This window comes from Thiorhodovibrio winogradskyi (assembly GCF_036208045.1).
In the GTDB taxonomy this organism is placed as follows: Bacteria; Pseudomonadota; Gammaproteobacteria; order Chromatiales; family Chromatiaceae; genus Thiorhodovibrio; species Thiorhodovibrio winogradskyi.
The window spans coordinates 511,816-569,486 of sequence record NZ_CP121472.1 but is presented as its reverse complement, the minus strand read 5'-3'; the positions used below and the strand labels follow the sequence as shown (position 1 = coordinate 569,486).

42 protein-coding genes and 1 pseudogene (2 of these 43 only partly in view) are annotated in these 57,671 nt (G+C 60.0%); 12 read left to right on the top strand and 31 right to left on the bottom strand.

All coding sequences use genetic code 11. The features are described from left to right. A protein-coding gene (locus tag Thiowin_RS02715) for a PilZ domain-containing protein (RefSeq protein WP_328986211.1) crosses the window boundary here: on the top strand, nucleotides 1–208 show its final stretch. Its footprint begins 251 nt before the window's first position; the window shows 208 of its 459 coding nt (coding positions 252–459); its start codon lies beyond the left edge, outside the window; the stop codon is at nucleotides 206–208. A gap of 25 nt (nucleotides 209–233) precedes the next feature. On the opposite strand, the gene hisF is transcribed toward Thiowin_RS02715, so the two are convergent. From hisF to Thiowin_RS02700, 3 genes are all read right to left on the bottom strand, one after another. After that, nucleotides 234–1,877, bottom strand: coding sequence for an imidazole glycerol phosphate synthase subunit HisF (gene hisF / locus Thiowin_RS02710; RefSeq protein ID WP_328986210.1), 1,644 nt, complete (start codon nucleotides 1,875–1,877; stop codon nucleotides 234–236). 113 nt (nucleotides 1,878–1,990) lie between these two features. Continuing rightward, nucleotides 1,991–3,106: an LPS export ABC transporter permease LptF gene (gene lptF, locus Thiowin_RS02705; protein WP_328986209.1), complete on the bottom strand. Its 1,116-nt coding sequence runs from the start codon at nucleotides 3,104–3,106 to the stop codon at nucleotides 1,991–1,993. Nucleotides 3,107–3,267: 161 nt separating this feature from the next. Continuing rightward, nucleotides 3,268–5,136 carry a GspE/PulE family protein gene (locus tag Thiowin_RS02700; RefSeq protein WP_328986208.1) on the bottom strand — a complete coding sequence of 623 codons (1,869 nt, stop codon included), beginning with the start codon at nucleotides 5,134–5,136 and terminating at the stop codon, nucleotides 3,268–3,270. Nucleotides 5,137–5,405: 269 nt separating this feature from the next. Between Thiowin_RS02700 and Thiowin_RS02695 the strand changes: the two genes are divergently transcribed. Next, nucleotides 5,406–6,221 (top strand): PilZ domain-containing protein, encoded by an 816-nt coding sequence (locus Thiowin_RS02695; protein ID WP_328986207.1) that lies wholly within the window; start codon nucleotides 5,406–5,408, stop codon nucleotides 6,219–6,221. Nucleotides 6,222–6,284: 63 nt separating this feature from the next. After that, complete coding sequence (locus tag Thiowin_RS02690; protein ID WP_328986206.1) at nucleotides 6,285–8,138, top strand: AAA family ATPase; 1,854 nt, start codon at nucleotides 6,285–6,287, stop codon at nucleotides 8,136–8,138. Between the two features lie 27 nt (nucleotides 8,139–8,165). On the opposite strand, the gene secF is transcribed toward Thiowin_RS02690, so the two are convergent. From secF to Thiowin_RS02655, 7 genes are all read right to left on the bottom strand, one after another. Continuing rightward, the gene (gene secF, locus Thiowin_RS02685; protein WP_328986205.1) at nucleotides 8,166–9,113 is read right to left on the bottom strand and encodes a protein translocase subunit SecF; all 948 of its coding nucleotides are present in this window, start codon (nucleotides 9,111–9,113) and stop codon (nucleotides 8,166–8,168) included. A gap of 65 nt (nucleotides 9,114–9,178) precedes the next feature. Beyond that, a complete protein-coding gene (gene secD, locus Thiowin_RS02680) occupies nucleotides 9,179–11,035 on the bottom strand; it encodes a protein translocase subunit SecD (protein ID WP_328986204.1) in 1,857 nt (618 codons plus the stop codon). Nucleotides 11,036–11,173: 138 nt separating this feature from the next. Next, nucleotides 11,174–11,506: a preprotein translocase subunit YajC gene (gene yajC, locus Thiowin_RS02675; RefSeq protein WP_328986203.1), complete on the bottom strand. Its 333-nt coding sequence runs from the start codon at nucleotides 11,504–11,506 to the stop codon at nucleotides 11,174–11,176. Between the two features lie 278 nt (nucleotides 11,507–11,784). After that, on the bottom strand, nucleotides 11,785–12,435 hold the full coding sequence (gene queE / locus Thiowin_RS02670; RefSeq protein ID WP_328986202.1) for a 7-carboxy-7-deazaguanine synthase: 651 nt from the start codon (nucleotides 12,433–12,435) through the stop codon (nucleotides 11,785–11,787). 58 nt (nucleotides 12,436–12,493) lie between these two features. After that, a complete protein-coding gene (locus Thiowin_RS02665) occupies nucleotides 12,494–13,645 on the bottom strand; it encodes a 6-pyruvoyl trahydropterin synthase family protein (protein ID WP_328986201.1) in 1,152 nt (383 codons plus the stop codon). A 144-nt stretch (nucleotides 13,646–13,789) separates the two neighbouring features. Next, a complete protein-coding gene (gene queC, locus Thiowin_RS02660; protein WP_408034259.1) occupies nucleotides 13,790–14,497 on the bottom strand; it encodes a 7-cyano-7-deazaguanine synthase QueC in 708 nt (235 codons plus the stop codon). Nucleotides 14,498–14,666: 169 nt separating this feature from the next. Then, nucleotides 14,667–19,331, bottom strand: coding sequence for a hypothetical protein (locus Thiowin_RS02655; RefSeq protein ID WP_328986199.1), 4,665 nt, complete (start codon nucleotides 19,329–19,331; stop codon nucleotides 14,667–14,669). 200 nt (nucleotides 19,332–19,531) lie between these two features. Here Thiowin_RS02655 and Thiowin_RS02650 point away from each other — a divergent pair, with 200 nt between their 5' ends. From Thiowin_RS02650 to Thiowin_RS02635, 4 genes are all read left to right on the top strand, one after another. Continuing rightward, entirely contained in the window at nucleotides 19,532–20,680 is a 1,149-nt protein-coding gene (locus Thiowin_RS02650; protein ID WP_328986198.1) for an aminotransferase class V-fold PLP-dependent enzyme, read from the top strand. A gap of 131 nt (nucleotides 20,681–20,811) precedes the next feature. Further along, nucleotides 20,812–22,680 carry a diguanylate cyclase gene (locus Thiowin_RS02645; RefSeq protein ID WP_328986197.1) on the top strand — a complete coding sequence of 623 codons (1,869 nt, stop codon included), beginning with the start codon at nucleotides 20,812–20,814 and terminating at the stop codon, nucleotides 22,678–22,680. A 10-nt stretch (nucleotides 22,681–22,690) separates the two neighbouring features. Beyond that, entirely contained in the window at nucleotides 22,691–23,089 is a 399-nt protein-coding gene (locus tag Thiowin_RS02640) for a CoA-binding protein (RefSeq protein WP_328986196.1), read from the top strand. A gap of 150 nt (nucleotides 23,090–23,239) precedes the next feature. Then, on the top strand, nucleotides 23,240–23,659 hold the full coding sequence (locus tag Thiowin_RS02635) for a hypothetical protein (RefSeq protein ID WP_328986195.1): 420 nt from the start codon (nucleotides 23,240–23,242) through the stop codon (nucleotides 23,657–23,659). A gap of 256 nt (nucleotides 23,660–23,915) precedes the next feature. Here Thiowin_RS02635 and Thiowin_RS02630 read toward each other — a convergent pair whose 3' ends face one another. The 5 genes from Thiowin_RS02630 to Thiowin_RS02610 form a co-directional block, all read right to left on the bottom strand. Further along, nucleotides 23,916–25,652: a nickel-dependent hydrogenase large subunit gene (locus tag Thiowin_RS02630; protein WP_328986194.1), complete on the bottom strand. Its 1,737-nt coding sequence runs from the start codon at nucleotides 25,650–25,652 to the stop codon at nucleotides 23,916–23,918. Next, the gene (locus Thiowin_RS02625; protein WP_328986193.1) at nucleotides 25,649–27,082 is read right to left on the bottom strand and encodes a (Fe-S)-binding protein; all 1,434 of its coding nucleotides are present in this window, start codon (nucleotides 27,080–27,082) and stop codon (nucleotides 25,649–25,651) included. Before Thiowin_RS02625 ends, Thiowin_RS02630 begins: the two co-directional genes overlap by 4 nt. Further along, nucleotides 27,079–27,729: a nitrate reductase gene (locus tag Thiowin_RS02620; RefSeq protein WP_328986192.1), complete on the bottom strand. Its 651-nt coding sequence runs from the start codon at nucleotides 27,727–27,729 to the stop codon at nucleotides 27,079–27,081. The genes Thiowin_RS02625 and Thiowin_RS02620 overlap by 4 nt, the downstream gene beginning before the upstream one ends. Before the next feature lie 145 nt (nucleotides 27,730–27,874). Continuing rightward, entirely contained in the window at nucleotides 27,875–28,924 is a 1,050-nt protein-coding gene (locus Thiowin_RS02615; protein WP_328986191.1) for a hydrogenase small subunit, read from the bottom strand. 594 nt (nucleotides 28,925–29,518) lie between these two features. Next, on the bottom strand, nucleotides 29,519–29,965 hold the full coding sequence (locus Thiowin_RS02610; protein WP_328986190.1) for a hypothetical protein: 447 nt from the start codon (nucleotides 29,963–29,965) through the stop codon (nucleotides 29,519–29,521). A gap of 123 nt (nucleotides 29,966–30,088) precedes the next feature. Between Thiowin_RS02610 and Thiowin_RS02605 the strand changes: the two genes are divergently transcribed. Then, entirely contained in the window at nucleotides 30,089–30,475 is a 387-nt protein-coding gene (locus Thiowin_RS02605) for a hypothetical protein (RefSeq protein ID WP_328986189.1), read from the top strand. A gap of 127 nt (nucleotides 30,476–30,602) precedes the next feature. On the opposite strand, the gene Thiowin_RS02600 is transcribed toward Thiowin_RS02605, so the two are convergent. Next, entirely contained in the window at nucleotides 30,603–31,076 is a 474-nt protein-coding gene (locus tag Thiowin_RS02600; protein WP_328986188.1) for a hemerythrin domain-containing protein, read from the bottom strand. Between the two features lie 1,052 nt (nucleotides 31,077–32,128). On the opposite strand from Thiowin_RS02600, the gene pap reads away from it, so the two are divergent. Continuing rightward, nucleotides 32,129–33,697, top strand: coding sequence for a polyphosphate:AMP phosphotransferase (pap, locus tag Thiowin_RS02595; protein ID WP_328986187.1), 1,569 nt, complete (start codon nucleotides 32,129–32,131; stop codon nucleotides 33,695–33,697). Between the two features lie 71 nt (nucleotides 33,698–33,768). Here the strand turns inward: pap and lysM are convergent, their stop codons facing one another. The 8 genes from lysM to Thiowin_RS02555 form a co-directional block, all read right to left on the bottom strand. Beyond that, complete coding sequence (gene lysM, locus Thiowin_RS02590) at nucleotides 33,769–34,206, bottom strand: peptidoglycan-binding protein LysM (RefSeq protein ID WP_328986186.1); 438 nt, start codon at nucleotides 34,204–34,206, stop codon at nucleotides 33,769–33,771. Nucleotides 34,207–34,243: 37 nt separating this feature from the next. Further along, complete coding sequence (locus tag Thiowin_RS02585; RefSeq protein ID WP_328986185.1) at nucleotides 34,244–34,864, bottom strand: redoxin domain-containing protein; 621 nt, start codon at nucleotides 34,862–34,864, stop codon at nucleotides 34,244–34,246. Nucleotides 34,865–34,957: 93 nt separating this feature from the next. Further along, complete coding sequence (locus Thiowin_RS02580) at nucleotides 34,958–37,204, bottom strand: protein-disulfide reductase DsbD family protein (protein WP_328986184.1); 2,247 nt, start codon at nucleotides 37,202–37,204, stop codon at nucleotides 34,958–34,960. Nucleotides 37,205–37,298: 94 nt separating this feature from the next. Then, nucleotides 37,299–38,000, bottom strand: coding sequence for a hypothetical protein (locus Thiowin_RS02575; protein WP_328986183.1), 702 nt, complete (start codon nucleotides 37,998–38,000; stop codon nucleotides 37,299–37,301). Between the two features lie 91 nt (nucleotides 38,001–38,091). Further along, the gene (locus Thiowin_RS02570; protein WP_328986182.1) at nucleotides 38,092–39,564 is read right to left on the bottom strand and encodes a substrate-binding domain-containing protein; all 1,473 of its coding nucleotides are present in this window, start codon (nucleotides 39,562–39,564) and stop codon (nucleotides 38,092–38,094) included. 163 nt (nucleotides 39,565–39,727) lie between these two features. Continuing rightward, a complete protein-coding gene (locus Thiowin_RS02565) occupies nucleotides 39,728–40,021 on the bottom strand; it encodes a type II toxin-antitoxin system RelE/ParE family toxin (protein WP_328986181.1) in 294 nt (97 codons plus the stop codon). Further along, nucleotides 39,994–40,200: a hypothetical protein gene (locus tag Thiowin_RS02560; protein WP_328986180.1), complete on the bottom strand. Its 207-nt coding sequence runs from the start codon at nucleotides 40,198–40,200 to the stop codon at nucleotides 39,994–39,996. Before Thiowin_RS02560 ends, Thiowin_RS02565 begins: the two co-directional genes overlap by 28 nt. A gap of 53 nt (nucleotides 40,201–40,253) precedes the next feature. After that, nucleotides 40,254–42,050, bottom strand: a complete 1,797-nt coding sequence (locus tag Thiowin_RS02555; protein ID WP_328986179.1) for a vWA domain-containing protein — start codon at nucleotides 42,048–42,050, stop codon at nucleotides 40,254–40,256. 251 nt (nucleotides 42,051–42,301) lie between these two features. Here Thiowin_RS02555 and Thiowin_RS02550 point away from each other — a divergent pair, with 251 nt between their 5' ends. Both Thiowin_RS02550 and Thiowin_RS02545 read left to right on the top strand, forming a co-directional pair. Continuing rightward, complete coding sequence (locus tag Thiowin_RS02550; RefSeq protein ID WP_328986178.1) at nucleotides 42,302–43,504, top strand: DUF3419 family protein; 1,203 nt, start codon at nucleotides 42,302–42,304, stop codon at nucleotides 43,502–43,504. Nucleotides 43,505–43,607: 103 nt separating this feature from the next. Then, a complete protein-coding gene (locus Thiowin_RS02545) occupies nucleotides 43,608–44,387 on the top strand; it encodes a class I SAM-dependent methyltransferase (protein ID WP_328986177.1) in 780 nt (259 codons plus the stop codon). 1,120 nt (nucleotides 44,388–45,507) lie between these two features. Here the strand turns inward: Thiowin_RS02545 and Thiowin_RS02540 are convergent. The 6 genes and pseudogenes from Thiowin_RS02540 to Thiowin_RS02515 form a co-directional block, all read right to left on the bottom strand. Further along, nucleotides 45,508–46,398: an RpnC/YadD family protein gene (locus tag Thiowin_RS02540; RefSeq protein WP_328986176.1), complete on the bottom strand. Its 891-nt coding sequence runs from the start codon at nucleotides 46,396–46,398 to the stop codon at nucleotides 45,508–45,510. A 298-nt stretch (nucleotides 46,399–46,696) separates the two neighbouring features. Continuing rightward, nucleotides 46,697–47,566, bottom strand: a complete 870-nt coding sequence (locus Thiowin_RS02535; RefSeq protein WP_328986175.1) for an RpnC/YadD family protein — start codon at nucleotides 47,564–47,566, stop codon at nucleotides 46,697–46,699. Nucleotides 47,567–47,928: 362 nt separating this feature from the next. Further along, a complete protein-coding gene (locus tag Thiowin_RS02530) occupies nucleotides 47,929–48,831 on the bottom strand; it encodes a hypothetical protein (protein ID WP_328986174.1) in 903 nt (300 codons plus the stop codon). Between the two features lie 322 nt (nucleotides 48,832–49,153). Then, nucleotides 49,154–50,470, bottom strand: coding sequence for a hypothetical protein (locus Thiowin_RS02525; protein WP_328986173.1), 1,317 nt, complete (start codon nucleotides 50,468–50,470; stop codon nucleotides 49,154–49,156). A gap of 1,009 nt (nucleotides 50,471–51,479) precedes the next feature. After that, nucleotides 51,480–52,554 (bottom strand): annotated as a pseudogene (locus Thiowin_RS02520) (reverse transcriptase domain-containing protein). A 122-nt stretch (nucleotides 52,555–52,676) separates the two neighbouring features. Next, entirely contained in the window at nucleotides 52,677–52,844 is a 168-nt protein-coding gene (locus Thiowin_RS02515) for a hypothetical protein (protein ID WP_328985932.1), read from the bottom strand. Nucleotides 52,845–53,759: 915 nt separating this feature from the next. On the opposite strand from Thiowin_RS02515, the gene Thiowin_RS02510 reads away from it, so the two are divergent. Further along, the gene (locus Thiowin_RS02510; RefSeq protein ID WP_328988188.1) at nucleotides 53,760–54,299 is read left to right on the top strand and encodes an REP-associated tyrosine transposase; all 540 of its coding nucleotides are present in this window, start codon (nucleotides 53,760–53,762) and stop codon (nucleotides 54,297–54,299) included. Nucleotides 54,300–55,693: 1,394 nt separating this feature from the next. Here the strand turns inward: Thiowin_RS02510 and Thiowin_RS02505 are convergent. Further along, nucleotides 55,694–57,671, bottom strand: partial view of a DUF4214 domain-containing protein gene (locus Thiowin_RS02505; RefSeq protein ID WP_328986172.1) — the final stretch only. It continues 4,250 nt past the right edge of the window; 1,978 of the gene's 6,228 nt are visible here — the last part of the coding sequence; the start codon falls outside the window, past its right edge; the stop codon is at nucleotides 55,694–55,696.

The window sequence follows — 57,671 nt, the reverse complement described above, 5'->3', positions numbered from 1 at the left end:
CAAAGTAGGCTTGATTGAAGAGTGTTCCTGCCGCGCTACCGTGGTCTGGGCCGATCCGGAACCGGTTGAACAACGTTGGCAGATTGGCATCCGCTTTCATAAAGGCGATGCCTCGGATGCCATTGTCCGGGCGCTGGTGCGGGGCTGCCTCTGGTGCGAGAAACTTTGCCCGGATATTGCCGCCCCGCCAAGTGAGATGCCCGCATAAATCCGGCGAGCCCCCCGCGCACCGTTTAGGCACGAACCAGCATGCCCCGCTCCTGAAGCCAGGCCTTGACCGCGGCAATGGGCACCTCCCGACGGTGAAAGATGCCGGCAGCCAGCGCGGCCTCAACATCCACCGCATCAAAGAGCGCGCTAAAGTGTTCGGGACATCCGGCACCGCTTGAAGCAATCACCGGAATACGCACACCGGCACGGACCATGCGCAGGAGTTCGAGATCGAAGCCGCGGCCACTGCCGTCGCGGTCGATGGAGTTGACCAGAATCTCTCCGGCGCCAAGCTGCTCGCAGGCCCGCACCAGTTGCAGCACATCAAGATCCCGCCCTTCACGCCCACCCTTGATGGTGCATTGAAACCAGCAGTAGCGCTCTCCATTGGGGCCGGGCTCGGCGGTCTCGATGCAGTGATGGCTGCTCGCCTCGGGTGAGTCGACATAAACCCGGCGCGGATCGACCGAAATCACCACGGCCTGATTGCCATAAACGCGCGCGATCTGCTCAATGGCGCTCGTCCCATCGCCCTGCCCGCCGCGCGCATGGAAGGCCTCGGCAATGAGCACCGCCTCCGAGCCGATCGAAACCTTGTCGGCTCCGGAGCGAAAATACTCGGTCGCCACCCCCAGTGCCGAGTAATGCCGCCCGTCGCTGTCGGTGAAAGCGCGGATGCCACCGCCAATGGTGAGGGGGACAAAAATCTGCTCGGAGGCGCGCCTGAGCACCTTGAGCATGGGTTGATCGGACAGTGGAAAATCCCTGAACGCGGTGATGTTGAGAAAGGTGATCTCATCGGCGCCTTCATCGTAGTAGCGCTTGGCCAGCTCCACCGGCTTGCCAAGATTGCGCACCTCGCCCTGCTCGCGCACGTCGTACTGATCCCCCTTGGTCACGACCAGATCGCCCTGGTCATTGGTGCGCACGTCCAGACAGGCAATGATGCGTTTCGCCAGGACAGTCGGCTCCTTTGCGCCCCCGATTTCCGAACCACTTTGGGTATCGGTCTCATCACCCTCGGCTGCCCGCGACAGATTCGCTGCCTGGTCCAAAATGCATTGCCCGGCCAAGAAACGCCGCAGCACTTCAAGTCCAGCCGCACCGCTTTTTTCCGGATGGAACTGCACAGCGACAACCTCGCCGCGCTGCACGGCGCTGATGAACGGGCGCCCGTAGTCAGTCTCCGCCAGTATCCAGTCGCGGTTACTCGCATCCGGTTCGGCGAAGTAGGAGTGCACAAAGTAAAAACGCCGCGCCTGCGCATCCTCGAGCAGTTCGCAGTCGCGTTGCAAGCGCAGAGCGTTCCAGCCCATGTGCGGCACTGACAAAGCGCGATTATCGAAGCGTCTGACAAAGCCCGGAATCACCCCAAGGCCCGGCACGCCAGGCGACTCCTCGCTCCCCTCGAACAGCGACTGCAAGCCAATGCAAATACCTAGAAAAGGCCGCCCCGCGCGCAGATACTCCCGCAGCGGCTCCTCGTAACCCAGCGCACGCAGACGCTCCATGGCGGGCCCAAAGGCGCCAACACCAGGAAAGATCAGCCGCTCCGCGCTCAGAATATCTTCCGGCGCATGAATATCGGACAGAGGATAACCAAGTGCGGCAATGGCATTACGCAGGCTGCGCACATTGCCAGCACCATAATCTAGCAAAGCAATCATGAGGGGGGATCTTTGAGCTTAAGATGGGGAAATACAGTTGGGAGCGGGAAGTTTGCAGGCTAGGGACAGAATTTGGAAGCACCCGGGGGCCTGTGCTTGTTGATTTTTCACCTCTAGGGTCGAAGCTTTGTAAGAACCCGCCGCAATGCTTGCCCGCGTTCAATCCAGAACGACCTGGGCGCAAGAATGGCAAACACCAGGACAATCAGAAAGGGTTGATACCACAGGCTACCCACCCAGCTCGGCGTGACACCAAGCTCGAACCAATTCTCGGCCAGTCGCTGCATGTTGTAGAAGGCAAAATAGGTCACGAATACCAACATCAAGCGACCGGTGCCCCTTTGCCGTGGCGATGTGGCCGTTAACGGAATGGCAATCAGGGCAAGCGAAAAGATCGCCAAGGGGCTCGCGATGCGATGCAGGAGCTCTGCCCGATCACCAGGATCATCCGATTCCAGCAAATCAACGCTCTTGCGGGCCGAGCGCTTGTTGCGCGCAAATGCCGCGGAGGCAGGCGCCTCTAGCTGCAATTGGTAGCGATCAAACTCCCCGATACGAAAGTCCGCCAAGCCAGGCGCACCGTCATAGCGCCGCCCTCGCTCCAACACAATATAGCGTTCATTCCCCTCGTTCGTCTCCTGATAGCGGCCTTTGTCAGAGACCACCAAGCGCGTCCTGCTGCCGCGCCTGTCATAGAGAAACACGCCGTCCAGCCGTTTGCCATCATCGAAGCGCGCGGCATAAAAGGTAATATCGCCATCGGCCTGCTGGTAAAAACGTCCCGGCTGCAAGCCGGCAATCTGTGTCGCCTGATCACCCTGCTGTTTGCGCATCTCCTGGATTTTCGCCGAGGCATCGGGCTGCACCACCAAGGCCAGCCAGGCTGTGAACAAAGCAAGCGGCAGCGCCAAATACAGCAGCGCCCGATACATCCGCACTGGACCGATACCACAGGCCTGCAATGCAATCAACTCGCTGTCGCGCGCCATGCGCCCGAGCGCCACCAGCGCCGCCAGGAAAAAGGCCGGTGGCATCAGATAGCCGCTGTCACGCTGCAATTGATAGTTCAGGTAGCCCAAGGCGAAGTCAATGCCGAGGGCGCCAATATTGACCTCCTCGAGGCTGCGCAGAAAAAACATGCTCGCCGTGATGAGCAGCAGGGTCAGGATGATGGCGGTAAAGACTTTTGCCACCTCCAGCAGCACATATCGATCAATCACCGTCAGCATCGGTTTGAGTCACCCTCACAAAATCCCAGCCAGTCGCGGAGCGGCATTGTGAAATCCCCCGGCACATCCGACAAGCACGAGCACAAGGCTCCGCCATTGATCCGGATGCATCCCGGATGCGCGCAATGTCTGGATTAGGCTAAGTGCGGCGGGATGTCACATCAGCCCGAACGCATGGGCGCGGTGCGAAAGACCTCATCAAAACTGGTCAAGCCCGCCGCGATTTTGTGCGCGCCACTGATGCGCAACGGGCGCATGCCATGCTCGAGCGCCTGGGCGCGCAGCCGCGGCTCATCCACCTCCCGGGTCATCGACTCGCGCAGCCCTGGTGTCAAGCGTAGCAACTCATAGAGTCCGGCACGGCCATAATAGCCGGTGTTCCGACACTCCACGCAGCCCACGGGCTTTGCAATGCGCGCAGGCACTGGAAGTTGCCAGGGAGTTACAAGCGATGCCCACAGATCCGCATCCGCCGCCACGGTCGCTTTGCAATGCGGGCACAGGGTACGCACCAGGCGCTGCGCCAGCACGCCGATCAGGGTGGCATTGATCAGGTAGTGCGGCACGCCCAGATCGAGCAACCGGGTGATGGCCGAGGGAGCATCGTTGGTGTGCAGGGTAGAGAGCACCAGATGACCGGTCAGAGCAGCCTGCACCGCCATCTCTGCGGTTTCGAGATCGCGAATCTCGCCCACCATGATGATGTCTGGGTCTTGACGCAAGAGGGTGCGCACGCCGCTGGCGAAATCGAGACCAATGCCGTGATTGACCTGCATTTGGTTGAGCGCCGGGACAAGATTTTCAATCGGATCCTCGACAGTGCAGATATTGACATCCGGCGTTGCCAGTCTACTCAGCGTCGAGTAAAGGGTGGTTGTTTTACCCGACCCTGTTGGTCCAGTGACCAGGATAATGCCATGCGCCTGGCTGGTCATCTCGCTCCAGGCGGCGGCTTCTTCCGCCTCGAAACCGAGCAGACCCAAGTCCTGCTGCAAAGCCTCTGGGTTAAAAATTCGAATCACCAGCTTCTCGCCAAAGGCGGTTGGCATGGTCGACAGGCGCATTTCCGCCTCGGAGCCCTCGGTGGTGCGGGTCTTGATGCGGCCATCCTGCGGGCGGCGCTTCTCGGCCACGTCCATGCGCCCGAGAATCTTGATGCGACTGGTGACAGCCGCCATCACAACAGGTGGAATCTGACAAACCGAATGCATTACCCCATCAATGCGAAAACGGATGTTGCCAGCGTCGCGGCGCGGCTCCAAGTGAATATCGCTGGCGCGCTGTTCAAAGGCATATTGCAGCAGCCAGTCGACCAAGTAAACGATGTGGCTATCCGATGCGTCCAGGGAACCGCCCTTGCCGAGTTCGACCAGAGCCTCGAGATTTTGCAGACCAAGGCTTGCGCCGTCGTGAACGGCACGGGCGCCACGCATGGATCGCGACACGCCGAAAAATTCCCGACGATAGCGGTCGATATCGCGCGGATTGGCCACCACCCGCTCGATCTGGCGCTTCAGCACCTGCTGCAACTCACTCACCCATTCGTCCAAATAGGGTTCGCAGGTGGCAAAGACCGCTTTTTGCGGGGTCAAAGCCACCGGCAGAATCCTGTTCCATTTGGCATAGGCAGCTGTGACCAGTTCGCCAATGCTGGCAACGTCTACTTTCAGCGGATCAATACGCAAATAGGGCAAGCCGCAACGCTCCGCCAACCAGGCGGTCAGATCCTCGATTCCCAGCACCCGATGCGGTGGGCGAGCCGAGACCAATTCAGCCTTGGCGATGGTCTCAAGCACATGAGGCTGGCGTGCATCCTCGGTCGGGGCGCGGCGCAGCAACTCATCGGCAGGCGCGCGCGCGACCAGTCCAGCGGCCACCAGATCGTCCAGCACGCCACGCAATGTAAGAACACGGTTTCCACCCGAGACATCAAAGTCTGGCTTGCGCCGGGAGGCGAGCGCCCGTGCTGGCCGCACCTGCGTCGAATTGGCCGGAATCTCCTCCAGGCCGAAGCGATCACTGGAACTCATTGAGCACCCGCATGACTTGGGATTCTTGCAAGCCGAGCAACCGCAAGCCCTCATGGACAGATGTTGGGCCACCATTGAGTAAAGGGTTGCGCATTTCGATTGAAGTCTTGCTTGATATGTGACAGAAAGAAGCAGAAGAGTCATCATACAGAAACCGAAGCGATCCCTGCCCGCTCCCATGCCCTCTGATCACGCCTGATCACGCCTGATGAGTACTGGTCACTGCTGATCACTGCCGGTCACTGCTGATCATTTCTGGGAACCCGCCGATGGACGAACGACGCCAACAACCCAGATTCCGCTGCAAACTCAGAACTGGCGTCCTCTTTCCCGATGGGCATACAGAGCTCCTATGGGCCGAGGACATCTCCCACAATGGTCTCAGCATCCATGCCGACAAACCGCAGCGCGTTGGCGTGCCACTGCGAGTTCTGGTGTTTATGTTCAACCATCGCCATGGCAAGAACGTCCAGGCCGAGGCAGCGACTCGAGTCGCAAGCTGCGTGCTCGACACGAGAACCCAGGATTTTCGCCTTGGCCTGATTGTCGATGAATTTATCGGCGCGGCTGAATCCATGTTCCGGGCCCAGATCGATTATCTGGCCGCACCGCTCGCAATCGAAACCAAGATCCAGTACAGCGAACAACCCAGGATGCCTCAGTGCTTGAGCTTTCCTCTGCACAGGCGCATCAAGCTTGCCCTCGCCGACGGCGGCAACCTCACAGGCTGGACCGAAGATGTCACACCGCAACAAATGCGTATTGCACTATCGCAAAAACTTGAACATGATTCCGTTCATCACCTGAAGATCCCAGTGGTTTTAGCAGAAGAACCGGACATTTTTTCCGTTCAAGCCAAGGCGCGTGTCAAAGGGGTCATCTTTCGAACCATGGGAGCCTTTGCAACCCATTTTTCGGTGTTCGACTACCAAGCCGATGGTCTTACCCTGTTGCGTAAGGAGTTGCGCGAGCGCTTCCCTGAAATTGCGCAGGAAACGACAGCACTCACAGACAATAGCTCGCAGCCCGCGCGAGAAGAAGACACCGAGGCGCTGCCATCCCTGGACGAACTGGGTTTGTTTTAACCCTGCCGTGCTTTCCCTTTTCGAAACTTTATTACCCTCAGGCCATCACGCCCTGAAATTGTCATGACGCTAACCGCTGAGTGTCTCAAGCATCTGCAGTTGCACGCGCAACCCTTCGCCCCAGGTGCGCGGGAAGACTTTCTTTACAAGGACACGCTGCTTGATACCCAGATCGAGCGCATGCTAAACGCACTGATAAAACCCGGCGCCATATTGCTGCTGAGCGCCAACAGCGGTGCCGGCCGTAGCACCCAACTCATGCGACTGCTTGGTTCCGTGCCAAGATATTTCGAGATCGTCGCCTTTCGCGGTCGCGGCAATACGACCTTTGCCTCGGTCGATGTGACCATTCGCAAGCACCTGGCCTCCCGCGGAGAGGATGATCGCGCCCGGTCACTTAACGACTTGCTGATCGAACGAGGCAAACGCGGCATCGACATGCTCATCGCTGTCGACGATGCCCATCTCCTAGGTTCCGGAATTTTGCGTCAGTTGCTCAGGCTCGGCGGGGATGTCAGCGCGGCCAGTCCCATCGGACCTCGCCTGCTACTGATGGGAGATGCCGTCCTCGGTCGCAATTATCAGCGGATTCTGGATACTGAAGATGATCGCCAGGTGCGGCACATCAGCCTGGCTCCTTTTAATCAGGAGCAAACCGCTGCCTACCTGCATCACCGCCTTACGGTCGCCGGGAATGCCAGCCTGGGAAAGCTGTTCAAGCCCGAGATCATCGCCAATCTGTACCAACGCAGCCGCGGGCTACCCGGTGATCTCAACGCAATGGCCGAGGAATGGCTTAGAGATTATTGCAACGCACTGGAGCAAAAGTCCAAAACCAGTGTAACGCGGCCGGAGGACGCCGATGATCCGGTCGAGGAATCACTGGTCGAGGACGAAGCTGAAACCAGCGAGGAACCCGCGCCACTCCAGACTCAGGAGAACATCCAGACTCAGGAGAACATCCCCGCGAGCGACGAAGCGGATGCGAGCTCAGCAGAAGATCAGCCGTTCAGTGAACCCAAGCCGAGTGCGCGATCATCAGATCCCGAGGACACCGGCCAGGAGTCAAAGCGCCAAAAGCTCGGCTTGGCTTTGTGGAAACGACCCTGGTTCATGCCGACAACGGCCGGTGTCGGACTTGCCGTGTCAATCCTGAGCATCGCGCTCACACTGCCCGAGACTGACCCAGATGCTTCGCCCTTGCGATTGCAGGCAACACCACCTAAGCATCAGGACGCAAACCAGAGCGCGGGGCAAGAAAGCACGGCCGAGGTTTCGATCCCTGCTGAGGGGCTCAATAACCAGCAAGCAACAGATGCGGCAAGCGACACGGACGCCGACACCGCGCAGGATCCGCGAGTTGACGCCGCTGGTGAACTGACCCTTTCCGCTCAGGAACCAGGAACCCAGCCTAACAACCAAGCACCCTTGCCAACAAGAACCCTGAAAGAACCGCCGCCCCCTCAGTCTCGAGATGGAACATCACAACAGACGGAGGATGATCAGGACCAGAAAACCAATCCAAGTCAAGCACTAGCCCCGACTGAACCGCAAGAACCAAGGGAGCAAGCGGCGACAACTCATAAAGAAGATCAGCCAGAAGAAGATCAGCCAGAGGAATATCACAAGGCCCAAACCCGCGACGACCTTGTGTGGCTCTCGGAACAAAACCCAGAGCACCTGACCATTCAGTTGATTGCGCTAAAGAGGTTCGCCGCTGTCGAAGAGTACCTGCGCACCCATGAGATCAAGGGCGCGCACATTCTCCCCAACGGCCCGCTCGTGATCGCGGTCCATGGCAGTTATCCGGATATGGAGAGCGCCATGACCGGATTATCCAGTTTGCCAATCGAAGTAGTGTCCCAGGGATACTGGATCCGCGCCATTGGCGATGTACAAAAAGATGCGCGGCGTTAAAGGCGCCACTATCACGCCAGGCAAAACTCAGGGCCGGTCGTCGAGCACTTCCCCTTCCTTCACCGTTGGCAAGAGATCGACGCGGCTGATGCCGAGCCAGATCACCATGGCGGTCGCCACGTAAATCGTCGAGTAGGTCCCCACCAGCACTCCGATAATGAGCGCCAGTGAAAAACCGCTGATGGCGGCGCCGCCAAGAAAGTAGAGCGCCAGCAACACCAGCAGCGTGGTGCCCGAGGTCACGATGGTGCGCGAGAGCGTCTGGTTAATCGAGCGGTTGGTGATTTCGATCACTGTTCCCTTGCGCATCTTGCGGAAGTTTTCACGCATCCGGTCGAAAATGACAATGGTGTCATTGAGGGAGTAGCCGATGACCGCCAGCACGGCCGCCAGTACGGTCAAGTCAAAAGGAATCGCGAACACGGAGAAAATCCCAATGGTGAAGAGCACATCATGGATGATGGCGACCACGGCACCGGCGGCAAAACGCCACTCAAAGCGCAGCGCGACATAGATCAGGATGCCGATCAGCGAGAAGAGCACGGCCAGCCCGCCCTGCTCGCGCAATTCCTCGCCCACCTGCGGCCCGACAAACTCCACCCGCCGTAACTCCACCGCGCCATCGGCCTGGGCGCTCAGCGCCTGGAAAATCTGATCGCTGAGTTCAGCATTGACCTCTTCATCATCACGCGGCGCCAGCCGGATGAGCACGTCCTGACGCGAGCCAAAATACTGCACCACGGCATCCTTGAAGCCTTCATCGGCCAAGGCCTGGGTCACGGCCGCCAGCTCCGCCGGCTGCTCATAGCCCACCTCAATGACAGTGCCGCCAGTGAAATCCAGGCCAAAATTGAATCCGCGCACGAGTATTGCCAGCAAAAACAGCGCCATCAGCACAGCGGAAATGGCCACCGCGATGCGGCGCTTGCCGATGAAGTCAATATTGAGTTCTTTAATCAATTGGGCATGCGCCATGCTGTTCTCCGCCGGTGCAGATTCGGGAAAGGTCCTATCACAAAAGCCCTGGAATCAAGGCAAGCTCAGATCGCCAGGGTTTTCACCCGCCGCCCGCCATAGATCAGATTGATCAGCGCGCGCGAGCCCAGAATGGCCGTGAACATGGAGGTGATAATGCCAATGAAGAGCGTGACCGCGAAGCCCTTGATGGGACCAGTGCCAAAGCTGAACAACACCACGGCGGCAATCAATGTGGTGACATTGGCATCGACAATGGTTGAGAGCGCCTTGTCGTAGCCCGCATGGATACTTGCCTGGGGCGAGTTGCCATTGCGAATCTCCTCGCGGATACGCTCGAAAATCAGCACATTCGCATCCACCGCCATGCCCACGGTCAGCACAATGCCGGCAATGCCCGGCAAGGTTAGCGTCGCCTGCAACAGCGACAGCACCGCGACGATCATCACCAGATTGATCACCAGCACCAGATCCGCCACCAGACCAAAGAGGCGATAATAGACCGCCATGAAAATCACCACCGCCATCAGGCCAATCACCACCGACAGGAAACCCTGATCGATGTTGTCCTGTCCCAGACTCGGGCCCACGGTGCGCTCCTCGATGATTTCGATTGGCGCGGCCAGGGCGCCAGCACGCAGCAACAAGGCCAGATTAGCCGCCTCGTCGCTGCTGTCGAGCCCGGTGGTCTGAAAGCGACGCCCGAAAGGCTCCAGAATATTGGCGACACTAATGACCTCTTCGGTGCGCTCGCGCGCCTTCACCGGCTCGCCATCGACCATGCGGGTGACGGCGCGACTGTCGATAAAGACCACTGCCATGGGTTTGCCGACGTTCTCGGTGGTGACATTGCGCATGCGCCGCGCGCCGGGTCCATCCAGGCTGACAAAGACCGCCGGCGAGCCCGACTGCTGATCAAATCCGGCCGAGGCGTCGGTGATTTGATCGCCGGTCACAATCACCCGACGCTTGAGCAGTATGGGTTGACCGTTGCGTTCACGATAAAGAGCCGCCCCCACTGGCACCCGACCCTCGAGTGCATCCTGCACGCTATTTTCCGTGTCAACCAGGCGGTACTCCAGGGTCGCGGTGGCGCCCAACAAATCCTTTAACCGACCGGGATCCTGTGCCCCGGGCAGCTGGACCACAATACGCCGTTCGCCCTGGCGTTGAATAATGGGTTCGGCAACACCCAGGGCATTGACGCGATTGCGCAGGGTTGTAATGTTCTGCTGCAGCGCGAAGCGCTTCACCTCCTCGCGCTGCGCCGGTGGCAAACTGCCAGTCAGATAAAAATCCCCATCGCGCGTGGAAGTTTCAACCGCGAGATTGGAAAATTCGCGCCGGATCCTTTGGGCTGCTTCATCGCGGGTGGCCTCATCCTTGAAGCGCACCTCCACCCGCTCGCCCTCGCGCAACACCGTCAGATAGCGAATCTTCGCCTTGCGCAACTCCGAGCGAATATCGCCGGTATAGCGCTCCAGCGCTTGGGCCACGGCAGCGTCCATATCCACATCAATCAGCACATGGATGCCACCGCGCAGATCCAGGCCCAGGAACATTGGCTGCAAGCCCATGGCATCCAACCATCCTGGCAGATCGGGCGAAAGCGTCAGGGCACTGCGGTAGCGGTCCGCCAGAGTCGCCTGCATCACCTCCAGCGCGCGCAACTGCTCACCCGATGTGCGAAAACGCGCGAGCAGGCGATCTCCCTCCAAGGACTCGATATCCTTGACCGTGACATCGGCATTTTCAAACACCGCGCGAATCTCGGCGATGCTGCCATCATTGATCTCGGCGCCCCGCTCGGCGGTGATTTCAATCGAGGGATCCTGGGAGAACAAATTGGGCAGCGCAAGCACCACCCCGACCAGGACCACGCCCAGAATCAGCAGGTTTTTCCACAGTGGATAATGATTCATCGCAGACTCAGCGCAGATTCAGTCGGTCATTTGTCGAAAAGGAGGCGAAACAGGACAGGCCAGCCACCGCCACTTGCGCAGCCGGGCTCGCTTGCTGACGCTTCGGCAGGACTTGCTTTTGGCGAGAGTGCTTTATCGCTAGAGTTCTTTTAACGAACCTTTCGGCAGCACGGCCTCGACCGAGGGGCGGCGAATTTTGATGGTGACACCATCAGCCACCTCCAACTGGGCAAAGTTGTCCCCGATATCAACAATACGGCCAGCAACACCGCCCATGGTAACCACTTCATCTCCCTTGCTCAGCCCATCGACCAGCGCCTTGTGCTCCTTTTGGCGTTTAATCTGAGGACGGATCATCAGAAAGTAGAGAATGATGATCAGACCAATGGGAAACAGCAGCCCAAGAAAGGGATCAGCCGGACCTGCCCCGCCCTCGACCTGGGCCATGGCATCGGAAATAAAAAAGCTCATGTTCATCGCTCCCCGGCGCGGCGCGCCAGTCAGTAAAAATCAGCCCGCGACTATACCACAGGTTCCTGGACTCCCGGCAGACCCCAAGCCCGCCTGACGCCAAAGCCAAACCGGCATGTGCGCATCGGATTGAGCGACCGATCAAGTCACCAGCATCTTCGACCGCTGCCTGGAACTCGACCCTACCAATGCCTCCCCCTCCGGTCCTCGGCTCTGTGCAGGCTGTTGAAAGTGAAGCATCGGGAGCTCCTCGTTCGGGAATACTGGGATCCCGCGCTTTAACGAATCCCCAGCAGCTTGTGCAACTGCAGGCTCAGCCGCCAGCGCGGGTGAGCCTTGCAGTAGGTCAAGGCTGCCGTGATGTTGGCCGCGCGTTCAGGTCCATCGCAGGGTTGCAAGAAAAACTCATGAAATTCAAGCCGCGCGAACGCATCCAATACCTCGGGCGTCAGTCCAGGCTGCGGAAATACTAGCTTGAGCTCATCGCCGCGCGTCACCACCAAGGGCGCTCCTGCTTTCGGGCTAACGCACAGCCAATCAATCCCGGCTGGCGGTTCGATGGTTCCATTGGTCTCGACCGCGATTTCGCTGCCGCGGGCATGCAGGGCATCCATCAGGGGCCCGTCGAGTTGCAGCAGCGGTTCCCCGCCGGTGCAGACAATGTAAGGCCGTCCATCCCCGCCTGTTTCCGACTGCCAAATGCTGTGCAGATGATCAGCCAGGGCAGCAGCCGAGGCAAAGACACCCCCACCGCGGCCATGAGTGCCACGAAATTCGGTATCGCAGAAGCGACAAATGGCTAGCGCGCGATCCTGCTCGCGCCCGGACCAGAGATTGCAGCCGGCGAAGCGACAGAAAAGCGCCGAGCGCCCACTGCGTGCGCCCTCGCCTTGCAGGCTATGGAACATTTCGTGAATGCTATATGCCATGGGCTAGACACATCACTAGACAGATTGCTTGACCGCAGCGCTGAATCACAGTGCTGAATCACAGCGATGGCAGCGCCAAACCGAGGTCCAGGCTGGCACTCGGGTTGGACTCAAGACGAGCGGAATCTGGCATGGACAAAGTCAACACAGCACCGCGGCCCGGAGTCGGGTTCAGCTCCAGACCATCAAGCTGAGGCAACACACCTGCGACCTGCCCGGCAATCCAGCGCAACAGCTCGCCCACTCCGGGGTGCTCCAGCCCCGGCAAGGCGCTCAGATCATGGTGGTCAAGCCGCGCATACACGGGTTTAAAGAGGGCTTTGACATCGCCGAAATCGACCGTCCAACCCAGCACCTCATCCAGCGGCGCGCCGAGCATCAAACGCAGTCCATAACTGTGGCCGTGCAGACCATGCCATGGGTCCGCCTCGGGCAGCTCGGCAAAACGCAGCGCGCTCTCGAACAACAGGTCCTTCCAGATGCGAAAGCCCTGCCCGTCGTAACAGCAACCCGCCGTGCGCGTTTCGCGCACCACCACCTGACGCAGCCCGGCCAGTTCTGGCGCAAGGCGCTGCCACAGCCACAGGCACAGCAGCTCGCTGGTTGGATTCTCTAGCCCCGGCAGCGCATTCAGGCAGCCATGGTGCAATTGGCCCGCCAGTGGCGCCCAGGCCACATCAAGGCGGTCGTAACAAGACAGAGCCGTGACATCATCCGGCGCGAGATCGGCATGCAGCAGCACCTCGAAGCCATGCCCATGCATGCGCCCACAGGGATGTCCTTCAGGCACATTCGGCAGCCGATGCGCGGCCTCGAAGCGATAGCGCCGCCAGCCGCGTGGCCGCATTCCCGCAATACTGGTCACCCCCTGCCAGGCAGTGCTGCTCAAACCCAGGGCACCAAGTCGGCCCGGGCGCAGGGACTCGGCCAGGCGCTCGCCCAGCCAGGTGGCGATACCCAGATCGCCGGGCTCCGCGATCAGCAGGTTCAGATCCTGATAATCCAGCGCCGCGCTGGCCTGTCGCAGCGCATCGCCCAGGGCACGCGTTTCGGTTCCCGCCCGCGCATCGCGGCGAGCGGTCAGATCGGCATGGACCTTGACGCCAAAACCATGCCCGTGCACCCCGGTCGCGCGATGCCCCGTCGGCAGGCTGGCGAGTCGACGCGCGGCATGAAAGGTCTCGGCGGCGGTGAAAAGCAATGTATCCATGGTGGCGGCCCGGCTGACAGTCAGTGCCTGCGACGTAACGGCAGGCGAGGCGAGGCGAAGCGCACAGGATCGCATAGCGCAGCCGGTTTCGCCTTGCGAGCGCGCAACGGGCCAGCTGGAGGAGCGTTGAGCAGAAACTCGCCTCTAGTGGACGAATACCTTCGCTGCTACAGGGTCATCCACCCCCGCCTCGGCAAATCCCTTGGCCCGCAGCAAGCAGGCATCGCAGCCACCGCAGGGCTGGCCGTTGGCGGTTGGGTCGTAACAACTGAAGGTCAGCCCATAGTCCACCCCAAGCGCCAGACCGCTGCGAATGATCTGGGCCTTGGTCAGTTCAATCAGCGGGGTGTGCAGTCGCAGGCGCTCGCGTCCCTCGACACCAGCACGGGTGGCCAGGTTGGCCATGCGCTCGAACGCGACGATGAATTCAGGTCGGCAGTCGGGATAGCCCGAATAGTCCAGCGCGTTGACGCCGATGAAAAGATCGGACGCGCCCAGCACTTCGGCCCAGGCCAGCGCCATGGATAGAAACACAGTGTTGCGCGCCGGCACATAGGTGGTTGGAATGCCGGCGCCAATCTCGCCGACATCGCGATGCTTGGGTACCTCCATGTCTGCCGTCAGCGCCGAACCGCCAAAGTTGGCCAGGTCGACCGCCACAATGCGGTGCTCCGCTGCTCCAAGCGCCTCGGCCACCCGGGCCGCCGCCTGGAGCTCAATCAGATGCCGCTGCCCGTAGCGAAAGGACAGCGCATGGGGCGCGAAGCCCTGATCCTTGGCAATGGCCAGCAGCGTGGCCGAGTCCAGCCCGCCGCTCAGCAGCACCACGGCGGGACGGGGAGTATCAGTCATCATCAACCTCGTTATGCTCGTCGAAATCTCTCTGCCTTGGCGCTGCGCCACCGGGTCAATTCCAGTGCGGCAATGCCAAATTTGGGTCTTTCATCTGGTGTATCACCGGGCCAACAACCGGGCGCTGGAAAACGAAATTGTGAATTGCTGATTCCAATGCGGACTCTGCTCAAATATCCAAGCTGAGAGACTCATCCGCCCCAACACGGTTGTCGCCATGGCGCTCGGACTTGGTTGGCGCCCGGGTTTTGCCGCTCGCGCCGATCGGCGGTAGCGTCCGCCACAGCAACGGCTGGGACACCGCCTGCCAGCCCCAGCGCAGCCAGGCGAGCAAACGCAGCGCCAGCCACAGTGCCCAGGCCAGCATCAGCAGCCGGTAGGCCAGCATGGGCACCGAGACCACCAGCACCTCGCCCAGTTCCGGGCCGCTACGGTCCAGGTACCAGCGCAGCAACTCGGCGTTGGAGCCATTGCCGGCAATCTGCATGCGCGGTGACCCGAGCAGTCCCTGCTGGATGGCGGCCAGGAGTCCCAGTAACGCCAGCAGGGTCCAGCCGACCAGGGCGATCTGCGCCAAATCGAAACGCCAGGCTGGCATGGTCTCCAGTCGCTGGGGTTCTAGTCGCTGCCGCCAACCAAGCGCCAGCAGCCAGCCGGCCACCAGCAGGCTGACCCAGATGTCCGCCTGACTGAGGCCGATACCGAGCAGCAGCCAGTCGTGCCAGCGCAGGGGTGTGAGGCGCCAGCGCGCCAGCCCCCAGGCAAGCAGCGCCAGTACGGCGAGCACGCTCCAGAAGAGCACCGCCGGCCCGACACCGGCGCCCTGGGTCCAGAGCACCCAGCGGTCGGCGCCGAGCGAAACTTCGGTGATGGCATTGACACTGCCAAGGCCCAGATCCACCGATGCTGGGCGATAGCCCAGAGCGAGCCCGGTCGGCTGATGCCATCCAAGCTCCACCTGCTGCACCCCGGGGACCAGCGGCAAGTCGAGCTGTCGATCCTTGAGCGCCAGCCCGCGTGCCTGGCCATTGATGCGCACGTCCAGCCGCTCGGCGCCGTCTGGCAACAGAATCTGGTGCTGCCCGCCCTGGCTGCTGCGGACTGTTAGATTCAGCCGCGCTTCGCTCGCGCGCCGTCCGGGCTCGAGCCGATAGCGCGTCTGATCCAGCGTCAGTGTCGGGCCAGCCACTGCCAGTGGTCGGACCAGATTCAGCGCCAGTATCTCGCCGGGCCAGGGCCGCCACAGTCTGGCGGGAGCCGCCGCGCCCGCCGCCGTGCCGCCCAGGTCGCAGCGGCCAACCGGAGCGATGCCGGTGGTCTCCAGATGCCAGAAAGGGCTGACACCCAGACACCAGGTCTCGACCAGTCGCGGGTCACCGCTGGCCTGCAATGCCAGGATGTCCGCGGGCGCCAGTCGGGACGCCCATTCCATCTGGCGCTGACCGGGTGCCAGGGATAGCAGCAAGCGATCATCCACCACCTGCGCCTCGGCGCTAGTCACGGCCTCCCCTGGCAACAGGGGCAGCCACAGGCTGATTGAGGTCTCGGCCGGCGACAGGCGTTGCACGCGCGAGCGCAGTTCCCAGGTGAGTCCCAAATGCAGGCTGCGTTCAAGGCGCAGCAGCGGGGTCAGCGCGGGTGCGCTAGAGGCCGAGGGCGCGGGAGCCTCGGTGGCCAAGTCCGGTTTCACTCCAGCATCCGCACCCGCGTTAACGCCAGGCTCGGCGCCAACTTCCGCGCCAGCATCCGTGTCAGCATCCACACCAGCGCTGGTGTCCGGCACAGACACCAGCCGCAGTTGCGAGCCGACCTGACCGTTGGCACGCCGACCCTCGAGTCGCCAATTCGGGTCAAGCTCGGTGGTAACCAGGCGCGGGGCCAGCGGCAGCGGCAGTTCGATGCGCCCGGTGGCGGGAAGCGGCCCGGACAAGTCCAGTTGATGATCGCCCTCGGGCACCGGCACCAGCAGGTGACCCTCCTTGGTGCGGCGCGCCTGCCGCAGCTCGACACCATCGAGCATCAGCTGCCGCGGTGACCAGGTGGACTCACCGCCAGGCAGCGGCAGCGCCCCGGCGGCGCCAGCCGCGACCTCCAGGCGCAGGCGCAATTGGCCGTCGCTGAGCCGCACATGCAGGCGAGTCAGGCTCATGCAGTCCGGCCAGCACTCAGGCGCCGCGAGCAGATGCTCGCGCAGGGCGTCGAGCAGGTTCTGGGGCGGAAAGCTCACGGCGGCTTGCGACATCTCGGCCAGCGGAATGGACGCGGGCACCGCAGGGAGAGGGGTGGCTTGCGATTGGGCTGGCTGCGTCGCCTTGGCCGGCGCGGGCTCGGGCGCGCTCACCGCCCGCACTGGAGAGGGCAACAGCCAGGCGGAGAGGCCAAGCACGGCGATCAAGCCCACAACGCCCAAAGCGGATCCGTGCTGCCGCGAGGACCGACTCGGGGATGATTGGCCCGGGGATGGCTGGCCCGGATGCAGCCCTTGACGCCAAGTCCGTCCGGCATCGACCACCGCCGGCCAGCCACCAGCCAGGCGCAGTGCCAGCAGGGGCAATAGCAGCAACTGCAGACAGGCCAGCAGCAGCCCGACCAGCGGCGGGCGCAGCCATAGACGAATTTGATGATCGGGCGCCACCGGACCCTTGCATTCCAGCCGGAAGGCGTTCCAGGTCCAGTCCGGCACGCCGGCGCCGGTTTGCAAGACCGCGCCAGGGGGTGGCGCGTTCCATGCCGGCGCGGCGGATTTGGCCTTTGCGGACGAATCCGCATAGCGACTGAGATAACCCTCGGCCTCTGGCAGGGGGAGCGCCGATTGAGCGGGCGCCAGCTCCGCCCTTTCGTCCATGACCTGATTCGCCACAACCGCGCCCGCGCCCAGCCGGCTGCCCGGCTCAATGCTCAATTGCGGATAAAGCCCGTCGCGCATCTGCTGCAGCAAAAAGGGCAGCGCGATCAGGACCAGCACCAGCAGAGAGGCGCGGAAGTACCATTGCACCAAGGCGCGTGCACGCCGCGGGGCCTGCTGCTCCGCATCCAAGGGCAAGACCCGCAGCAGCGCGGCGGCGCCCAGCAGATGCAGCCAGACCGCGCGCGGCGCCTCCGCTTCCTGCCAGATCAGTGTCAGGGTGACCAGCGCCAGCAGTCCCCAGCGCCAGCCCCACAGGCGAGCGCAGGCGAGCGCGGCAATGAGCACCAAAAACAAGTCCAGCAGCGACCAACGCGCCAGCCAGGTCTGGGGCAGATTATCGACGCCAGTGACCGCGAGCAGATCCCAACCCGGGGGCAGATAAAGACTGGTCTGAATGCGCTCGAAAGGCACCGTCCAACCGGATGCGGGCAAGCGCGTGCGCAACGCCTCCAGCCGACCATCGGCCACCAGGGACAGGCGCTCGCCGCGCACTTCGATGCCAGTGGGCGCCTGGCTGGTTGCTTCCGGGCTTGCTCGATCGTCTGTTTCGGCGTGGCCATCGGAGTCTCCCTCAAGCTTCTCCGGTCCCGCGGCCTCGTCCGTGCCCGGCAGCCGGGTGATCAGACGCGGCGCGTCATCCACGCGCACTTGCCCCAAGCGCAGCGGCGCCCGGGCATCCAAACGACTCAGGCCGGCCAGTTCACCCTCGATGCGGTCGCGCACACTGTAGCCGCGACCACTGAAATCCAGCCACAGATCGCGCCGCAGGCGCAGCCGCTCGCGCCCGGCGCGCACCGCTGGCAGGGGTTGCAGGACCAGCGCATCTCCAGCCTCCAAGCCATAAGCGGGTAGGCTCTGCCAGTCGGCGGGCAGGCGCGTCTGGCGCGCATCCACCGCCGGCACACCGCCGACCTCGACCTGACGCAGCGGCGAATCTGCGCGAAACGCCCAGACTTCGCGTTCAGGCCAGGGCGCCTCGGCAACAGGCAAGTCGAACCGCGTCGGTTGTCCCGGATACCTCGCCTCGACCTGCACCACCCAACGCCCCGGTCGCAGCTGCAATTGCAGCCGTCCGCGCCGGTCAAGATGCGCCGGCAGCGGGCTGTCGACGCGCAGCGGCAAGGCACCTGGCAGCACGACGCCGTCCAGCCGCAACTCGCGCGGTCGGCCCGATACCTCCAAATCCAGCCGGGTGGTCAGGCGCACCGGCACGCCATCGGCCAGCAGGCGGGTCACATCCAGCGCCAGGGTGTCGGCGCGCGTGGCGGCGCTGTCCGCCGGTCCACTCCCCTCGTCGGGCGTGGCATCGGTCACCACATCCTTGGCGACATCAGGCGCCGCGCCCAGCCACAGCCGCCCGGCGGCATCGATGCGCGGCGCGGCGGTGTCCACCAGCCCAGAGCGCAGCCGCACCTGCGCGCGAACCTCCGGCAACTGCAGCCCGTCGGGCAACCGCGACCAGAGGAAAGTCCCGGCGAGCGCATAGTCACCGGGCGGCAGAAACACAGCGGGGCGTCCCTCGCGCGCCAGCACCGGACGCGGCTCACCATTGACCCGCACTTGCTGCGGCCAGGCTTGCTCATCGCCTGGCAGTGGCACCCAACCGGGGGCATAGAGCCGCCAATCCTGGGTGAAACGCCCACCCTCGGCATCCGCCTCCAGCCGCAAAGTACCCGGCCAGAGACACAGTCGCCCCTGGCTTCCTAGCGCCGATTTAGCGGAAGATGCCGGCGCCAGGGGACAGTCACGCCACTCGGCATCGCGCAGCACCCAGGGCGCCCAAGGGGTGAGTGCCGGGGGGATGGCAAGGCCATCCTGCTGCTCGGCCGCAAGCGCTGGAACCACTTGCAGCGTCGACACCAACCACCCAAGCAGCAGCAGCCTCGGCCAGGTACTCCACTCACGGCGACCATCATGCTTGCTCATGCGAGCGCCCTCTTTGATTCGTTGCCAGGTCCACGACCAGGGACAAAGTGCGAGACTATACTGGGCAGCACCCAGCTTCAACGGCCAATACCGCCCGAATCCCCCGCGCTTGCCACCCGGGGGCAGGCCGATCAGCCATCCGACCGCGAAGGCCGGCATAATAGACCAACATTTCCCAAACAGCCCCCTTGAGGCTCGCGATGAACGAATCACTGGCGGAATTCAACCTCTCCCCTGGCCTGCTGCACCTCAACCACGCCGCCGTCGGCCCCTGGCCCAGGCGCACCACTGAGGCCGTGCGTCGCTTTGCCGAGGAAAACGCCACCCTGGGCTCTAGCCACTATCCACAGTGGCAAGCCACCGAGCAGCGCCTGCGCGAGCGCCTGGCGCGGCTGATCAAGGCGCCGTCAGCCGATGACATCGCCCTGGCCAAAAGCACTTCGGAAGCCCTGTCGGTCATCGCTTATGGAATCGACTGGCAGCCGGGGGACTCTGTTGTCGGCATCGCCGAGGAATTCCCCTCCAACCGCATCGTCTGGCAGTCCCTGGCCGACCGAGGGGTGGAATGGCGCGCGCTCAAGCTCGCCGGCTCCCAGGCGCCCGAGGATGACCTGCTCGCGCTCTGTGACAACAGCACACGGCTTTTGGCATTGAGTTGGGTGCAATATGCGCGTGGCCGACGGCTAAACCTCGAGCACCTCGGTCGCGCCTGTCGCGAACGCGGCATCCTGCTGTGCGTCGACGCCATTCAGGGTCTGGGCGCCCTGCCCTTCGACCTCGAGCGCACGCCGGCCGACTTCGTTGTCGCCGACGCGCATAAATGGATGCTCGGCCCCGAGGGCATCGCGCTCTTTTACTGCCGCCCGGAATTGCGCCCCAGGCTCAGGCTGCGGCAGTTCGGCTGGCACATGGTGGAGCAGATGGGCGACTTCGACCGCGACGACTGGCAAGCGGCCAGCTCCGCGCGCCGCTTTGAATGCGGCAGCCCCAATATGCTCGGCATTCACGCCTTCGAGGCCAGCCTGTCACTGCTCGAAGACATCGGACTGGAGCGCATCGAACAAGGCATCCAAGAGCGCATCGACCATCTGATCGAGCTAATCGATGCCCAGGGCTTCGAACTGCTGTCCCCGCGCGCGCCCGAGCAACGCGCCGGCATCCTGACTTTTCGCGTTCCGGGCGTCGCGGATCACCAGGGGCTATGGCGCGCCCTGATGGCGAACAACCTGCTGTGCGCCGCGCGCGGGGGCGGCATTCGTTTCTCGCCGCATTTCCACACGCCCATGGAGCAGCTCGGGCAGGCGGTCACACTGACCGCCGGGCAGGCATCAAACACCCAGGCGGCCTAGCCCTTCACTCCCCGGCCGCACAGCGCAGATGAGGCGAGCAGGCCCAAAAACCCGACGATTCTGGTACGCTTTCTGGCCGGATCATACCCACGACCCGCACGCGCTCCAGATGAGCACCTATTAAGTATCCGATGAAGCCAGCTCCAGCCTCACACTCCCGGACTGCCACGCGCGCAAGCCGCTTCGCCGCCACCTTGCTCTTCGCCGTCGCGACCCTGAGCGCCAACCCGGCCCCCGATGCCGAAAGGCCCGTGCGTCTGTGCATCGATCCGGACTGGGCCCCCTTCGAGTATCTCGATGACCAAGACCGCTTTCGCGGCATGTCCGCTGACTACTGGCAGCGCATGAGCGAACGCGCCGGACTCGCGACCGAGCTGGTGGTGACCAAGTCCTGGCAGGAGTCGCTCGACAAGGCCAAGGCGCGGGAATGCGATCTGTTGACCCTAGCGATGAAAACACCGGAGCGCACTCAGCACTGGCTATTTACCACGCCTTATGTCAGCTATCCCTTTGTGCTGGTCACACGCAGCGAAATTCCGGCGGTCGACAGTCTGGAGGCGGTTGCCGACAAGACTCTGGCCGCGGTCTCTGGCTATGCCTACACCGAGCTGGTCCGGACACGTTATCCGAGCATTGGCTTCATCGAAGTCAGCAATGTCGCCGAGGGGCTGGAAAAGGTTCGCCGCGGCGAGGCCTATGGCATGCTCGATTCCCTAGCCACTGTCGCCACCGCCATCCGCGCGGCCAAGCTGCACGAGCTGAAAATCGCCGGGCGTTTTACCGAGAATTGGGAACTGGCCATCGCCGTGCGCAATGATCGTCCCGACTGGCTGCCATTTTTCGAGACCATGGTCGATTCCCTGACGGAGGAAGACCATCGCGAGATCGAGAACCGCTGGCTCGCCGCCTGGATAGAGGCACCCGCGGACCTGCGCTGGTTGAAAGCCGCCCTGGCGATTGTGCTGGCGTTCGGTCTGATCGCGGGCTTCTTCATCTGGCGCCAGGCGGTGATGCGCCGCCAGGCCAAAGCCCTGGAACAAATCAACACAGCGCTCCGGCAAGCCCGCGATCGCGCCGAGAAATCCGAGCAGCGCTATGCCGAGCTGGCGCGCCAAAGCCGCAGTATTGCCTGGGATGTCGACCTTGATGGCTCCTATACCGACGTGTCGGAGTCGGTTGAAACCGTGCTGGGTTACCGGCCAGAGCAGCTCATCGGCCGCCCCTTCTGGGACATCATGCCCGCGGCCAACCAGGAACGCATGCGCCGGCTCGGTCTGACCTTTATCCGCGAGGGACGCTCGATCGCGGGCTTTGAGAATCAACTGCTCGACAATCACGGGCGGGCCTTGTGGGTGACCTCCAGCGGCATCCCCCTCCACGACGATCAGGGACAAATCATCGGCTTTCGCGGCATCGACATGGACATCGACGAGCGCTACCGCCAGCGCGATCTGCTGCAACGCTACGCCTTCTTTGACGGTCTGACCGAGGTCGCCAACCGCCGGCTGTTTCTTGACCGTTTGAGCGATGCCATTGCTCGCTATGAGCGTCATGGCGCAGGCTTTGCGCTGCTGAGCTTTGACCTCGACCACTTCAAGGAGATCAATGACAACCATGGCCATGCCGCCGGGGATGCCGTGCTGCGCGGCTTTGCCGAGCAGGCCAGCGGCTGCCTGCGCCAGGGCGATCTGCTCGCGCGCCTGGGCGGCGAGGAATTCGCCGCACTCCTGTTGGAGGCAGACCTAGAGGGTGCCTTACAGACCGCCACTCGCATTCGCCAACGGATCGAAGCCACGCCTGTCACTTTCGGCAACAAAGCGATCACCGTCACCGTCAGCATTGGCGCGACCCTGATGCAACCAGGCGACGATTCCGACTCCCTGCTCGCCCGCGTCGACAGCGCGCTTTACCAGGCCAAGCGGACCGGGCGCAACCGAGTGGTCATCCGCGAAATCGAGCCACCCCAATCACCAGCCCAGGCACCAGACCAACCAGGCTAGGCAGACCAACATGAAGCACAGCCCCCAACAACCCGAGGTCATTCTTCTTGGCGCATCCGAAAAGCCGGAGCGCTTCGCCCACCAGGCGCTCGTGATGCTGCGCCAAAACGGCTATGCAGTCATCCCCGTGCACCCGCGACTCAGCTCAATCGAGGACATCCCGGTCATCGCCGCGCTTGACCAGGCACCCCGGAATGCCTCCAGCTTAACGCTTTATGTGAACCCCGCTCGCGCGCTTGCCGCCGCCGACACAATCATCGCCATCCGACCACAGCGGGTCATCTTCAACCCAGGCACCGAATCCCCGCGACTCCAGCGTATCCTGACCAACGCCGGCATCGACTGGCTGGAAGACTGCACTCTGGAAATGCTGCGCGAGGGCCGCTTCGATTCCGCGCCGCCCGCCTGACCACTGAGCGACCCGAACTGGCTTGGCAATGGCCCAGCACAGGTGATTTCGCGCCAAGCGGAGCCATTTCCTAGAAAAATCAAGCATCAAGGAGCAGCTGTCCAGTCCCAGGCAAGTCTCCCCATTAAACAAGAGGTAGCAAAAAGAATCATGGAATTCATACCCGCGGGCGAAATTATCGGCGAACGCCATCAAGTCCGCTCCGTGCGAATCGAGCAAAGCCCGCAATTACCCGATGGGGAATACGCGTTCATCGATATGTATTGCTCAGACCCCAACTGCGATTGCCGCAAGACCATGATCCATGTGCTCCACAACGGACAACATGTATCAACAATCAATTACGGCTGGGAATCGAAAAGCTTCTATGCAAAATGGATGAACGACAGCAAAGAGAACAGCCCGTTTCCACCAATGCATGGCGCTTCAATCGACCTCACGAGCCCGAATCGCGTTAGCGCGGATGGAATACTGGGCCTGTTCAATCATTTGCTATCCGACGTTTGGATTGCGAAATTCAAGCAGCACGACAAAGCCGTTAAGGCCGCATTTCCCGCCAAAGCGACCTAGTCTCACAATACGCCAGAGTCCAGTGCATCTGGAGATTGTTGAGAATTAAATCGACCTTGGCCCCATTTTCTTTACCACCCTGATGCAACCGGGTGACGATTCCGATTCCCTGCTCGCCCGCGTCGACAGCGCGCTTTACGAGGCCAAGCGGAACGGACGCAATCGGTTGGTCATTCGCGCAACCGATCCAGCCCAAACACCAGCCAAACACCAGCCCAATCAGGCTAGCGGCCTACCCGATCTTATTGTCAACCAACTAACACACCCGAATGCGCGTCACCTCTTCCGCCTTGGGATCAAACAAGTGCACGGCGCAAGCGATACACGGGTCGAAGCTATGCACGGTGCGTAGGATTTCGATCGGCTGATGGGCGTCATGCACGGCATGCCCCTTGAGGGCAGCTTCATAGGGGCCGGGTTGGTCGGCGCTGTCACGCGGGCCGGCATTCCAGGTACTGGGCACCACGGCCTGATAATTGGCCGTCTTGCCGTTCTCGATCACAATCCAATGACCCAAGGCACCGCGCGGGGCTTCCATATGGCCGACGCCCCGGGCCTTGGCTGGCCAGGTGGACGGGTCCCACAGGCTGTCGTTGAAGGTCTTGTGATCCCCAGCACGGATGTTGGTCAGGAGCTGATCGAACCAGCCGCTCATGGCGTCGCCGATGACCTTGGTCTCCAGGGTGCGCGCGGCGGTGCGGCCCATGGTCGAATAGAGCGCGTCCACCGGCAACTCCAAGCGCGCCAGCGTGCGATCCACCAGTTCCCGGGTTTGCTCGTGGCCCGTGGTGTAGAGCATCAGCACGCGTGCCAGTGGCCCCACCTCCACTGGCTGGCCGCGCCAGCGCGGTGATTTGAGCCAGGAGTACTGATTGGCAACATCGAGTTGCTGGTAGGGTGGCTCTGGCCCCGAGAAGGCAAAGTCCGTCTCCCCCGCGTAGGGGTGCAGGCCAGCATCCTTGCCGTCACCATAGGCATACCAGGAACGCGCGACGAATTCCTGAATCTGGTCATCGGCATCCAGATCGACCGGCTCGATGTGCGACAAATCGCGATTCATGATCACCCCGCCCGGCACCAGATAGGAGCTGGGGTCGCCATAGCCCTTGGCGGGAAAGTCGCCATAGCACATGAAATTGCCGATGCCCTCGCCATGACCGGGGCCGAACCAGTCCTTATAGAAGCCCGCGATGGCCAGGGTGTCCGGGATGTAGACCTGATCGACGAAACTCTGCATTTTGCCGATGATGTTTCTGACCCGCTCCAGTCCGGACACATCCACCGAGGTGCCCGCCTGACCGCCGGAGTCCAGGCTGATGGCACAGGGCATGCCGCCGACCACCATGTTGGGATGGGGATTCTTACCACCAAAGACCGCGTGTAGCTCGGCAACCTCCCGCTGCCACTCGAGCGCGTCCAGATAGTGCGCGACGGCCATGAGATTTGCCTCTGGCGGCAGCTTGTAGGCCGGATGGCCCCAGTATCCATTGGCAAAGATGCCGAGTTGGCCACCGTCGACGAAGGTCTTGAGTTTTTTTTGCACATCGGCGAAATAGCCCGGGGATGAACGCGGATAGCTGCTCAGGGATTGCGCCAGCTCGGAGGTGGCCTTGGGATCGGCCTGCAGCGCCGAGACCACATCCACCCAGTCCAGGGCGTGCAGGTGGTAGAAGTGCATAACATGATCATGCACATATTGCGCACCCACCATGAGGTTGCGGATTAACTCCGCATTGGGCGGAATCTTGTAGTCGAGCGCATTCTCGACCGCGCGCACACTGGCCAGGCCATGCACCAGGGTGCAAACTCCGCAAATACGCTGCACAAAAGCCCAGAGATCACGCGGATCGCGTCCCTGGCAAATGGTCTCGATGCCGCGCACCATGGTGCCGGATGAGTAGGCGCTGGCGATCCGCCCGTCCTCCACCCGCGCCTCGATGCGCAAGTGGCCCTCAATGCGGGTGACGGGGTCGACGACGATTCTTTGGTTCATGCGGTCGCCTCCTCCTCAACACCCGTGGTCCGTTCACGCGATTCCCCACTTTGCCTGGGGCTCTCGCCTTCATCAAGCTGCTGGGCGACCAGCTCGACCAAACTCTCCACACGCTTGTTCCAGCGGTTCTTGACCCGTCCAGCCTCGAAGTTCAGCCGGCAACTCGCGCAACTAACCACCACCGCCTCGGCGCCGGTCTGCTCCACTTGCTGAAGCTTGATGCGGAAGGATTCATCGCGCAGCCGGGTCGCGTCCCCGAGCAGAAAGATCCCCGCCCCGCCGCCGCAGCACCAGTTGAACTCCTTGTTGGCCGGCATTTCCACCACATCGGCCTGCATGGCGCGCAGTACCGCGCGCGGTTCCTCGAAGGCGCCGCCGCGACGGCCGGTCTTGCAAGGGTCGTGATAGGTCACGCGCCCCTTGAGCGGGCGCAGTTTGAGCTTGCCCTGCTGCGCCTGGCGACCGAGAAACTCGGAGATGTACATCATCTCGAACGGCAGGTCGCCGCCCTTGACCATGGGGTTCCAACGCAAAGCCGGGTAGGCATGACCGCACTCGGCGATGACCAGGGTCTTGGCGCCGAGCCGGATGGCCGCCGCGACGATGGGCGCCGAGAGTTTTTCCCACAGCGCCATGTCACCCGAGAGCAGACCGAAATTGGCACTCTCGAAAGCATCCGAGCACAGGGTCCAGTCGACACCGAGATGGTTCATGACCTTGGCGGTGGCGAGCAGACCATTACCATTGCCAACCAGGTCCACCGCCGAGCTGAGCACCAGCACATCGGCCTGGGGCTTGTCCAGAGGCACATCCATCTCATAGTGATCGCGAATGCGCTGAACCAGCTCGATGAATTTCTCACCCGAGGCACCGAACACCGTGCGCCTGTACTTTTGTTCATGATGCAGGGTCGCAAGCTCGGGCGGCACCAGCTCGGCGGCAACCAGGGCACTGCGCAGGTGATGCACCAGGGAGGCAGTGTCTATACCCATGGGGCAGACCATGGTGCAACGTCCGCACTCGGAGCAGGAGTCATAGGCCAGCTCCTGGACTTGTTCAAGATCGGCAAGATTGATCTCCGGCGTGGTCAGCTTGTACCAGGATCGGAAGGGACCGATCTCGCGCTGATAAATGCGCCGATACAGCTCCATTTTGCGCATGGGCGCGTACTTGGCCTCGCCGGTGGCCTGAAAATAGTGGCAGGCATTGGTGCACTGACCGCAATGGATGCAGCTCTCCAGCCACACGGCCTCATCGGCGTTGGTCTCCTCGATCAAGACATTGATGGCGCGGCGCACGCGCTCGGTATCCGGTAATGTCGGCTTGGGCGCCATCTCGCGCAATTGGCCAATTTGTCCCGCGAGGCCCTGAAAGACCTGCTCAAAAGTCGGGAACAGGGGGGCCTGTGTCGATGTCGTGGTGGCTGTCATATCCGTACCCCCTTGTGCGCGTAGACGATGCCGCTTTGCGCCCTGGAGAACACGAACCAGAAGGCATGCATCAATTTACTGAACGGGAACCAGACAAAGAGCGCACAGACGCTGAGAATATGAAGCGCCAGGAGTGTCTCGTAACGTCCACCTAGATGACCAAAAGCGAGAAGGCCAGTGATGAGCGGCAGGGCCACCAGCACCCAGGTGATGTAATCGCCCACATTCGAGCAATAAACGGCGGGCTTACTGAGCCGGCGCAGAATCAGCGCCAGCAACGACCCAAGGGCCGCCACGCCAAAGCCAACCCCGACAGCATTCGGCAATCCAGGCCAGGCCAGTCCGGTCAGGCCGGTGATGAACTCAATATGCGGGGTCACGCCAAAGACCACAATCAGCGTGGAGAGATGAAACACATAAGCCACACTGGTTTGAAACATGGTCGCGGTGGTGAACTCATCCGACGGCCAGGAGCGGCTAAAGACCGTGCGGTAACCCTTGAAATTGCCAAAGGCGTCGCGCGGACGGGAAAGATCCGCGCCTCGTGTCAACGCCAGGACACCCAGCAGCCGCCAAAGAATGCCGACAACCAAAATAATCAGCGACCAGTGGATTGCTGGACCGCGAGCAAACTCTAGGAGACTCATCGGAACCATCCTCCCTTAAAGGGACTTATCCGCCATCAGGCGTTGTTTGGTGGAATAGGGATCTTTATTGTTATGGTTTTCGCACAAGACTTCGGCAATCAAGGCGACGAAGGCCGAATCCGGTCAAAGATACTGGCGCCTCCGTCTAATCTTCATTTTTACTGTGTTCGGCGTGCTCGGCCGCGAGTTGTTTCTTCTTGCGTTGCGCCAGCACCGCGGCTGCAGCGCCCGCCGCCGCGCCTCCAGCCGCGGCCAGGCCAAGCTTGGAGCCGGTCTCGAAACGCCCGCGCGCGACTGACTCATAAAAGCCGCCGGCATCCCAGAAGCGCGGCTCGGAACAACCCAGGCAACCATGCCCGGACTGAATCGGGAAACTGGTACCCTGGTTCCACTTCAGATGCGCGCAAGCGTTGTAAGTGACCGGCGCCTTGCAGCCGAGTTTGTACAGACACCAGCCCTTGCGCGCGCCCTCATCGTCGAAGGACTCGGCGAACTGGCCGCGATCATAGAAAGGCCGGCGATAGCAGCGGTCGTGAATATTCTCGCCAAAGAAGGCCAGCGGACGGCCAAGATGATCCGTGGGCGGCAACTGGCCAAGCGTCAGGTAGTGGGCGATCACGCCGGTGATGGCCAGCGGCATGGGGGGACAACCGGGAACATTCACAATGGGCTTGTCGGTGATGATCTCGCCCACAGGCACGGCGCCGGTTGGATTGGGCTTCGCCATCGGCAGTCCGCCATAAGCCGAGCAGGTACCGACATTGATAATGGCCGCCGCGCCCGCCGCCGAGGTCTTGAGCATCTCGATATTGCTGATGCCGGCAATGGTCGAACAGTAGGCCTTGGTCGGTACCGAGCCGTCCACCAATACCAGATACTGCCCGGCATTGGCCTCCTCCGCCTGCTCGCGCGCATGTTCCGCCGCGTCGCCGGAAGCGGCCTGTAAAGTATGGTGATAATCGAGCGAGATAAAGTTGAAGATCAGCGATTCGATACTGGGCGCCGCCGACCGCGTCAAGGCCTCGGTACAGCCGGTACATTCTTGAAAAGACAACCAAATCACCGAGGGTCGCTTGGCTCCGGCAAGAGCCTCGGCCATGGTCGGCGCGATACTCGCGGGCAAGGCCATGACCGAAGCAGCCGCGGTGCAAAACTTGAGGAAATCCCGCCGGCTGTAACCCTGACTGTCGAGCATTGCTCCCAGATTGGGCGAATTTGACGTGGACGAATTTAGTCTGGGCAGATTTAGTCTGGGCAGATTAGGGCTGGTTAGACTTGTCATGGGCACCTCCTGTAGCGAGTTGAGATTAGCCATGGGCGCGAATCGCCCGGCCAAATGATTAAGGACCGACTGTCAATCGAATCAGACGCACCCGAGCAAGAAGCTTACAAAGAAGCTAGCCATCATCATGGAATATCGCAACGTGCCATTATCATTCAAATGATGCCGATCAAAACATCACCAAAATGACCCTGAAAACCCGCCTCCTTCATCATTAAAAAAGTGAATATAAATATGGTTAGATAAGCAGATTATTATATGCAATGATCCCTCCATGAAGATCCAATCCAAGGGGAACAACAATATTTGCCGTCATCCTCGAAATAGATTAGTATTTAAGCAAATTATGAATACGAAATTGTAACTTTCCTTTACAGTACTCGCCGGTCAGGCAAATGGAACCAGCCGAACAGGGCTTGATCAAACTCTCCTATGAGAGAGTAGCCGGTCCATGGCTCCAACTCGCTTCCATCGGCAATTTTCAACACTTCATGGCCACACAGGGAATCAGGCTATTGCGTGCCGACGAAGATTAACACTTGGTTGCATCACACTCAGAAGGCTGGTCAGGCGCAAGAGATCGGAGAGCGAGGCAACCTCATAGCGCTCGGCCATCAGTAGGGCACCGTCAAGCAAGTTCGCGCCATCCCAATCCGGCCAAATGATTCTTCTAAGCCGCTCGCGAATTTGCTCTTTTGGTGCGCAATACCGCAGTCTGTAACGCCCCACTCCATGGGGCTCGACAACACAGTCCACACAGATGACCTCACCAGGCGCCTCATCAAAAGTCAGCTGAACTGTCTGCCCGCAACCTATACAGGTATCCATCATCATGATCCCGCTTGCAAGGCCAACATCAAGCACTTTTTGGATTATTGGTTGGTCGGAACCAGAGATGCGAACACCAACTTTCAGCCTCCGCGAGGCCTTATCCTCGTCATCGCCGATATTCATTGAATCCTCCGGTTTATCTTGGTGGTTGACTCCTCGATTGGCGCCCCCTTATCCAGAAAATGCTAATTTAACTATTCTATAATACTTTGTTAAAACTAGAATTTTCAGAGGCGCAAAGCTAGCTTGGCGGCCATTGCCCAGGTTGTCAAGTTCCAATTCACTGGCAACAGCGTCCATACATGGCCGCAAATGGAGAAAGCAATGAATACGTTCGTCGAGAAACTGCGTTTAAAAGAAATGGCGGAAGAGGATATCTACTTCGCCAAGCGTGATCTGGAACTAATCGAGGCTTTGCACCAACGCCAACTCACCCAGCACGCACCTTGCAACAGCGTTACCGCGCACCAGCAAGCCAAGGTCTTTGAAGACCGCTATGCGGCCTTATCAAAGGCTCCAGACAATGATGCGGACAAGGCAATGGAACATGGTGACAATGGCAGGAAACACTTAAAGAGCCTGCGTAAACTTATCGACGATATTTGGCATGCTTGTCAAAAACAGCACCAGTAAACCCAACCCAGCTGAACCCAACCCAGCCGCTTGGCAGCCGGCAACCCGTTGGCGCACGAGCCATCCGCGCCAACAGGAATAGGTTGTGGATCCGTTCAGGACCAGGCGAGAATAAAAACAGTCCCTGTCAGCGCGCTGCGATTCTGGCGGACCGGGTCCGAACGCGTCCACCTTCCAAGGCGCCAATTTCAACCGCTTTCGGGAACAAAACATGTTCCTCATGATCAAGCCGCTGATAAATCATCTCCAGGAGCTGATAGGTTTCGCCCAGAAAGTCGTCCGTGAAATTGAACTCACAGTTCCTCAGCCAGCGTTTGTAGTAGTCCTCAAAGCTCTTGCGCAGCGGCTTTTCGCCAAGGATGGAGCCCCAAGCGATGGACTTGGTCAGCGGATCTTCGTGAATCAGCAGACTTGGATAGAGTTCCTTGTCCTCCTCGGCGAGATGACGTTTCACTCGCTGACCCAGATCACAAAGCATCTGATAAGCGACCTTGGCATTGGGACTGACTGTCAGCTTCTCCGGGCTCATCAGCGACTGCAGCTCATCGATCATCTCCCGCAGCTCCGCATGGCTGTCCCGATAGCTATCGAGCGTATTCATTACCCCATCCTCCTCTTCTGTTAATTGGTGCGAGGCGTCTTCTTGTTTGCTCCCCCATGGAAAACCGAGCGGCGGCGGGCCATGACAACTAGCGTAATCTTCGATCCTAGGTATAACCCGCGAACTCGGACGGCCGTCCGCATCGCATCGGATATGCCTCCGCCACTTTCACGCATAGGTGCCCGGGATGATCCAGACTCGCCTGCTTATTGCTTCTAGTCCAAAAAACCCGGATAGTCAACAAGCCATTGATTATATTAGCTTATAGCGATATACAATCAGATGGGCAGGCGCTACTGCAGTCGCGACAAAGAGTTCTTTGGCTTGCCGCGATCCTGTTCCTGTTGCAACTCGAAAAACCAGCACGGCTCACGGCCGAGCAAAGGGGAGCAACGCCTTCAGGAGAAGGCCAAGAAGAAGATCCGCGAGCGTCGGTCCTTGGGCGGACGGTTACCCGAAGAAATTGGCTAGGGATAAGGAAAAATGAGGAAGGGGACAGAGGAAGGGGACAGAGGAAGGAGAGGAGAAAAAAACGTCACCTAGGGTGAGACCATCAAAGCGCGGTGAGCCAAATCAGCCACCTTTGATTCGCCGGGATGCCAGAACACTGGCAACCCGGGCAAGGGAAATCGCGCAATCAGGCGAGAAGCGCGTAAAGCAACAGTACTGGCACCATGGCGACAACCGCGATTGAGACGATCTCACCAAAGGTCAACTGACGAATCACTGCGATAGCTTTCATGACAGACTCCGGAAACTGGCTAGGGTTTACACAAGCACCTGGACAAAAACTGCATCCAGCGGCTAGTCGAAGGGCTTTGAAAACTGCAAGGAGCCACACAACAACTTAACCTATTACTAATATTAGTATATCACCATATGCCTGTAAATTATTTTGGTTCGCACTTCTGGACTGACAAGTCCTCGACGCCGGAAACGGGCACTTTGGAAGGCAGCCATTGACCGAGCGACCGACTTTCGTGGCTCGGCGTGACCTCTCGCTCTGCATCGAATATGCTGTCGGATTATGTCTTGCACGGGGACGAAATATCATGTTCGAGGCCACGAAAGTCGGTCGCTCGGTCAGTAAAGAGGAATTCAAGGAGCAGCGCGATGAGTTGCGCACCCAGTTGCTGGAGGTGCAACGCCAACTGCGCGAAACCCATATTCCGGTGGTTGTGATCGTGGCTGGGGTGGAGGCCGCCGGCAAGGGTGAGGTGGTCAATCGGCTGAACGAGTGGCTCGACAGCCGCGGGCTGCAAACCTTTGCTTACTGGGACCTGAGCGACGAGGAGCGCGAGCGCCCGCGTTACTGGCGCTTTTGGCGCAGTCTGCCGCCGCGTGGGGAGTTGGCGGTGCTGTTTGGCGGCTGGTATCTGGCGCCCATTGAGCATCGTTTTCGTGGCTTGTGCGACGATGCCGCCTTGGATGCCGAGCTTTCGCGCATTGTTGACTTTGAGCGCATGCTGACGCAAGACGGCGCGCTGGTGGTGAAATTCTGGTTCCATCTGAGCGAAAAGGATCAGAAACGGCGGCTCAAGGAACTCTCGCGCGATGATCGCAGCCGCTGGAAGATGCTGCCGGAAAAGTCCAAATTCTCCGAGCAATATCAACTGTTTGAGCATGTCGCCGAGCGCGTCATCCGCCAGACCGACCGCGGCATCGCGCCCTGGTATCTGATTGAGGCGACCGACAACCGTTATCGCGATCTAACGGTGGGCAAGACGCTGTTGCAAGCCATTCGCGCACGCATTGCCCAGCCGTTACCGATGGAACCGCCGCCCACCGCCGACCCGCTCGACCTGCCCGACAGCGCGCCAGCACAAATCACCTTGCTCGATCAGCTCGATCTGACGCAGAAGCTCGAGCGCGACCTTTACAAGTCGGAACTCAAACGCCTGCAGGCGGAAATCAACGAGCTAACCTGGACGGCCTACAAAAAGCAACGGACCACTGTGCTGGTGTTCGAGGGGATGGATGCCGGCGGCAAAGGCGGTGCCATTCGGCGCATTACCAGCGCGGTGGATGCCAGGCTCTATCGCGCCATTCCGGTGGCGGCGCCGACGGACGAGGAGAAAGCCCATCATTATCTGTGGCGCTTCTGGCGCCATATCCCACGCGCGGGCTATATGATTATTTATGATCGCTCCTGGTACGGTCGGGTTCTGGTCGAGCGGGTCGAGGGCTTTGCCAGCGAGGCCGAATGGCGCCGCGCCTATAGCGAAATCAACGACTTTGAAGAGCAACTGGTTGAACAGGGCGCCATTTTGCTGAAGTTCTGGCTACAGGTCAGCGACGAGGAGCAACTCGCACGCTTCCACGACCGCGAGAAAACCCCCTACAAGCAGTACAAGATTACCGACGAGGATTGGCGTAATCGGGAGAAGGCGCCTCAGTACAAGGCGGCCGTCAATGAGATGGTCGCGCGCACCAGCACCGAGTACGCACCCTGGACTTTGGTGGAGGGCGATGACAAGCCCTTTGCCCGCATCAAGGTGTTATCCACCATTTGCGAGCGACTGCGCGCGGCTCTGGCGGAGGATGTTCTGACCTCCATGCGCACCGTGAAGCGCTGTGGTGATCATCCCGAGCGCCTTGCCGAGACCGAATCGGGCGACTGAGACCCCCGGATAGGCCGAGACTTGATCAGAGGCTGGAGCCGGCGGCGGCAAAACGCCGGCTCCAGCTTGACTCAGGCCACCTGGCGAGGAATGCGGATTTTCTGCCCGACGAAAATCAGATCCGGATCTTTGATCACCTCGCGGTTGGCCTCGAAGATCCTCGGGTAGGCGTTGGCGTCTCCATAGAAGGTCTTGGCAATTTTCGACAGGGTATCGCCGGATTTGATCAGGTAATACTCGACCTCCTCCACCGGGGCTGGCGCCGTGACAGCGCTGGCGTCCACCGCCTCGATACCTTGCACATTGCCGGCCATCAGCACCGCCTTTTCCATCGCCACGGCATCGGTCGCGGTGCCGGAAATGGCGACCCGCCCATTCTCGACTTTCACATCCAAATCCTGGATACCCGGATTGTCGGCTTCCAGCATTGCGCGGATTTTCTCATCGGCCTCGGACTCCTTGCCGAATACCCGGCGGCCGACATCTTTGGCGAATCCAAACAAGTCCATAGGTTTCTCCCGTGGTTTCGATGCTGTTTGTGCGTGATCAGTATTTGACCGAGCAGCCGTAGGGCCGGGTCACGGACACCGAGATCGGCTCCTTTGCCGCCAACTCGGCCAGTACCAGGTCGACATAATTGGTCGCACCCTCGATATCGGCCAGATCGGTGCTTGCGCGGTCATCAATGCCGCCCATGTAAATCAGCTTACCCTCGGCATCGATGATGAACATGTGCGGCGTGGTGCTAGCGCCATAGGCACGCCCCATGTCACCGCTCTCGTCGAGCAGCACGGCTGTAGGCGCCGCATCGCGCGAGGCGGTCAGCTCATCGGCCTGCTTCGGGGTCACATGTCCCTGCTTGCCGGGCGCCGAGGAAATCACCGACAACCAGACCACTTCTTGATCCGCGGCCTTGCGCTGCAGGCGCTGCATGTTGTCGGCGTCATAATGCTTGCGCACATAGGGGCAATCATGATTGGTCCATTCAAGGATCGCGGGCTGTCCCTTGAGATGATCGAGCGTCCAAATCTCGCCCTTGGTATCCACCACTGAGAAATCCGGTGCTAGCGCGCCAACCTCGGGCGCGGCGGCGAGATTCATCCCGAACAATAAAGCGATAAGGGCCAGACTAGCCGTGATTGAAGATTGTTTGCTGATTGGCTTCATGAGGGTCTTCCTTTGGTTGCCGGCTTTGGTTGTCGGCTTTGGTTGTCGGCTTTGGTATTCAGTACCGGTCCTCTGGGCTCTGGCTTTCAGGGCTCAGAGCCCAGTCGCTGAGGTTGTTGTTAGCGCATCCACGACCAACCCAGGGGTTAACAACTGCGGCAGCACCTCGGGTTTGGCGCCCGGTGCATAATAAACATAGAGCGGCACGCCGTCGCGACCAAAGGCGTTCAGGTAGGCCGAGATGGCTGGATCATGGTTGGTCCAGTCGCCTTTTAGATAGAGGACCTCCCGCTCGGCAAAGGCGCGCGCGACCTGGGCGGTGCCGAGCGCGACCCGCTCGTTGACCAGACAGGTGATGCACCAGGCAGCGGTCATGTTGACGAACACCGGCCGGCCCTGATCCAGCGCGGACTCAAGGGCAGCGGCGGAATAAGGCGCGGCGGACAGTTGATGGCTTGATTCCGCAGCCTGCCCCGTCCCCGCGGCCGGCGCCGCCGGGTTGGCAAGGGGGCTCAGTTGAATGATCAGCCCAAGGGCTGCCAACACGCTGGCGAGCGCCAGCAGACGCAGACCGAGTGACCATCCACGCCGCCAACCATGTCCGTCCTGACGCGCTGTCTCGAGCAGCCAGAGACCAAAGACCAGCGCCAGCAGAGCGGTCAGCACCAGCGCGAGACCGCTTGGACCCGACTGTTGGGCCAGCACCCACAGCAGCCAGGCGGTGGTGGCAAAAAGCGGAAAGGCCAGCAGCTGCTTCAGCCGCTCCATCCACACGCCAGGTCGCGGCAGGCTCCGAGCCCAGGCGGGGAACACACTGAGCAGCGCAAAGGGCAGCGCCATGCCGAGACCGAGCGTCAGGATCACCGCCAGCGCGGCGAACCAGGGCTGGGTCAGGGCATAGCCGAGCGCGGCGCCCATAAAAGGCGCGGTACAGGGCGCGGCGACCAGGGCCGCCAGGGCGCCAGTGCCAAAGGCGGCCAGCGCGGCACGGTCCAGGCGCACCTGGCCGGGCGCATTCTCCGCCAGCAGACGCCCGCCGCCGCCGAGTCCCATCAGGCTGGTGCCAAGGGTGAAGGCGCCGAACAACCCGAGCCCGAGCACCAAAAAGAGTCCGGCCATCAGAGCGACGAACACGGGTGATTGCAACTGAAAGCCCCAGCCCGCTGCCGCGCCGGCAGCGCGCAGCACCAGCAACGCGACACCGAGCAGCGTGAAAAACACCAGCACGCCAGCGCTGTAGAGCAAGGCATGCCAGGCGCGCGCGGCCCGGCCGAGGTCGCGCTGTTCGGCCAACCCAAGCAGTTTGATGGCCAGCACTGGAAAGACGCAGGGCATGAGATTCAGCACCAGGCCGCCGAGCAGCGCGAACGCCAGTGCCAGCGGCAGACCCAGCGCGGGCGCATCGGCATCGGCCAGCGGGAGGAGTGGTTGCACGCTGGCGGAGAACTCCCAGGCGCGCACTCCCTCGGCCGTGGTCGCCACCAGCACGCCCGAGGGGGCGACACTCGCGGGCGTGGCACCCGGGGTAAGTTCCAGCTCCAGCCAGTCCCCTCGCAAGCGCCATGGCTGCTCGGCGGCATGTTCAATCAGGCCCCAGGCATCGGCGAAAAATTCAAGCTCCTGAATCCCGGCGGGCAGTCCCTCCCGCGATAGGCGCAACAACAGCGGATCTCCGCTAGGATCCATCAGTGCATCGGCGGGCAAGACTTTGGGCAGAGCGGCGCGAGCCTGCTCGAAGAGCACAGCGGTCATGGGATCGCCAGGCATGGCCGAGGCTTCGGAGGCGACTGCCGCCGTTGCCAGATTCAGCGCGAACTGACCGGACTCAGGGATACAGTGCTCCTCGCACACCAGCCAGCGAACATCAAGCTCAACCGGGATATCGCGCCCGGCTGGCCAGTCCGGGTCAACGCTCAACGAGACCAGATGCAGCGCCTGGTCGAAATAGCCGTAGTTCGCCAGCGGCCCGACCGGAATGCGGCTGGGATAGGGCCACTGGATGGGACCGGCGGTGACGCCCTCGGGCAAGGTCCAGCTCAGGCGCGGCGGCTCGCCGGAATCCCCTGGGTTGCGCCAGTAGGTGTGCCATCCGGGTTGCAGATCGAACACCAGCAGCAGATCGATCTGATCGCCCGGTACCACCCGGGATTGCTCCGGCAGCAGCCGGGCGGTCAAGTGCGGGGTGACCACTTCAGCCCCAGACAGCGCGGCTCCAGACGGCGTGGGCGCCAGCCCGTCCGCCGGTGCCCGCGCCAAAGCCACCGCCGGCGCGAACAGAATCAGCAACCAGATCAGCAACCAGATCAGCAACTGGTTCAGCAACCGGTTCAGAAATGGCACGGGGCCCGACCACTGGCCGACCCGACAACAATCAGGCGGATTGGACTTCAGCAATGACATGCCCCCTGCCCGCAGGCCACGCCTGCTGGCGATTTCACTCCGCCCCCGGCTTGGCCTCCATGTTCGCCGCATCGCGGAAATAGCCTTCGAGTTCCAAACCGTAGTCGATGGCACGCCCGAGTTCGGCGGTGTATTTTTCGACCGCGCCAGCGGAAGTCGCCAGGGCCAGTTCATGCGCGGTTGAATCCACGCCGCTTGCCGCGCGCTCGGTATAGGTCTTGGTCAGTCCGGTCGAATCGAGCTGGAAGGGGCCGGTCAACTGGCGCGGATCGACGCGGTTGAGAATGGCCAGATTGCGATTCAGATCGGCAATGGCCTCGATCAGCTCTTGCTTCACCCGCAGATAGCGCGACAGATACTCGGTGAAGGTGGCATAGGCATTGAGGTTGCCGATGTTCTTCGGATCTGTCAGATACTCGGGCGTCCACTGCACGTCGAGCACATTGAAGTAGTTCTGGAACTCAAACAGATCAACCTCGGTATCGGCACGCCCAAGCATCTGGTAAGCGCCGGCCAGGGCCTCGCTGACCCAACGCTCGCGGTCGGCCCAGTTCTTTTTGTTGCCCTGCATGTCGGCCGGATTAAAGTCACTGCCACCGAAGTCAAAGGCGCTGAATTTTTTTAAGAAATCACCGATGCTGCTGGCCTGCGCGGGCACCGCCAAGCCGAGACCGAAGGACAGTGACAAGGCCAAGGCCATGGCGAGACCGGGTTGGGTTTGAGCGGGTCGTGTCATTCAGGTTCTCCGTTGATTGATGGCATCTGTGCGTGAAACAGCCCTGTTATCTTCCCGTCGTCTCGCGAGGGGTGAGTCGGGACCATGCGCATTAGAGGCGCGGCCCGCTAGGATCGCCCAGCTCGTCATAGGTTTCGATCAGCGCTTTGATCACAGCGCCATTCTGCCGCGGGATCAGCACCTGGGAGGCTTTGATCAGGTCTGGAATCAGGCCGTTTTCCTCAACAAAATCACCAAAGACCTGGTTCATTTCCTCGTTGGTGATTTCGGTACTGACGGGACGGAAGCCTTCTTTTTGCAATGCGAGCAATTGCATGTCGCGGGTGAGCAGATAGTCCTTGAAGCGCCTGGCCGCCTCGACCTGCTCGCGCGAGTTGCCGTGACGCAGCACATAGTAGGGATGATCGGTGACCAGATTGTATTTTGGATAACGGATGATGGGCTTGGCGCCGTCTGGATCATTGGCATCGCGGATAAAGGCCAGTTTGACCGCCAGGTTTTCATAGATGTAAACCGTCGAGAGAGGCTGGCCGCCATAGCCGGCCTGCATCAGCGGCTCGGCCAGTTTTCCGGTGCTGGTCTTGCTCTGATCGGACATGAACTTCATGAAGGCCAGATAGGCTTGGAAGCTGGGGTTTTCCAAGTCTTCCATGCGCAGTTTATAGCGTCCGCGATCCTTGGCGAAGAACTCAAATGCCATGGTGACCAGCGCCACCGCGCCCGAATTGGAGCTGGATGGACGGGTAAAACCAAACTGATACAGGCGGCCATTGGGATCGATGAAATCGCCATTGAGTTCGCGGCGGAAGATCTCGGTGACAGTATCGAAGCTCATCGACTTCTGGATTTTGTCATCGACAGCAAGCTGCACCGGCGCCCAGGTGACAAACACCATGGGGCTGCGCGCGACGGATTCATCGGTCTCAAACAACTGACCGCCGCTGAAGGCCTCCTCCACCACGCCACGGAAGATGCTCGAGGCCGGAGCCCAGACCTGATACTCGTTGCGCCCGTCGTGCATGGACTTGCCATCGCGAATCAGAGTGCCGGATTTGATGGAGCCGATTTTGTCGATGGTGAGGCGGATAGGCTTACCATTGATGCTGTTGCGATCCGGATCGGCCATGAAACGCTGCGCGGCTTCCTCGAACCAGCCGCGTTTCTCGGAACCGGCGGCGATTTTCACCTCAATGACATCGCGGCTCTCGGGCACCGGGTATTGGACTTGCTGCCTGCCTGCGGTGCTCGGCGCGACCTTGACCGGCGCGACCTTGAGCTGCTCCTCGGCGACGATGGTGTCGATTGAGGCTTCATCGTCCTTCGGCAACACCTTGGGTGCCGGGCTTTGCGGCGTGCTCTCAAGCTGCTGGCTGGGACTTTGCTTGGCCGGCACCGGCGCCGACTCGGGCTTGGCCTGCACCTTGGACAGATCGACATTCAACTCGCCGAAGTCGAAGAGTTTATCAGCCGCCAGAGAGCCGGATGACAGGGACGACAGACCCAACACGAGCGTCAGTAGAGTCGCCAGCACCGGGTAGCGATGGCGCATGGATTTGTCATTCATTTCGTGAACCTATCTACTACTGAAGTTGGCGTATAACAAGCTGCATGAATCGCGGGTCTTTCGGCCGGACTTGCAAGATCGCTGATACCAAGATCGCTTATGCCAAAATCGCTTATGCCAAAATCGCTTATACAGGGAACAATACAATCTTTCAGTCATGGAGTCAGCTGTAAATATCATGCGGCTGAGCATCTCGTCGCTTGTGTATCACTGCAAGAATTTCTACATCCGGCGATTTGATGTTGTAAATGACGCGATATGAATACTGAGGGATTTCCCGCACGCTGTCGTCATTCAATTCCGGCACCATTTTTCCCTTGCGCGGGAGTTCGTCGAGACCGGTTGTTCGCTTCACCAGACCCTCGGCAACCCGCCTGGCATAAATGGGTGAATCCTGCGCAATCCAGTCATGAATTTGCCGAACCTGTCTTACCGCGTGATCGGTCCAGCTGACCATCCACGAATCTCCTCGAGAACATCCTGCTGCGTCTTGGTGGCACCCCTTTCAGCGTCTTTACGACCTTGTCGGATGCTTTCCAGAACATAGAGCCGATACATGATGTCTTCCGTATTGGCTTCTTCAGGAAGCCCTTGTATGGCATCTATTGCTTCCTGTTTGATGGCGATCGCTGTCATGAATTGACCTTTCACAAATCCACATTAAGGCAGGCAACGCACACTCCGGGCACTCACAGCAAATCGCTAAAGCGCTCGAAAATGGCGCGAATCTCACCCGAGTCGCCGCGCCGGGTCTCGCCACCAGCGGCCTCGGTGATGGCGCTCAGGTCGCGGTCATCGGCCCCCTCGCCAAAGGCCACGCCAAACACCGGAATGCGGCATTGGGGGTCGCCGTGGTAGCCGCCCTGGCCGTCCGCCTGGTTGTAGCCAATCTTCTCGATCAACGCCTCGGTCGAGATTTTTGACGCATTGTCCTTGCCATCCGTCAACACCACGATGATACGGATGGCCGCCTTGTCCGGATTGGCTTTGTGGTCGGCGCAGATATCCTCCCAGGCCTCGGCAATGGCGCCGCGCATCGCGGTGCCGCCTTTGGGCCGTGCGCGTTGCAGTGCCTCGGCCAGCTTCTGCTTGCCGGCGGCATCCATGGTCAGCGGCTGGCCCTTGGGCGTCAGATCCGAATAGTCCACGGCGTAGTCATAGAACAGCAGCGCGAGCTGATCCTTATCCTGCATGCGACTGGCGAGCAGATCGGCGCTCTCCACCGCCATCTCCATGCGCGTGCGCATCTCCCCACGCTCGGCATCAAGGACTTTCGCGTCCATGCTGCCGGAGCGGTCGATGATCAGATAGGCAATGGCGTCGTTCTTGATACCGCGAAAGGCATCGCGCGCGGCCTTGACCACGGCGCCACTGGGCGCGGCGAGAAAACGATGCACGGTATCGAAAGGCTGCACGCCATTCTCGGCATTCCAGACCTTGCCATAGATACCCTGATCGATATCCAGCGCCACGCCGGGGCGGAAACCGTATTGCAGCGCCTGAGCCTGCACCGGCGGCGACATCAGGTACTCGAAATAGCGCTTGGCGCCTTCCTGCTCCTCGGCATCCACCCAGTCGCGCTTGACGATGGCGAAGGGATGATTGCTAACAAATGAACCCTCGCTCGGATAGACCGCGAGCAGTCGCGGATAGCCCAGATTGTCCTTGCGAATCGCGTTGTTGGCCTGGATCACGTCGCTCTCGTAGAGCACGGCGGCATCGGCATACTGGGGGCCGCCCTGGGTCATTTTCGTGGCATAGAAGCCGGTCGATGCACCGTAGTGGATAACATGCTCGTGTACTTTCTCGACAAACTCGCGCACCTTGGGATCATCGACGGCGCTCATCGACAGGCGCGCGACCGGCTGCCCCCCGACCACCTCGGCCCCGGCGAAGAACTGGGCGATCAGTGCCGAGAGCCCGCTGTTGGAGCGCTCCGGACTGGTCTGGCCGTAGCGAATGTCATCCGCCCCGGCCAGCTCGAACAGGCTTTTCCAACCGACGGCATCAGCCCCACCAAGTCGCTCGACCACCGGCTCCCAGGCGGCGATGACCACTGGGGAGGACACCAGAAAGCCCTCGCTCGCCAGCAGCTCGCCATCACCAGCCTCGCTGGTCTCGAAGTTGACCAGATTCACATAGAGATCGGACGCCGGACTGGTGGCATGGACTTCCTCCGGGCCGGCGGTGCCGTCTTTGATTTCATTGACACTGTCACCCGAACCCTTGGGAATGGCATTGACACAGATGCGCTGGCCCGAGGCGGTCTCGAAGCCCTCGGCATTGAAGGCCTCGGTCGCCTCATAGATCCAGGCGGCTTTCTCGGAGCCGTAAGTAAAGCGCACCACGACCTGGTCGACAGCGGGATCGGCAGCGGATGCGCAGGTATTGGCCTGTTTGGCGGCGACCAATGATGGCAGACTCAGGGTCGACAGACTGAGCGCGAGTAACAGCGTTGGAGAAACTTTCAGGCTTGAATCACGCATGGCGGCTCCGCGGACATGGGGTCTGATTTTGGTGAGGGACATGAGACAGATAATGCCAGAATCCGTAGCCGCCGACAAAACCTGAAAGCACCTTTAAGTCACCGAAATCGCGACATTTTTAGTGACCGCGACTAGCCCCGATTAAAAATTCGCAATTGCCATGAAACCGTCATCAAAACCCTGTAGGCTATATCGGTTTGCTCCCGCTCCAAGCCGCCACTTGCCGCCGCCTTGCGGCCCAGAGTATTCCAATGCCCCCAAAAACCCCCGCGACTCTTGGTGATCGCGTCGACCAAAAGGTCTTCGACGCCATTTACTCCCGCGCACTGGTCTACAACACCTGCTGGGAGGACCCGGCCATCGACCGTCAGGCGCTGGCCATCAATGCCAGGGATCACATGCTGGTCATCACCAGCGCCGGCTGCAATGTGCTGGACTATGCCCTGGTCGGCCCGGAGCGCATTCATGCCGTCGATGCCAACCCGCGCCAGAACGCGCTGCTGGAGCTAAAACTCGCCGCCATCCGAGCGCTGGAGTTCGAGGACTTTTTCGCCGCCTTCGGCCATGGCTATCACCCGCGCATGCAGACCCTCTATGAGCGTGAACTGCGCGCCAGGCTCAGCGACTTTGCCCGCGTCTTCTGGGACAAACGCATCCGCTGGTTTGGCCATCCGCGCGGGAGTTTTTATTTTCACGGCCTCTCTGGCACGGTCGCGCGCGCCTTCCATGCGTATTTAAAGATTCGCCCGCGCCTGGCGACCAGCATCGAGGACCTTTTCGCCACCCGCTCGCTGGAAGAACAGCGCCACATCTACGACACCCGGGTCGATCCGCTGATCTGGACCAAGGGCCTGAACTGGACCCTGTCGCGCCAGTTCACCATGAGCATGCTGGGCGTGCCCCATCCGCAGCGCAAGGAGGTGCAGCAGCAACACGACAGCGGCGTGGCCGGCTTTGTGCGCGAGGCCATTGGCTATGTGTTCCGCCAACTGCCAGTCTGGACCAATTATTTTTGGTCGGTCTATATTCGTGGCCGCTACACCGAGCACTGTTGTCCCGAATATCTGAAAGCGGACAACTTCGCGCGGCTCAAGGCTGGCGCGGCCGACTGCATTGCATTGCATACCTCGACCGTCGCGGATTTTCTCAAGCATCACCAGACACCCATTTCCAAATTCGTGCTGCTCGATCACATGGACTGGATGAGTTCCTACGAGCCCGAAGCCTTGGCCGATGAATGGGAGTGGATTCTGGCTCGCGCCCGCCAGGACGCCCGCATCATTTTCCGCAGCGCCCACGCCGCGCCCAAGTATCTGGAATCCCTTGAGATAGGGCCCGAGCGCAAGCATCTGCCCGAGCGCCTGCAATTCCATCCCGAACTGGCGGCGGAGCTTCAGGCCCATGATCGGGTGCATACCTACGCCGGATTTCACATCGCCGATGTCCGGGCCTGATTGCCCACGACCTGATTTTTTTGGAGCCCCGGTCTTTTTGGAGCCCCGGTCTTTTTGGAGCCCCGGTCTTTTTGGAGCCCCGGTTTTTTTTGGAGCATTGGAATTGCCTAGTTTGGAGTCACCAGAACCCAAAAGCCCAGCGCCGCGCCGAGGTCTGGGCGCGGATCTGCGCATCCTCTTGCATTTGCTGCGCGGCCAGCCCAAGGACGGCGATCAGCGCGCGCGATTGGAGGCTTTTTATGGCCCCCAGGCCGGACACTACGATGCCTTTCGTGACCGCCTGCTGCATGGGCGCGAAGCGCTGATCGGGGACATTCAAACCGCTCTCGGAAATGCCCTGCCTGGCGCCCACCTGATCGAGCTCGGCGGCGGCACCGGACGCAATCTAGAGTTTTTCGGTTCGCGGCTTGCTGACTTTGGGCAAGTCACCCTGGTCGACCTCTGCCCGGCGCTGCTCGCCCAAGCGCGGGAGAAATTCGCCGGGCGCAAGCAGATCCAGCTCATCGAGGCCGACGCGACGCGCTGGCAGCCCGAACAACCGGCAGATGCCGTCTATTGCGCTTATTCCCTGACCATGATCCCGGACTGGCGCGCGGCGCTGGCCAATGCCATCACCATGCTGAAACCCGGTGGAGTCTTTGGCGTGGTGGACTTTTATGTTTCAGCCGCCCGCCCGCCGGCCGATCAAATCCGCCACAACACCCTGACCCGCGCCTTCTGGCCACGCTGGTTCGCGCACGACGGCGTGCATCCCGACCCCGCCCACCTCGCCGCGCTGCGCGAGCACTTTTCCGACCACCAAGTCACCGAGTCGCGCGCGCCCGTGCCCTATCTGCCTGGGCTGGCGGTACCCTACTATCGCTTTATTGGGCGCAAGATCTGAGCCCCCTTCCCTCGCGGAAATCTTTTCGCTACAGGTTTTCTTGCGAGAAGCAGCCGGAAGGGTTCGCGCACGATGAACAACTCATGTCGCCGACAAGAATCCGCTTTAGCCTAAAGCGGGCGCTTGCTTGGATGAGCTTGTGCCCTTGCTCGGTCAGCTCGCCCGGCGGACCTTGGATGCTTTTCATCCTCGTGGCCGCATCGGATGCGGTAGGGGTCAGGGGATCAGCAAGCGCCGCCCCGGCCAGCAGGCCCGATAGACTTGGCAGGACTAGGTAACCCGTTATCAGGACGGGCATCAGGACGGGCATTAGTCGCATGCCTATCTCCATTGTTCTCTGATATCGATCTCGGGGGTGTCGATCTCGGGTGAACCCTGCTCCACCACTGGACGCATCGCGTCAGGCCAAGCGGCTACAAGCGCGCGGACGACTTTCCCGCCGCGTTCTTAGCTTAGCCGCACCTTGCGCGTCAGCTCCGCGCCGCCCGCGAGCAGCGCCGCATCCGTCGGTCAAGCGGCTTCGGCGTCCCTGTCGTTCGCTTTGAGCACGGGGGCCAGGCCGCGCGCACCAACATCAGGGGATAGCGCGGATAGCTGGCGCGCTTCCGCTATTCATGGAAGACCGCGACGCTCGGCTCCACATGGGCCTCTTGCCATACCATTATTGCGCCAGGCAAAACCAGGAAGAGAAGAAAGAAGCGGCAGAATGCGCACGCTGTCATCCAACCGAGCGGCTTCGCTGGCAGCGGCAAACTTAATGGACTGGCGGGGATAATCGAGGATGAAGTTATTGATGTTCTAATCGTGGCTCATGGTTGCCCCTGGCAGCGCGCGCCGGTATCGGGCATTTGGGTGTCGGCTGTCGTGGGGGGAGTTTCGCCGATTTGGTAGCGTGGTGAGAGTGGGAGCGGCTTTCGCCGCGAATGGCGCGCCACGCATACCCCAAACACGAAAAACCCCGCCCCAAATGAACGGGAGCGGGGTTGGAAAAGGGTGTGGGCATCCGTGCCATTCAGGTCAGGGGCGCCGGGCTTGGCATGTGCCGCGCCCGCCAAATGGCTCGAAAATTAATTTTAGCACTGACCCCTTTAAGTCGCTTTAAGTCGCTTTAAGTCGAAAATTAATTCGAACCAGGCCCCTTTAAGTCGAAGATGGTCTCTGGGGTCTCGGCGCTGAGGATGCGTTTCGACCATTGCAGCAGTTCTTTAGGGTCGGCGCCAGAGATGCGCTCGCGATGGGCGTCGAGTGAATCTGCACCGAATTTTTCTTGCAGCTGAGCCATCAAGATGGTGGCTTCACCCTGCTGCACTCCCTGGTCAATAAAGCGATCAGCAAAGGCGCTCATGGTTTCTGTCTCCTCGGCATAGTGTTGTTGGTAGCGCTGGCGTTCATTGTCATTGAGCTTGGCATAGATGTCGACAAAGTCGAGGTATTTGATCTGACGCTCGTGGTCGGGTTCCAGGGTGCGCAGTCCGCGCACCGCTTGGGCGTAGACTTCGACCTTCTCCTCGGGCGCATAGCGCATATTGGGCAGGTTCAGCCGTGCGACCAGGTTGGGGCTGTCGAAATAGGCTCTTGCCTGGAGTCTGAATAACGGCCAGGCAAGATAGCTGAACTGAAGATAATCGCGCGTGTCACTGCCCAGAGTGAGTGTTTCATCGAAGGTGCCGGGGTGAAGGAAGATCACCACCGGCACCACGCGCTCGGTGTGGTAGAGCTCGGCCAAGTCCAGGCAATAGTGTGCCAGGCGATGGATCGAGAAGCGCTTGGGCTCGGTTTCTTCCTCGAAGACAAACAGCAGCGCCTGGCGGCGTCCATCGGGCCATTCCAGCAGCAGCGGCACATCCAACTCGCGAAAGCGATCACCCAAGCGTTCCTTCAGCTGCTCCTCACGCAGCGGCAGAATGCGCACGCTGTCATCCAATTTTGCGGCCTCGCTGGCAGCGGCAAATTCAATGGCCTGGCGTGGGTAGTCGAGGATGAGATTTTTGAAGTTCTGATCGTGGCTCATGGTTGCCCCTGGCAGCACGCGCCGGTATCGGGCATTGGGTGTCGGCTGTCTTGGGCGGAGTTTCGCCGATTTGGTGGCGTGGGTGAGAGTGGCAGCGGCTTTCGCCGCGAATGGCGCGCCACGCATACCCCCAAACACCAACAACCCCGCCCCGAATGGCCGGGAGCGGGGTTGGAAAAAGGTGTGGGCATCCGTGCCCTTCAGGTCAGGGTGACGGGCTTGGCATGTGCCACGCCCGGTGGGTGGCTTGAAAATGAATTCGAACCAGGCCCCTTTAAGTCTTCTTTAAGTCTTACACTCAGTGGAAGATGGTCTCGGGGCTGTCGGCGCTGAGGATACGACCCAACCAAGTGTCGAGCTGCTCAAGCTCCGCCTGCTCGATGCGCTCGCGATGGGCTTGCACGGCCGCGGGGCCAAATTTTTGATCAAGCTGGCGCAGCAATGTTCTGGCTTCACCCTGCTGCACTCCCTGGTCAATAAAGCGATCAGCAAAGGCGCTCATGGTTTCTGTCTCCTCGGCATAGTGTTGTTGGTAGCGCTGGCGTTCATTGTCATTGAGCTTGGCATAGATGTCGACAAAGTCGAGGTATTTGATCTGACGCTCGCGGTCGGGTTCCAGGGTGCGCAGTCCGCGCACCGCTTGGGCGTAGACTTCGACCTTCTCCTCGGGCGCATAGCGCATGTTGGGCAGGTTCAGCCGTGCGACCAGGTTAGGGCTGTCGAAATAGGCTCTTGCCTGGAGTCTGAATAACGGCCATGCGAGATAGCTGAACTGAAGATAATCGCGCGTGTCACTGCCCAGAGTGAGTGTTTCATCGAAGGTGCCGGAGTGAAGGAAGATCACCACCGGCACCACGCGCTCGGTGTGGTAGAGCTCGGCCAAGTCCAGACAATAGTGTGCCAGGCGATGCATCGAGAAGCGCTTCGGCTCGGTTTCTTCCTCGAAGACAAAAAGCAGCGCCTGGCGGCGTCCATCGGGCCATTCCAGCAGCAGCGGCACATCCAACTCGCGAAAACGATCACCCAAGCGTTCCTTCAGCTGCTCCTCGCGCAGCGGCAGAATGCGCACGCTGTCATCCAACCTAGCCGCTTCGCTGGCAGCGGCAAATTCAATGGCCTGGCGTGGGTAGTCGAGGATGAGATTTTTGAAGTTCTGATCGTGGCTCATGGTTGCCCCTGGCAGCACGCGCCGGTATCGGGCATTTTGATGTCGGCTGTCGTGGGGGAAGTTTAGCCGATTTGGTGGCGTGGGTGAGAGTGGGAGCGGCTTTCGCCGCGAACGGCGCGCCACGCATACCCCCAAACACCAACAACCCCGCCCCGAATGGCCGGGAGCGGGGTTTGAAAAAGGTGTGGGCATCCGTGCCCTTCAGGTCAAGGGGTGCCGGGCTTGGCATGTGCCGCGCCCGGTGCGTAGCTCGAAAATGTATTCGGACATGGCCCCTTTAAGTCCACTTTAAATCCTATGTCCCCGGAATTCCGGTAGCCAGCGAGATCATTGAGGAGAATTAAGTATACTGTCCCAGCAATTCAATTCGAACCGTGCCCCTTTAAGTCGAAGATGGTCTCTGGGGTCTCGGCGCTGAGGATGCGTTTCGACCATTGCAGCAGTTCTTTAGGGTCGGCGCCAGAGATGCGCTCGCGATGGGCGTCGAGTGAATCTGCACCGAATTTTTCTTGCAGCTGAGCCATCAAGATGGTGGCTTCACCCTGCTGCACTCCCTGCTGCACTCCCTGGTCAATAAAGCGATCAGCAAAGGCGCTCATGGTTTCTGTCTCCTCGGCATAGTGTTGTTGGTAGCGCTGGCGTTCATTGTCATTGAGCTTGGCATAGATGTCGACAAAGTCGAGGTATTTGATCTGACGCTCGCGGTCGGGTTCAAGGGTGCGCAGTCCGCGCACCGCTTGGGCGTAGACTTCGACCTTCTCCTCGGGCGCATAGCGCATGTTGGGCAGGTTCAGCCGTGCGACCAGGTTAGGGCTGTCGAAATAGGCTCTTGCCTGGAGTCTGAATAACGGCCATGCGAGATAGCTGAACTGAAGATAATCGCGCGTGTCACTGCCCAGGGTGAGTGTTTCATCGAAGGTGCCAGGGTGAAGGAAGATCGCCACCGGCACCACGCGCTCGGTGTGGTAGAGCTCGGCCAAGTCCAGGCAATAGTGTGCCAGGCGATGCATCGAGAAGCGCTTCGGCTCGGTTTCTTCCTCGAAGACAAACAGCAGCGCCTGGCGGCGTCCATCGGGCCATTCCAGCAGCAGCGGCACATCCAACTCGCGAAAGCGATCACCCAAGCGTTCCTTCAGCTGCTCCTCACGCAGCGGCAGAATGCGCACGCTGTCATCCAATTTTGCGGCCTCGCTGGCAGCGGCAAATTCAATGGCCTGGCGTGGGTAGTCGAGGATGAGATTTTTGAAGTTCTGATCGTGGCTCATGGTTGCCCCTGGCAGCACGCGCCGGTATCGGGCATTGGGTGTCGGCTGCCATGGGGGAAGTTTAGCCGATTTGGTGGTGTGGGTGAGAGTCGGAGCGGCTGTCGCCGCGAACGGCGCGCCACGCCAACTCCAAACACGAAAAACCCCGCCCCGAATGAACGGGAGCGGGGTTGGAAAAGGGTGCGGGCATCCGTGCCCTTCAGGTCAAGGGGTGCCGGGCTTGGCATGTGCCGCGCCCGGTGATTGGCTCAAAAATTTACTCAAACTTTACCCCTTTACTTTCACCGGCCACCAGCCAAGACAACTCATGGGACAGGCTAGATCAGCCGAAGAAAGGAGCTCCCATCGCCGGACCAAGCTCTCCGAAGTCACCCATGCCGGTTATTATGACCAAGTTGTCCATTGTAAACTGAGAGTTAGTTGCGCCAAGACCCGCATCAGTGCCCCCTGAACTCGTCATGAGGACTTGATCCAGATTCGTGAATTCTTCACCCTCGAATTGAGCAAAATCGATCTCTTGTGGATCCTGTGGATTGAGCACTAGGTTGGCGTTGCCAACCTCGACTCCATCGCGAAACGCTTGTACTAGCAAGTCTAGACCATTGTTCCAGGCAGCGGCGAAAAAACCTGACGAGAGACCAAAGGTCTCGTTGTCAGGCGCCGAGAGGAGCATCGGCTCTTCGAAGCGGTTGTACGCAGAAGCAGTGCCAGATTCAACAAATTTTATCAGTTCCATATACCCGCTGTCGTCGTACTTGCGGCCGTCGTCAGCGTCGATAGTAGGGTTGATTACCCAGCTGAGCTCCCCCCAATTCAGGCCACCATAACCGTCTGGAATGGCGTCCGTGTTTTCTTCAATCTCTAGCAAGTCCTCAAAATCCAGAAGCACCAGAGTTTCCCCAATTTGAACAAGCCAAGGCCAGGGATCTCCTGCTGCTGGGGAACTTCCGTTCACTGGGGAGCCGGGCTCGGCGTCATTTCCAGTGAGTCCATCCCCGGTTGCGGCCAAATCACCAAAGAAGCTGCTGCCAGCGCTTTTTTCCAGCGAGTTTCTAACAAATTTATAGTTGACGTCATCTGGGGAAAAAACCAACTGGTAGTCAAAACGGCCATCGCCGCCATCGTCCGCACCGCTAAGGAAATTGGTCACAACCACCGTTAAACGGCCAGAATCCGGAGAGGTTACCATGACCCATGGGTCACCGAATGGGCCAGGATGATTAATTTCATCATCACCAGAAGCAAGGAAATTGATAGTAGCTCCTGTCAAGTTATCTGCCACACCAAGCGTCCCGCTAGCTTGGAAATCGCCAAAGGAATTGAACTCCGCGAACACCCACATTCTTGGATCGAGATCGAACTCCAAGCGGTTCGCGCTGATACTATAATCTGTGTTCGGCGATACACTCACAAAGTGATAGCCACTTAAGGCATCATCGGCAGAACTCGAACCGCCCTGCGCGGAGACCGATCCCCGCTCACCATTGCCCGCCCCGCCGAGCAGGTTCGTGCCTTGCTCTTTCATTGTCGTGATGGCGCTGCCAGTTGAGGACGCACCACCGAAGAAACCGCTGCCGCCGCCACGGCCAGAGCCGCCGAAGGCACTACCAGTCGTTGGGGTGGAACCAAAAAAAGCCATAATAACGCTCCTATAAGATGCAACCCGACCCTAAGGCCTACAGGGATGTGAAGATGCGAACCTCTGCCATGGCCATCACAGGATAAGCTAGCTATCGTAAAGCTATGACGTCTGCTCGGACCGGACACTTAAACGCTGAATGCCAAGGCTGCGAATCAGCGCCAGGAGGGCCCCGCAACCGGCTTAGTCCTACCTGGGAAAAAGCCACCGCCATGACCCTGCGAGCACCCATGCAGCATTAAGAATACCATGATTTCGGTGTCGGCAACACAGCTCATCCTCTGTTCCCTCCTGCCTACCAGCTTCCCCTTGGTCCGCCACCCTGCCCCACGTGAGTAATGGCTCAACCATGAACTATCCTATTGCATAAGCACCTATTTCTCCCAAGGACACAATTCCTGTGACCTCATATTGCTTTCCCATATTTCCGCGGCTTTGCGTAAAGTGGAGCGACCTGTTCACTTTAAGATAATTGAGGTGTTAATACGTGAAAAAACGCGGAATTGCATCGCGGCTGTCCTGTGATGAGCAACCGAGACCTAAGAGAATCCTCCGCAAGAGAGCGCGGATCTGGGGTGCTGGAGAGTGAAAATCCTGGATCCAGCAAATACAGTCACTGGACAAGCATTGTTACCCGAGTGGGAGTGGCTTGGATCATTCATCGGCCGGTATAAAAGAGCACGAGTTCTTTTAAAAGCGGGGTTTGATGGGTTGCATCTTGTAGAGGTCAGAGGTAGAGCTATCAATTAATTCGAGCCTGACCACTATTGGCTTGAGACGTGAACGCAGAGTACTGGAAGCCTGCGATCTCGCATTACCAGTGATGAGGTGGACGTCCTTGCCTAGGTGGTTCCAATAGTAATTTGAGCCGGAGAGTAAGCCGGGAACTTGTCCGCGTTTAGGTCAAGGTTTGTTTTCTCTGTTTCCGCCTGGTTTCCCGGCGGTGCCACAATATTATGACCATGCGCAGCTTTGTTACCCGGCTCCTCGCAGAACCGGACTTGGAGTGTTACACCATCCGGCTCCCAGTCTGAGTCATCCACCAAGGGACGGGGTAAAGGTTGTGGCGAATTTCTGCCTTGGGCAGGAGGCGGCGTATGTAGGCCGAGAATTGCTTCCAGTTAAGCGAGCGCTTCTGGCTTCGCCTGTTTAGCCACGTAAACAGCAGCCGTTGGGCAAAGTAGATGTAGCTCGACAGCCCGCGACTGTTACCGCTGACACCATAGTACTGAATGTGTCCTTGCAGATGCCTCGCAAGAAACGCCACCATGGCGTTCCCTCCCTCAGTACGCATCTCCCGCAGGCGGTCGTTGAGGGCCTTGAGCTTCTTGCGCAGGCGCTTGCCGTCGGTTTTGCGACCAACAACGAAGCGCCCCGTCCGACTCCGACCCACATAATGGGTGAAGTCGAGGAAGCTGAAGGTGCGTGGTCCTTGGTATTGCACCCGCGAGCGTCCAAGCCCTCTTGATGTCAACAGGGCACTGCCAAATTGCAGCAGCGCCGTCTTGCTCGGCTCGATCTCCAGATCGAACTCGGCCAAGCGCTTTTGCATTTCGGTGAGAAAGGCGCGGGCGTCGACCTCGTGCGTGAAGCAGGCCACATAGTCATCGGCGTAGCGAATCAGGTAGGCCTTGCCCGCGCACTGCTTTGCAAAACGCTTCTCGAACCAAAGGTCGAGCACGTAGTGCAGGTAGATATTACTCAGTACGGGCGAGACCAATCCGCCTTGCGGCGTCCCTTCGACGCTGGCTGCAAATACGCCATCTTCCATGATGCCGGCTTTCAGAAACCGCTCGATGATCCGTGGAAGGTTCGGATCGCCGATGCGATGTTCTAGAAAGCGCAGCAGGTGGGCATGGGAGACGTGGTCGAAGAAGCCTTTGATGTCAGCTTCAACCACCCCGCAACGTCCGTTCGTTGGTGATGACCTCCGCGACCCGACGTAGCGCATCATGCGCACTGCGCCCAGGGCGAAAGCCATAGGAGCAGTCCAGAAACTCCGGCTCCCAGATGGCCTGCAAGATTTGGCTGAGGCGATCCTGCACCAGACGGTCCTCAAAACTCGGAACACCCAGCGGACGCATGCGTCCGTCCCCTTTCGGGATGTAGGTTCGCCGCACCGGTTGCGGCCGATAGCCCAGTCGGCGTATCCGTGCCGACAAGTCCTCCAAGCGAGCCAATAGGCCCTTGGCATAGTCCTCCTTTCTTACCCCATCAACTCCGGGCGCCCTGTGCCCAATCGGGGCGTCCGTCTTGGCGTCCGAAGCTCATCAAGCAACCCCTCGGGATCAAACAACAACCCCATCAGGGAGGTGAACCGCGTGCGCAGTTCCTCGCGCGCCTTCAGTGTGAAACGTTTCAGTTTGGTTGTCACGCTCTTAGTCCTCTCAGCGTAGGGACGTGTGTCACTGTCACGTTATCTCAGACCGCCACCCCTTATGCTCGACCCGCATTACCGGGCGTCATCGCTCTTACGAGTGGCTCCGACTTCCGTGCACCACCGCCGGCGTCCTCGCTTTTTACACTTGTTCGCCGGTGCCCGCCTCCAGCGGACCGATGCACGGATCTCCCTGGTTACCACGTGCTCTCAATATAAGGCTCGACACGGCCTCGGACCCCGGGGAGTATCCATGCCACTGACCAGTGACGCGACATGCATTGTTGCCTGCCGGGGGGCCAAACCCGTCGGCACTCTCCAACGTAATTTTCGGGGCTCTACACCTTCAGGGTCGGCTTCACCCGTTACCTTTGCACCTCGCCTGTTTTCACGCCTACGCATCGTCGCGTCAGTTACCCTTCGCGCCGCAAGACTTGATACTGGGCTCGCGGCTCACGATGACCCAGGCGGGACTCTAACCCGCTAGAACACGCGGCCTTGCCAGGCCGCACTGGCCCTATTAATTCGTATTAATTCGTATGACCTTATTGATTCGTAGCCAGCGAGATCATTTTAGAGAATTAAGTATACTGTCCCTGCAATTCCCGAATGAACGGGAGCGGGGTTTGAAAAAGGTGTGGGCATCCGTGCCCTTCAGGTCAGGGGTGACGGGCTTGGCATGTGCCGCGCCCGGTGGGTGGCTTAAAAATGAATTCGAACCTGGCTCCTTTAAGCCCAAACCCATCCTACCTTGCTATTAATTCGCTATTAATTCTTATGATCATATTGATTCGTAGCCAGCGAGAACATTGAAGAGAATTAAGTATACTGTCCCTGCAATTCCCTGCAATTCCTCCCTTGCTACGGGAGCTGGGCATGTTGTCGGGAAATAACGGATGGGAGGGAGATGCCATGACGAATTATCGGCGGATGCGGGTGGCGGGCGGGACGTATTTTTTCACGGTGAAGTTGCGCGATCCGGAAAGTCGGTTGCTGGTGGAACAGGTCGGCGCGTTACGCGCGGTGTTTCGCGCGGTGATGACGGCGCATCCGTTCGCCATCGACGCCATTGTGATCATGCCCAATCATTTGCATGCGTTGTGGACGTTGCCGCCGGGGGATTGGGATTACAGTACCCGTTGGCGGCTAATCAAGGCGGCGTTTTCGCGCACAATCCCCCCGGGCGAACGGTTGTCGGCCAGCCGTCAAGCCAAGGGCGAGCGCGGGATTTGGCAGCGGCGGTTTTGGGAACATAGCGTCCGCGACCAACGGGGATTCAACAACCGATTCCATTACATCCATTTCAACCCGGTGCGGCACGGATACGTCAAGCAACCGGGCAAGTGGCCGCATTCGTCATTCCATCGCGCCGTGCGCCAAGGCATTTATCCCCCCAATTGGTGTGCCGACACCATCGGACCATTCACGCTCCCCCCCGACGAAGACGATTGACCCCGTCACCGTAGGATGGGTAGAGCGAAGCGAAACCCATCATTCCCGCCCGATGGCACCAAATCAGCACGAAAAAAAAACGCCCCAGTGTTTCCACAGGGGCGTTTGAGTTGTGCTCAGGCTTGGGGTGTGATGGGTTTCGCTCGCGCTCAACCCATCCTACCTTGCTACCTTGCTATTAATTCGTATGACCATATTGATTCGTAGCCAGCGAGAACATTGAAGAGAATTAAGTATACTGTCCCTGCAATTCCCAATTGGTGTGCCGACACCATCGAACCATTCACGCTCCCCCCCGACGAAGACGATTGACCCCGTCACCGTAGGATGGGTAGAGCGAAGCGAAACCCATCATTCCCGCCCGATGGCACCAAATCAGCACGCAAAAAAAAACGCCCCGGTGTTTCCACATGGGCGTTTGAGTTGTGCTCAGGCTTGGGGTGTGATGGGTTTCGCTCGCGCTCAACCCATCTTACCTTGCTACCTTGCTATTAATTCGTATGACCATATTGATTCGTAGCCAGCGAGAACATTGAAGAGAATTAAGTATACTGTCCCTGCAATTCCCAAGGCATTTATCCCCCCAATTGGTGTGCCGACACCATCGGACCATTCACGCTCCCCCCCCGACGAAGACGATTGACCCCGTCACCGTAGGATGGGTAGAGCGAAGCGAAACCCATCATTCCCGCCCGATGGCACCAAATCAGCACGAAAAAAAAACGCCCCGGTGTTTCCACAGGGGCGTTTGAGTTGTGCTCAGGCTTGGGGTGTGATGGGTTTCGCTCGCGCTCAACCCATCCTACCTTGCTATTAATTCGTATGACCATATTGATTCGTAGCCAGCGAGAACATTGAAGAGAATTAAGTATACTGTCCCTGCAATTCCAGCGCGCGCCGTTATCGGGCATTTGGGTGTCAGCTGTCATGAGGGGAGTTTAGCCGATTTGGTGGCGTGGGTGAGAGTGGGAGCGGCTTTCGCCGCGAACGGCGCGCCACGCCAACTCCAAACACGAAAAACCCCGCCCCGAATGAACGGGAGCGGGGTTGGAAAAGGGTGCGGGCATCCGTGCCCTTCAGGTCAAGGGGTGCCGGGCTTGGCATGTGCCGCGCCCGGTGAGTAGCTCGAAAATGTATTCGGACATGGCCCCTTTAAGTCCACTTTAAATCCTATGTCCCCGGAATTCCGGTAGCCAGCGAGATCATTGAGGAGAATTAAGTATACTGTCCCTGCAATTCCCGTCCCTGCAATTCCCAAATGAAAAACCCCGCCCCGAGGATTCGGGAGCGGGGTTGTTTTGCCAATGGGTATCGTGACCAGCCGGGGTGCTTACCCGGTCTTCACCGTTTTACAACGATCACTTTACCCATTTCCCTTGCTCAAAGCAGTTGGATTAAGCGATCGCAAAGTTTCCGTCAACAAAGCTTGCCACACCCACCGCTTCAATTGTAGCTACCGATGACAATTCTCCATCTTGAACTACACCATCACCACCAACGCTGTCTTCCCAGAGATAGACATCAGTGTTGCCAGCGGCGTCCTCGGCCATGAAGATCCTTGTACCATCGAAGCCGAAATTAGCTGTGACGCCATCGACAAAAACGCCGCCATCCGTCAGAGCTGTAGCTAGCTGAGCTGCGCTATCAACCGTCTGAAGGGCTCCTCCATCCTCGATAGCCAGCACAACGATACTGTTGGAGCCTGTCTGATTGACGGTACTAATCAATGATTCCAACTTCGTCATGTCATGATCAGCGCCTTCAGGCAGTGCTGCGGAGAAGTTCAGGATGTCTTGCGCCGTAGCGGAATCTGCCGTGAAGTTCTGGATGGTTACAAGTTCAGTACCGGCTTGATCGGTAAACGTCATCTCGTAGTTCACGTTTTCGAACGCGATATCGGTATCGACTGTCACCACGGCAGCGCCAAGGTCGTTCACCTCCAGCCTGCCTTCGCCCGCATCAACTGCGGCAGCGACACCACCAACGTTTAACCTCTCTGCAGTCACGGATACGGTCGCGTTTTCTCCGATCTCAATCGAACCGCCGGTTGTTAGCTCTTCGTTCTCTTCCGTCACTGTGCCAGTGCCGCTGATGTCCAACCATCTCGTCCCGTGGCCCAGTAACGCACCAAAGTCAGCGCCATTGAGGTGCTGGTCACCGGTGGAATCCAGCTCAAACACAACCTCTTCATCCGTCGCGGGGTCGTCGTCATCAAACAGATCGACCGTGAGGTTGGAGAAGTCCGCATCGATATCTCCTTCGTTGGCTTCGCCTTCTGCGATAACAACGTCTTCGACACCTGAGACGGTCAGGACGCCAAGCGCGGCCCCTTGAACTGTCATGGTGATACCACTGATTGCCGTCGCGGCAAGGGTCAGTTCCGTTTCCGCATCGCCTGCTTGGACGATCAGATCTCCACCGACATCAACACCAGTGAGGTCGGTATCTGCCGTCACTTCGGTCAGAGTGAGATTGAAGTTACCCGTCACCTCCCTGCCAGAGACTTGCTCACCCGTCAAGGTCGCATCACCTGAGAGTACCAATTCGTCTGCCTGGGTGAGATCCAGATCCTCGTCTAGATCCTCATTGGCGGCGGTCAGGTCTCCGTTGACACCCGTGACAGTAATCACGGCCTCGGTTTCACCCTCACCCTCATCGAAGGGCTGCTTGGTGAAGGTCACGCCGGCCTCGTTCAAATCGTTGAGCTGCTCAGCGGTCAAGGACAGCTGGGTATCGGGAGCCAGTTCGATGGTGGTGTCGGAGCTGAAATTCAGCAAGGAATTGCCATCAACATCGACCAAGCCCGTCAGGTCAACCTCATTGCCGTCGCCGTCGAAGACCACAGTGCCCGCCCCAGCGATGGCCAGTGCACCGGAATTGAAGGTGCTGCCGCTCAGGGTTAAGGTCGTGTTGGCACCAACATTCAGCGACCAGCCCGGCTCTGCCGGATCGGCATCCGGATCAGCCTCGAGGATGGCACTGAGGGTGGCCGTGGTAGTGCCGGTGCCCGTTGTGAAGGTAAAGTCAGTCTCGGAGACAGACTCGATCACGCTCAGGGTCAGGCTGCCGGTGTGCTCGCTTGCGTCGATGCTCGTGAGGTCGTCACCTTCGATTCCGTTATTCCCCGCGCCGTCATCGGTGTCGAGCACGATGTCGCCGCTGCCCGAGAACACTAGTGAAGCCGCATCGCCCATCTCAATGGCATCGGAGCCGCCGGTCAGGGTCAGGGTACCGGTGTAACCCGCGGTATCGAAAGTCACGGCGGCGACATTGAACCCTGCATCGACCGACTTCATGGTCACATCGGCATCGCCTGCGACTTTGAGCGTCGCTTCGCCGCCTGCCTCAAGCGCGCTGAAGATCAGGCTACCG

What these genes read in the sequence shown, in the direction of transcription:
- Thiowin_RS02530 (WP_328986174.1), bottom strand. Translation starts at nt 48,831, where the DNA reads ATGAGCCACGATCAGAACTTCAAAAATCTCATCCTCGACTACCCACGC.
- hisF (WP_328986210.1), bottom strand. Translation starts at nt 1,877, where the DNA reads ATGATTGCTTTGCTAGATTATGGTGCTGGCAATGTGCGCAGCCTGCGT.
- Thiowin_RS02655 (WP_328986199.1), bottom strand. Translation starts at nt 19,331, where the DNA reads ATGAGCAAGCATGATGGTCGCCGTGAGTGGAGTACCTGGCCGAGGCTG.
- Thiowin_RS02555 (WP_328986179.1), bottom strand. Translation starts at nt 42,050, where the DNA reads ATGCGTGATTCAAGCCTGAAAGTTTCTCCAACGCTGTTACTCGCGCTC.
- Thiowin_RS02610 (WP_328986190.1), bottom strand. Translation starts at nt 29,965, where the DNA reads ATGAATATCGGCGATGACGAGGATAAGGCCTCGCGGAGGCTGAAAGTT.
- lptF (WP_328986209.1), bottom strand. Translation starts at nt 3,106, where the DNA reads ATGCTGACGGTGATTGATCGATATGTGCTGCTGGAGGTGGCAAAAGTC.
- Thiowin_RS02510 (WP_328988188.1), top strand. Translation starts at nt 53,760, where the DNA reads ATGACGAATTATCGGCGGATGCGGGTGGCGGGCGGGACGTATTTTTTC.
- pap (WP_328986187.1), top strand. Translation starts at nt 32,129, where the DNA reads ATGTTCGAGGCCACGAAAGTCGGTCGCTCGGTCAGTAAAGAGGAATTC.
- Thiowin_RS02600 (WP_328986188.1), bottom strand. Translation starts at nt 31,076, where the DNA reads ATGAATACGCTCGATAGCTATCGGGACAGCCATGCGGAGCTGCGGGAG.
- Thiowin_RS02620 (WP_328986192.1), bottom strand. Translation starts at nt 27,729, where the DNA reads ATGAGTCTCCTAGAGTTTGCTCGCGGTCCAGCAATCCACTGGTCGCTG.
- Thiowin_RS02550 (WP_328986178.1), top strand. Translation starts at nt 42,302, where the DNA reads ATGCCCCCAAAAACCCCCGCGACTCTTGGTGATCGCGTCGACCAAAAG.
- Thiowin_RS02630 (WP_328986194.1), bottom strand. Translation starts at nt 25,652, where the DNA reads ATGAACCAAAGAATCGTCGTCGACCCCGTCACCCGCATTGAGGGCCAC.
- Thiowin_RS02640 (WP_328986196.1), top strand. Translation starts at nt 22,691, where the DNA reads ATGAAGCACAGCCCCCAACAACCCGAGGTCATTCTTCTTGGCGCATCC.
- queC (WP_408034259.1), bottom strand. Translation starts at nt 14,497, where the DNA reads ATGACTGATACTCCCCGTCCCGCCGTGGTGCTGCTGAGCGGCGGGCTG.
- Thiowin_RS02535 (WP_328986175.1), bottom strand. Translation starts at nt 47,566, where the DNA reads ATGAGCCACGATCAGAACTTCAAAAATCTCATCCTCGACTACCCACGC.
- Thiowin_RS02635 (WP_328986195.1), top strand. Translation starts at nt 23,240, where the DNA reads ATGGAATTCATACCCGCGGGCGAAATTATCGGCGAACGCCATCAAGTC.
- Thiowin_RS02575 (WP_328986183.1), bottom strand. Translation starts at nt 38,000, where the DNA reads ATGACACGACCCGCTCAAACCCAACCCGGTCTCGCCATGGCCTTGGCC.
- Thiowin_RS02615 (WP_328986191.1), bottom strand. Translation starts at nt 28,924, where the DNA reads ATGCTCGACAGTCAGGGTTACAGCCGGCGGGATTTCCTCAAGTTTTGC.
- Thiowin_RS02695 (WP_328986207.1), top strand. Translation starts at nt 5,406, where the DNA reads ATGGACGAACGACGCCAACAACCCAGATTCCGCTGCAAACTCAGAACT.
- Thiowin_RS02560 (WP_328986180.1), bottom strand. Translation starts at nt 40,200, where the DNA reads ATGACAGCGATCGCCATCAAACAGGAAGCAATAGATGCCATACAAGGG.
- Thiowin_RS02570 (WP_328986182.1), bottom strand. Translation starts at nt 39,564, where the DNA reads ATGAATGACAAATCCATGCGCCATCGCTACCCGGTGCTGGCGACTCTA.
- Thiowin_RS02700 (WP_328986208.1), bottom strand. Translation starts at nt 5,136, where the DNA reads ATGAGTTCCAGTGATCGCTTCGGCCTGGAGGAGATTCCGGCCAATTCG.
- lysM (WP_328986186.1), bottom strand. Translation starts at nt 34,206, where the DNA reads ATGGACTTGTTTGGATTCGCCAAAGATGTCGGCCGCCGGGTATTCGGC.
- Thiowin_RS02585 (WP_328986185.1), bottom strand. Translation starts at nt 34,864, where the DNA reads ATGAAGCCAATCAGCAAACAATCTTCAATCACGGCTAGTCTGGCCCTT.
- yajC (WP_328986203.1), bottom strand. Translation starts at nt 11,506, where the DNA reads ATGAGCTTTTTTATTTCCGATGCCATGGCCCAGGTCGAGGGCGGGGCA.
- secF (WP_328986205.1), bottom strand. Translation starts at nt 9,113, where the DNA reads ATGGCGCATGCCCAATTGATTAAAGAACTCAATATTGACTTCATCGGC.
- Thiowin_RS02540 (WP_328986176.1), bottom strand. Translation starts at nt 46,398, where the DNA reads ATGAGCCACGATCAGAACTTCAAAAATCTCATCCTCGACTACCCACGC.
- Thiowin_RS02690 (WP_328986206.1), top strand. Translation starts at nt 6,285, where the DNA reads ATGACGCTAACCGCTGAGTGTCTCAAGCATCTGCAGTTGCACGCGCAA.
- secD (WP_328986204.1), bottom strand. Translation starts at nt 11,035, where the DNA reads ATGAATCATTATCCACTGTGGAAAAACCTGCTGATTCTGGGCGTGGTC.
- Thiowin_RS02625 (WP_328986193.1), bottom strand. Translation starts at nt 27,082, where the DNA reads ATGACAGCCACCACGACATCGACACAGGCCCCCCTGTTCCCGACTTTT.
- Thiowin_RS02665 (WP_328986201.1), bottom strand. Translation starts at nt 13,645, where the DNA reads ATGGATACATTGCTTTTCACCGCCGCCGAGACCTTTCATGCCGCGCGT.
- Thiowin_RS02650 (WP_328986198.1), top strand. Translation starts at nt 19,532, where the DNA reads ATGAACGAATCACTGGCGGAATTCAACCTCTCCCCTGGCCTGCTGCAC.
- Thiowin_RS02525 (WP_328986173.1), bottom strand. Translation starts at nt 50,470, where the DNA reads ATGGCTTTTTTTGGTTCCACCCCAACGACTGGTAGTGCCTTCGGCGGC.
- Thiowin_RS02645 (WP_328986197.1), top strand. Translation starts at nt 20,812, where the DNA reads ATGAAGCCAGCTCCAGCCTCACACTCCCGGACTGCCACGCGCGCAAGC.
- Thiowin_RS02565 (WP_328986181.1), bottom strand. Translation starts at nt 40,021, where the DNA reads ATGGTCAGCTGGACCGATCACGCGGTAAGACAGGTTCGGCAAATTCAT.
- queE (WP_328986202.1), bottom strand. Translation starts at nt 12,435, where the DNA reads ATGGCATATAGCATTCACGAAATGTTCCATAGCCTGCAAGGCGAGGGC.